Consider the following 57,425-nt stretch of genomic DNA (forward strand, 5'->3'; position numbering starts at 1 on the left):
GGCCTGGACATGTACCGCACCAAGCGGGCCCGCATCACTATGCCACACATCAACGGTTATGCGGACGGCGACAGATTCGCTCCTCTTCCCATGGAAGTTGAAGCCATCCAGGGCGCTGGCAAATTCCTCGTGCCCCGCCCCTAACGGTCCCACGAGCCTTTTGACTCCCTCACCCGGCGGCCCAAAACCGTGGCTACCCCTGGGGTCGTGGTCACTTCTTTTAACCGACGCCACCCCGGGCCCCCAGCCGCGGATGTGCAGTTGGGGGCTAATTATCTACGTCGACGATCGCCCGCTCCAGCTCAAGAGCTGGAGCGGGGCGTGCCGCGGCAGCTTGAGCTGCGACGATACCGCTGGTGCGCCCGCTGGAAGGATACTGCGGGGCGTAGCGCTGGCCCGGTTGACCGATGCTGAGGGCAGGGCTGCGGTAGACGGCGTCGGAATCAAAAGAAGCGCTAGCGGCGCCCGACTTACCACTGCCACCGGTCAGCGAGCGAACCAACGCCCCGGCCAACACAGGGGCATGGACCTGCGGGAATGTTAGGGCAGAGTTCTTTAGACGCGCGATGATGGGATTCATAACCGATAGTCTACCCAGCCGCCTCGGGTGAGGGTTTCGGCCAACCGCCCTCGGGTGAGTGTTTCGCCCAGCCGCCTCGGGTGAGTGTTAGCTCTTGTGTTCGGCAGCCTTGAGGATGTTTTTCACCATGACCGGGAATATGATGCGGTGAAAAGGCAACATCGCGCCCCAGTACAACCGGCCGGCCAAACCCTGAGGGTAGTACAGCGCACGTTGGGTGTACTTCGTCTCGCCGGTCGGGTGGCCATTGCTGTCTGTGGCGCCCGAAAGCTCGAAAATTAGCCACGCACGGCCGTCAAGTTTCATCTCAGCGCGCAGCACTAAGCGCTCCTGGGGGACAATCTTTTCCACACGCCACCAATCCACGCGATCATTTTCGCGCAGGTGAACAGGGTCACGACGACCGCCCAGCCCAGGTCCACCCGCAATTTTGTCCAGTAGGCCGCGGATCGTCCACAATGGACCGGCGGAATACCAGCCGCGGTCCCCGCCAATCCCCTCGATGACTTCCCACAGCTTATCCCGTTGAATGGAAGTAGTGGACGTTCGAATATCGGTGTATACGGTATGGCCGGACCACTCGGCATCCGTAGGCTGGGATTGCGCCACATCGCGTTGCGCTGGATCCACTAGGGCTGCCTTACGCCAGCTACCGTCCCACGATGTCTCGACGGTGCCGGTCTGCTCGCGATGTAAAGCCCTGCGAACTGATGTGGGGTAGTCCGCCAAGCCCCCGGCAGGATCGGGGATAAACTCGGCAATGTCATGTTCTGTCGTCACTGAGTCTTTCGCCATCGATTGTGCTAGCGGTACTGACAGGCCCAACGGAGCGGGCGTGACCAGTGCGATCCACATTCCGGAGAGGGTATCCATTGGTAGTGGGAGGGGCACAGCGCGGATGAAGCGCTTAAGGCCACGTTCCTTACCGTAGAGGCGAAGCAAGTCGGAGAATCTGTAACGGTGCCCACCGCCAAGATCGAAAGCGCGGTTGACGGGTTCGTCGAGATCTACCGAGGCAACCAGGTAGTACAGGGCATCTCGGATACTGATCGGCTCGATGAGATTATCAATCCACTTCGGTGCAACCATGATGGGAAGGCGTTCGGTGAGATGGCGAATCATTTCATACGACGCAGATCCGGAACCGATCAACGTTGCCGCCTGGAACACAATGCTCGGCACTGCGGAATCCAGCAGGATGCGCGCAACTTTCTCGCGAGAGCGCATGTGCTTACTCAGCTTTTCGGTGGGAATGTCCTTAGGGTGTAGCCCCGAAAGGTACGTGATCTGGCGTAATCCTGCGTTTTCCGCGGCGGTAGCGACATTACGGGCGGTCTCCTGCTCGACCTCCTCGAAGTCTTCACGGCTATCCCCCATAGAATGCACTAAATAAAACAGGCTGTCGGCGCCATCGCATAGGCGGGCGACATCAGCGGGGTCGCGCAGATCGGCTTCTACTGGTTCGATGTGTTCGAACCACGGGAAGCGTCGCAGGCTGGAGAGGTGGCGGGAAGTGGCGCGCACGCGGAAACCAGCGTGCAATAGTTCGGTGATCAAGCGCCCACCAACGTAACCGGTAGCGCCCGTGACGACAATGAGACGATCGGGGTGCTGTGCCGTGTAGTCGACTGTGTGGTTGTCATCCCGGCGGTTATGCGCGAGTTGGCCGTCTTTGGAGGGGTGATTGTTTTTGGGTGAGGTCATGGTGTCAAGGCTTTGGGTGAGGTCATGGTGTCAAGGCTACGGAAAAAAACTCCCCACCGTAGCTGACGGTGGGGAGTTCACGAGGGGAGAAGCTAGTACACAGGATCTCCTGTAACAGGGGATCTAACTGCGCTAGCTACCGATCCTCGGCCTCTTTCGTGCCCGATTGTCCTGCCGCCGGGCTGGTTTGGTACTTCGGCGTGAGGTTTTCCGGATTTTCCATCAACGTCACGTTGAGGATGTTGTCCGGGATACCGAACGCATCCACCAGCGGTTTGGACCATGGGCCGAGCGAATCCACCAGGTCATTTAAGGCTGCGCGTGCCGCCTTGGTGCGGGTGCCCGTGAGCAAATTCTGCTCTAAGTACCACGCGGCATTGGTCCGGATCATGTCAAGGAAGAATACGTGACGGACCTGCTCGAACACGCGACGAGCATCCTCGGATTCCACCTCGGACTCAGCTTCTAGCAGCGCCTCAAACAAAATGCGATCGACGTGTGCCCACGCGACCGAGATGAGGTGATCCTGCGCGCCGTCGACAACCTTCGCTGCCTCACTAATGTCCATCTTCTTCGCAGGACGAAGGCGTCGAGCCAGAGAAAGCATCAAACGATTTTCGCGCTCCTCGATCAGCTTGACCTGGAAGCTTGGGTCGAACAGGCTTGTTTCCTCGGTATCGGTGAAAGTATCCACGAGGTTCTGGATCAAAGCATCCGCGGCGGTCCGGCGGCGCAGCAGAGTGCTGAAGTTATCGAGCCCGAAACGCACCATTTCCATGGGGCGCAGGGAACCGACCTCACGGGCGAAACCGGTCATTAGCTCTTTTGCCGCCAGCTGCAGCATCACCACGTTGTCGCCCTCGAAGGTGGTGAAGATGTCCGAATCAGCCTTCAGCGTGGTCAATAAGTTTTCCGCCATGTAGCCTGCGCCACCGCAAGCTTCACGCATCTCCTGAATCGTATCTGTGGCATGCGCGGTGTTAGCAGCCTTTAGTGCAGCAGCGTGCGCCTCCACCTCACGCTGGTCGGACTGCTGTTCCTTGGTCATGTTCGTGGGGTCCAAGCCCAGCTGATCCAATTCGTGCACACGGGAGATCAGGTTGTTCGTCGCCAGCTGCAACGCATAGGCGCGAGCCACGCGCGGGATCAGGCGCAGACGGTGTTGGCGGTGCTCGATCAGGCGCTTTTCCGGCAGGGAATCATCCGCGGCGAACTGACGGCGAATGTTCGCGTAGTTCACACCAATACCCAATGCGGTGCGTGCCGCCGAGGCTGCAGCTGCACCTACCGTTACGCGGCCGCGAACCAGCGCACCCAGCATGGTGAAGAAACGACGGTTGGGATTCTCGATGGGGGAGGAGTAATTGCCTTCCGCGTCTACATCTGCGAAGCGGTTCAAAAGATTCTCGCGAGGAACCCGGTAATTGTCGAAGCTCAGCGTGCCATTGTCCACGCCCTTGAGGCCGCCCTTGTAACCGTGGTCGCCCAAGCGAACGCCCGCGATAGCGGAACCGTCATCTTCACGAATCCGGGCCACGATGCAGTGCACGCCGTGGGATTCCTCGACGCCTGGAGTGTACAGCTGGCAGAATACAGCTGCGAAGCGGCCGTCGCGTGCGGCATTGCCGATGTACCACTTCTCGGACGAGGCGGTGGGGGAGTTGATGATGAACTCTTGGGTCTCAGGATCGTAGGTCGCGGTAGTCTCCAGAGACTGCACGTCGGAGCCATGCCCGCGCTCGGTCATGGCGAAGCAACCCAGCGCGCGAAGTTCGATGAGGTCCTTAACCAGCTCTGCATGGCGCTCGGTGCCCAAGTTTCCAACGGCACCACCGAACAGACCCCATTGCACACCCGCCTTCACCATGAGGGACAGGTCGATGTGGCCGAGCATTTCAATGGATGTCAGGGTTTGGCCGGTTTCACCAGTTCCACCTTGGTCCGTGCGAAATGCGCCATGGGGCAGCTTAGACTCTAGAACCATCTGCAATTGGCCAGTGGTGTGAGCTCGCGAGCCTTCTAGATCCTGATCGTACACAGGCAGTGCGTCTGGGTTAGCGAGGACGTCCTGACGGATGCGCTCGCGCGCCTCGGGAAACTCACCATCGAGGACTTTCTGGATTTCCTTCGCGACGTGGTCCCGTAAGCTATCGCTGGGGGCGGAGTTCAGTGTGTCGGGGGCCGACTTGGAACGGCGGATATCTCGATTCCGAGCCTTCTTCTCCACCGAAGTGTCGTTATCCGTGACGTCGGTTTGGGTTCCTTCGGTCTGCGCCGTGGTGATGTTCTCTTCATCCGCGATGCTTCCATCGGTCAAGTTGGAAGCACCCAGGTCCTTAGGTTGAGAGTGTTGTGACATAACCCCACTGTACAAGCGTGTCTCTGGCGAAGTGGTTATTTTTAAATATGCTGTGCGTGGTAAATGCGCTGTGTATGGCCTCTCACCATGCGCTTTGATCGGCAAAATATTTTCGGATCCTTGGTTCCTGTTCCCGCGTGCAGGGGCAGGGCTTAAAATCATAGCCATGGCTTCGAATCGAATGGCTGCGCGCAATTACTGGAAATTCATCGCCTTCGCCGTCTTTGCTGTGGCGTGGGGCGGCAACGAATTCACCCCAATGATGGTTTATTACCGTAGGGAAAATGTGTTTGGCAACGTCTTCGTCGATGCCCTCTTGGCAAGCTATGCCGCCGGCATCGCCATTAGCCTGTTGATCTCCGGCCCGCTTTCGGACAGGTTTGGGCGCCGGTTAGTCATGTTCCCAGCACCTGTCGTTGCCTTGGTGGGCAGTATTCTGATTGCGGTTGGGGAGACAAATTCGCCACTCATCTTTTTGGGGCGCGTCCTTTCAGGAATCGCTATTGGCATAGCGATGACCGCGGGCGGTTCGTGGATCAAAGAGCTCTCTACGCCAGCCTTTGACCGAAATGCCACGCCCGGAGCTGGTGCTCGCCGGGCGACGATGTCCCTGACGGCAGGGTTTGCCCTGGGCGCACTAGTGGCTGGCGTATTGGCCCAATGGGGGCCGGCACCGGGTAAGACCCCGTATCTGGTCCATATCTTTTTGGCCTTGGTGAGCATGGTCGGGCTCGCCGGCGTGCCTGAGACGCGGCAGAGCGCCCACTTGAAGGTCAAAGGAAGTTTTTGGTCCGATATCGCCACCCCAACGGCATTGCATCCCCGCTTTTTGCTGGCTGTCTTGCCCATCGCACCATGGGTGTTCGGGTGTGCCGGAGTAGCCTACGCGATCTTGCCGTCTCTCACCCAAGATAGGGTTTCAATTCCCATCGCGTTTTCGGCTGCGATCACGATGGTGGCACTGACTTTTGGCTTCGGTGTGCAGCAGATTAGCAACCTCTATTTGCGTGGACGTGGAGTAATGGGTCAGCAGCTGGGATTGGTGCTGATCATCGTCGGAATGGCTCTAGCTGTATGGACAGCACAAAGCCGATCTCTCGTAGGCGCAGCTATCGCGGCGGTCATCTTAGGCACTGCCTACGGTGTGTGTATGATCACCGGACTAACGGAAGTGCAACGACTGGCGGGCCCGGATGATCTGGGTGGGCTGACGGCAGTTTTCTATGCTTTCACCTATCTGGGCTTCTTCTTCCCAATGATTCTCACCAAACTCAATCAGTGGTTCACCTATGAAATGATGTTGGGTGTGGGCGTGGTCATCGCGGCAATCAGCTTGGTTCTTGTCTCTGCCGTGGGCCAGCGGTTTCTTCCCGAAGAAAAAATATCCGGTCAGAGTTAAGGAAGCTGCATGACTAGTTTTGATTTTATTCCGTCGTCTGCTCGGCACACGTGGCCCGGTGGAGACATCGTATCTCGGCAGTCATTCCCTGCCACGGGAAACTTCGATCTCGCCGCAAACGCATTCGGCTTGCTCATGGTGCACAACGATGATGTGGTTTCGCCAGGCGAGGGTTTTGATATGCACTTTCACAAGGACGTTGAAATCGTCTCATGGATTGTAGAAGGTGCGGTACGGCATCGGGATTCGGGCGCTGAAGAGGAAACTATAGTGCGTGCGGGGATGGCGCAGGCTATCACAGCTGGCTCGGGGGTTAACCATGCAGAGGTTAATGCCAACGGATACTCCAGTGGCTCGTTTCTGCGAGTGATCCAATGCTGGTTGCCCACAGACATTCCCAATGCCACACCCAGCCACCACAGTTATGACTTCAACGCTGCGCTCGATGCAGGCGGGTTAGTGACGGTCGCAGGTGAAGGCGCTCCGCTGCAGATCAATACCGCTGGGGCCAGGATGTATGTGGCTCGGTTGCATGGATCCGACAATCGGGTGGCGGTTCCCAGTGCTCCTTTTGTGCACCTTTTCGTGGTAAATGGGAATGTGCAGGCTGGTGATTATGATCTCGCTGAGGGGGACGTGCTGCGGTGTAGGAATCTGGATGCGGACTTACCAGTCAGCGGCCAGGGGGAGATTCTGGTGTGGGGCATGGATCGGTCGCTGAACGAATAACGAGCTGGGTTAGTTTTCTGGCTTGTCCACGGGGTTGACCATGGGGTTGACCACGGGATTCTCGTGAGAGCCTCCCTCATCGCCGTGGGGTGCGACCGGGTTTTGCAAGGCCACGGCACGCGCCAGGCGGGCATAGCGGAGCTCTAATTCGCGGAAGCGGATATACGTGGAAAGGGTGGTAAACATGAATGCCACTACCAGCACGTACAGTAGTAAATCCGTCCCTCGCGAAACGCCGACCCACTGCGCAACCACAGTGAGGTCATCAGGGCGTAAGATTGCCCAGATGGTGGCGAGAACGAAGATGACGAACCCTATTTTCACCCCAGCCTTCGCTCTAGCCTTCCGCCGGTTGGATAAGAAATATAGGGCCAGCCCAACGACGGCAAGAAGTAGAAAAATTTGAATCAATAGGGTTTCGAGCATCAAGGTAACTTCCTCGCGATTAAGCCATCGGCCAGAATATTAACCCCATTGAGCAAGCTCTGGCCCTTGCTCATGGAGTATTCGGTGTACAGAATATCCACCGGTTCCTCGCTTACGCGCCAATTATTCTCCACGATGGATTTCACAATCTCGCTGGCATGGCTCATGCCATTCATTCGCAAATTTAAACCGTCGGCGACGGTTTTATTGAACACGCGCAAGCCATTGTGTGCATCGGTTAAGCCTAGCTTCCGACTTACGGGGGACAACAGCACAACAGTTTTGAGTACAAACCGTTTTAACCACGGGACCTGAGAATTCTTCTGCCCACCAAACCGTGTTCCAGTGATGATGTCCACCGGTTCGTGGCGCAGCCTCTCCAACATGCGAAGTACGTCTTTCACCTGGTGCTGCCCATCGGCGTCGAATGTCACAAAATATTTGGCACCAGGTTGGTGACGGGCGTATTCAATGCCGGTTTGCAGGGCCGCGCCCTGCCCCAAATTGACAGGGTGATTGATCAGGTGCGCTCCCGCGGCCTGGATAGCATCCGCTGAATTGTCTGTAGAGCCATCATTGACCGCAACAATATTCAGGAAAGTTCTTCGGGCCTGGGAGATAACATCACCAATGACCGATCCTTCGTTATAACAAGGTATGACCAACCAAACATCGCGATGGTCGCCGTCGGTGGGCGCTATCGGCTGATTCATATAGGGGCTTTCTCGTGAGGCGGGAGTTGTAATTGTTAGACGTGTGAGTTTCTTGGGCTCCCCCGTGTTGTACTGGGAGCAAACCCAGGATTCTATCGGGACCGCTGGAAAATGACCTTGTACGCCTTGCTTAACAGGGGCGTTGGTAGCGCACGAAACGCGCTGCGCAGGCTGAAATTCACAATAGCCCTTGCATACCCAATTAACCCGTATTGAACAAGGTTGCGTTGCATCGAAATTTCGGCTCGCCACATCGCCTTACCGCTGCGGCGTTGAAACATCTGATCCGAAGTGCGGAACCATGTGAGGGGACGTGGATCATTATGCATTATTTCTCCCCTTGCGATCATCCTTGCCCAAAGGTCATAATCCTCCATAAATGGCACATGCCTATACCCGCCCGCATCATCTACTGCCGATTTCCGGAACATTGCGGAAGGGTGATTGATCGGCGAATTTAATTTGATTGCTCGTTCGATCTGCCGGTGAGTTTCCGGCAGGCGGCGAACGGTTGTCTGCAACTGTCGAATGGTGGACAGATCCGCGTTCATATTTCCAACGCGCACGGGTTGGTCCGCCAGTTCCTCCGAACGGAACTCCGCGAGTGCGCTTCCTAGCACTGCCACCTCAGGGTGCATGTTCATGAACGCAACCTGCTGCTCGAATCGCTGTGGCATGGCGATGTCATCGGCATCTAACCGTGCAATCAAGTCGTGCGAGCACTCCCGCAATCCAGCCGTTAACGCGCGCGCAAGCCCGACGTTGTGGGCTAGCTCTACTACTCGGGTGGTGTTGCGGTAGCTTTTCTCAAATTTTTTGACGACGCCGCGCAGGTCCCCACCTACGGGGCCGTCTAGCACAATCACAACTTCCTGGGCCGGCTGTGACTGTTGGTGTAGGCTCGCCAGAGCCCATGTGAGGTCGTGAGGATCGATGCGATGGTAGATGGAGAGCAGTACTGAAACTGGGCTATCCATGTGTTGGGGTCGGGGAGTGTTAGGCGAGGCCATGTTGCTTATCCTCCGTCGGGGGCGTTGCGTGGGAATCACGGCGAGCAAAAACTAAGACACCAAGGTGTGTGATGGCGCCTACAACGGGGCCGATACCGAGGGCCAAGAGAGCTCGGAGTTCCGGCTGGGCGTCGAGGAAGAGTGCGCCGATAGCTACGATAGTGGCAATCACCCAGCCGACCGAGTACAAGCTGTGGCGCTCGGCAGCTAGAGCTGCGCTTCCGGTGATCATCAGGATCGCTGTCGCACCGGATACCAGCGTGAACAGCCCCAGCCACAGGGGAGCAACGAGTAGCTCCTCGTTGAAGAACACCGCAAGGATTGGACGGCCCAGGAAGTAGGCGGCCACTCCACCGACGATAGCCAGGCCGCCGACGATTCCCAGAGGAAGCGCCGCGGCAGCGAGGACCCGATCGCGTGCTTTCGTGAAATGCACGATCAGTGCCGGTTGAAAGCGTTGCAAGGGAACCAAAATTGGTGCCCGAGTGAGGGTGACTGCGGTAATCGTGGCGGCCAGAGCACCCTGAGGAACAGAGGTATCGGTCGTGAATTTCAGTAACACCGGAAAACCCGTGATGATAACTGCATTCGCCCCACTGGCCACCATCGCCTTAAGGGTGCGCTGCAAAAATGTGCCCTGATCCGTATCGGCCAGTTCGGAGAACAGCGCCCGTGTGGGGGCAGAAACTGCGGCGAATAGAACCCACGTTCCTGCGCCCAATACGGTAACCAACAAGAACGCCACCGCATGCCACCCCATGGCCCACGCGAGGACGGCCAGTATTAGCCGAGACACCGAATCAATGGTGATCAAGGCGGCGAATCGGTTCCATTCCGCGGCCGCGGAAAGCAATCCACACACTAGGGCTTGGAATGCGTAACTGGCCAGACCGATAGAGAGCATGGCCGCACCTGCTACAGGCGAAGATGGGGACATGCTGCCGATGAACAGTGGGCTTAACAGCGCCGTTCCAACCCCTAGTACGAGCGCAATCAACCCCGCAGTACGGATGGGCTGGGCTCCCCGAGGTGCAGCTGCCGTAGACACACCTTCCTGCGAGACCTCGCCCAGCGGGGACTCACCAGTCGAACGCCGCGCCGTCACCGCCCGAGTAGTTTCCTGCATCAACCCGTCTAGCAATCCCGTAAGCGCGAAGAAGAAACCCCAGTACACCAAGAAGATTTCATAGTCAGCTTCCCCGAGCGCGTGGGAAGCCACAATGAGGATCAAATAACCAGAAATCGCCACCAACACCGTGGCCAAGGTCATAGAACGCATCGAGGATGCCCCTTACTTCCCGAGGGGATTCTTTCCGAGAGTGTTCTTAGCAGCGTCGATAGCGTTCTTAGCAGCAGTGCTGACAGCTTCACCGGCCTGGCTGGCCACATCCATTGCCTGCGAAGCAGCCCGGGCAGTTGCGCGGGCCGGGCCGCCCGCATCCACCTCCGTGTCTAGGTCAGCGGCGGGAAGCCCGCTGAGATCCTCATTCAGGGAGGAGGTGGGCGTCGTCCCAAAATAAGCGGAAGAGGCAACGGCCGGGAAGTAAGGCAGCTCGGTGCGGCGAAGCCAGCTGTCGAAGAGGGAAGACACATCGGCGGCGGAAATGTCCTTGCGGTGCTGGATGATGTCAAGAACCAGGTTCTCCAAATCCCGAGTCTCCACTAGTCCGAAGCGGTGCTCGGAGGTCCAACGGCGCAGCAAATCGAAGAAATCGTCATCACCGAGCAATACTCTCAGCGCGTGCACGGTAAGAGCCCCGCGCTTGTACACACGGTCATCAAACATGTTGTCCGCACCCGGATCGATCAGCAGCAAATCCTGCGGTTTGTTGGCCAAGTGGTGGTAATGGAAACGCGCGTGCTTTTCAGCCGGGATGCCCTGCGAGCGCTCGAACCACAGCCACTCCGCGTAGCAGGCAAAACCCTCGTTCAGCCAAATATCGCGCCACTCCACTAACCCCACCGAATTTCCGAACCACTGGTGGGACAACTCGTGTGCAATCAGGCGCTCCCACGTTTTCTTGCCGTTGGCGTGGTTCTTGCCGAACATGCTCATGGCCTGGGCTTCGAGCGGAATCTCCATGACTTCGTCCGTGACCACCACACCGTAGGCGGGGAAGGGATACGGGCCGAACATCTCGCTATAAACCTCGACCATGGCGGACTGATCTGCGAAATCGTGCGCGAAACGATCCCGAATCAACCGCGCCTGGTGGTCGCCGAACGGCAGCCAGGCATGCACCGGAACGGTCTTCCGGCCCAGCTGCGCATCGGGCAGATTCGTTTGCTGGTACGGGCCCACGTACACCGCGACTAGGTAGGTGGCCATGGGATAGTTGACCTCGAACACCCGGGTTGTCCAGGCCCCGCGGTGAGAAATGGCAGTCTGTGTTCCCGTGGCGACGGCCGTGATGTCCTTGTTCGTTGTAAACGCGATGCGGTAAGTAGCTTTTTCATCCGGGGTGTCATCGCAAGGGAACCAACTGGGAGCGCCATTGGGTTGACCTGCGACAAGGGCTCCGTTGTTGGTTTCCTCCCAGCCAACCTCTCCCCACTTGGACCGCAGCGGGCGAGGGTTGCCGGCGTAGTGAATGACGATATCGAATGATAGATCCTCGGGGATTTCGTCGGTGAAGGTCAGGCGCAGTTTTTTGTTGGATTGCCGGTAGCGTTTGAGCTGCAATTTGGCTTTTAATTCAGGTTCGGTTCGCGCAGCCCCGTGGCCCCGCACCTCTACTTTGCTCACGCGCAGGGCATCGGCGAGATCCAGTGTGAGCGATTTCAATGGCCGGTAATTCTCCATTGACAAGGTGGCTGTGGCGCGCAGGTGGTTCGGGTTCGCGTTGTAGGTTATCTCCAGGTTGTAGTGGAGAATATGGAACCCGAGGTTGAACTCCACGCCGGTGTATGTATCGATAGCGCCGGCGATGGGGGTACTGCGGTGGGGGCGTTGAACAGTCACACGAAAACCTTACTAGGTTGCAGTGGTTCCACCATGGTTTGGGCATAAGAAGAGGACCAGCTGGCCACTTGCGGTGGCACGGCTGGTCCGTGCTTGTCGTGGGTTTTTATTGTCCGACACCACCCCGATCCGCGCCGTCGCTTAACCACGGAAACCCACGTGTGGTGACTGCGCTGGGGCGATCCGGGTGGTCTATTCCGGAGGAAACCAGCGGGGCAGCACGGAGTTTCCCTGCCCCCTGGAGTGGCGCGTCTACCTGCGGGCTGGTGCGGAGCCGGTAATCTGCGCAATGCTGCCGGCTAGGTCGCCGCCTGCGGACTGGTGAGGTTCGGCGGGACGCGCTACCTTCGTGCCCAGCCCCTTGGTTGCGACGGGCCAGAAGTCGCGCATGTCGTCCTGCCAGTAACCCCACTGGTGGGTGCCGGTGGGGCGGAAGTTATAGGTCACGGGAATACCCAGCGCGCGGGTGCGTGCCCGGAATTCGTGGGTGCACCAGTTGGTTGCGGCTTCGATAACTCCGCCTTCGACGATCACAGTGGCGGATGCGGAGGAGTTCTTGCCCACGCGTTCGGAACCCAGCAAGTCGTGGGGGCCCGCGATGCCGGAACCGTTAGAAATGTACATGTTCTTCTGGTTCTTGAGCTTGGCAACGTTCAATTGTGGGTCGTTGTACCGTGCCAGAGCGGTGTTGCGGCCACCCCACATATCGTTGATGGAGGTGCCGCCGCGGTTGAGCGTGATATTGATCAAGTCAGGAGCCGCACCGGTGGTGGTGGCGGCGCAGCCGGAGAAGGAACCCACCGTGTCGTAGAAACCGGGGTTGTGCTGCGCTAGGTTCAGAACAGAGGTGGCAGCCATGGACAGGCCCGCAATGCCACGCTTGCCGTTGGCTCCCAGAAATGGCTCGATGCCCTGAGGCAGTTCCTTTGTAAGGAAGGTTTCCCACTTTTGGGGCTTCTTGCTGCCGCCCTGCAGCTGTGGAACGCTCTTTTGCCAATCGGTGTAGTAAGAGTACTTGCCAGCCATGGGAATAACGATGTTCGCACCGATGCCCGGAGATTTGTCGACATTTTTGAAGTTGCCGCGGTTACCGCCGTAGTACGTCACCACATCAGATTGCGCCAGCCAGTTTGCAGCACCCTCGCCGCCATCAGCGCCGTTGAGCATGTAGAGGGTTGGAGCGTTCTTACGCTTGGCCTTGTCATATGGCTGGATAACAACCACGGGAATGTTGCGATCCATGGATGGCGAGTACGCGGTGGTTTCAAAGACGTTGTCGTAATCGTGGGAATTGTACTCTGCGATGATCTTGCGCCACTTTGCGGTGGAATCGTCGGCCTTTTGCTTTTCTGTCAGCGCAGGTACCCGGGTGATTTTCGCCGGCGTGCTCGCTGCCGCTGCCGGCGCGGGTTCTGCGAAGGCGGCTGGGGCTGCGGCTGCGGGAGCAATGCTGGCGGCGATGGCAAGGCCTGTGGCGCCAATGCGGATCAACGGTCGCTTCATAATAGAGTCCTCAAATTCCTCTTGAAATCGCCTACCGGCGGTCATGCCGAAGTGGAAACGTGCATGCTTATAGTATTCGCTGTTCCCTCTACGGGCTTGTCTTACTTATCAACGTTTAAGTCATGCCGTACATTACCCTCCCGTAACAAATTTTGGGAAGCAATAGTAGAAGGTTTTTTCGTGTGCGTCACCGCGCATTTCGAAGAACGGTGCAAGCCGAAGGGGACAGAAAGGGTAGGGCAGCCTAGGTGCAGCACACGATCTGGGCACCAAAACACCAGGGATTAGCATCGACGGCAGACATCGGCGCCAGTCTTGCGTATCCTTGGGAAGCGTGGCTGAAGAACATTTTGACGTAGTAGTACTCGGTGCCGGACCCGGCGGATACGTGGCAGCTATTCGTGCTGCTCAGTTGGGTCTGAAGACCGCCGTTATCGAGAAGCAGTACTGGGGTGGCGTGTGCCTCAACGTGGGTTGTATCCCCTCGAAGGCGCTGATCCGCAACGCGGAGCTCGCACACACCATTACTAAGGAAGCGAAGACCTACGGCATTACCGGAGACAATATCTCCATGGACTTCAAGGTCGCTCACCAGCGTTCCCGCAAGGTCTCCGGCAATATTGTCAAGGGCGTTCACTTCCTGATGAAGAAGAACAAGATCCAAGAGATCAACGGCTTGGGTAGCTTTGTTGATGATCATACGATCGAGATCACCGAAGGCGATGATGCGGGAAAGAAGATCTCTTTCGATAACTGCATTATTGCAACCGGTTCCGTTGTTCGCTCTCTGCCAGGCGTAGAGCTGGGTGGCAATATTGTCTCCTACGAGGAACAAATCCTTGACGAGAACGCACCAAAGTCCATGGTCATCATCGGTGCGGGTGCAATCGGTATGGAGTTCGCGTACGTACTCAGCAACTTTGGTGTGGACATCACCGTTGTGGAGTTCATGGATCGCGTGCTCCCCAACGAAGACAAGGATGTCTCGAAGGAGATCGCCAAGCAGTACAAGAAGCTGGGCGTGAAGCTGAAGACGGGGCACAAAACCACCGCTGTACGTGACCTCGGCGAGGGCAAGGGCGTAGAGGTGGACATCGAGTCCGCCGACGGATCCAAGACCGAGACCCTCGAGGCCGACCGTGTCATGGTCTCCATCGGCTTCGCACCACGTGTGGAGGGCTTCGGACTGGATAACACCGGTGTGAAGCTCACCGAGCGCGGTGCTATCGATATTGATGACGAGATGCGCACGAGCGTGAAGCACATCTTTGCCATTGGTGACGTCACGGCCAAACTGCAGCTGGCGCACGTCGCTGAGGCCCAAGGTGTGGTTGCGGCCGAGGTTATCGCCGGTGCAGAGACTGAGTTGCTGGGTGACTACCAGATGATGCCTCGCGCTACCTTCTGCTCCCCACAGGTTGCATCCTTCGGTTACACCGAGGAAGCAGCGAAGAAGAGGGCAGAGGAAGAAGGGCGCGAGATCAAGGTCGCTACCTTCCCTTACACTGCAAACGGCAAGGCACAGGGCTTGGGTCACGCATTTGGCTTCGTGAAGCTGGTGGCCGATGCCGAATACGGCGAGCTACTCGGTGGACACATGGTGGGACCGGATGTTTCCGAGTTGCTGCCAGAGCTGACCTTGGCACAGCGCTTCGATCTCACCGCAGAAGAGATCGCGCGCAACGTGCACACCCACCCAACGTTGTCTGAGGCCATGAAGGAAGCCGCTCACGGCATTGCTGGTCACATGATTAATCTCTAATCGGTCTTCGCAGACAACACATAAAACCTGCTAGCCGGTGCCTCCCGTTTAGGGAATCACCGGCTACACTTATCTCCCGTGTCGGAGGTAATTGGTTTGCTCGTCGATCCCGGGCTGCCGGAAGCTAGGGTGCGCGGTTTGCTTCCCGAGCTGCGGGAGACGGCAAAGGAACAGGCGCAGGTGTGGACCCAGAACGTGGATCTGGGGACAGCGGGGGATTGGATTGATTCCGTGGATGATAGTGATCCACTGCCCGCGGGTAACACTGAAGCAGCAACGGTTTCAGCGCCCGTGCGTATCGACCTGCGGGTGGGTACTCTCCCCATGGATTCGGCCGGCAATGTCCGCCTTGCGCATTCTGCTTCGGGCATCATGAATGATCGCGGGTGGGATCGCATGGTTTACGTCACTGACCTGCCTCTTACTACTCGACGCCCGGTCATCAGCCAGTCCGTAGAAAACGGGCGTGCAACCATGCTGTGTTTGCCAGCCTTCGGTCTATTGCGAGCCCGCGATGCGCTGCGGCAAGAGTTGACTCGGCTAGTCAAGGGGCTTCCTGCGGGAGCAGGCGTGCCGGAAACTCAAGTTGCGGATATTGAGGGTGGTGACTCGTCTGCACAAACCACGCGGGTACTCGAAGGGCGCGGGCGCGTGCTGCGCTTATGGCTGGGCATGATTCGCTGCAATCGCCCGGACAAACTTATTCGAGTGCTCTCGGGCTGTTTGGCCACAGGCGTGGCAACGGGGGCTTTCAGTATCTTCTACGGGTCGGTCTGGGCGATGTCTAGCCTAATCGCTGTGTGGCGCCTGAGCCTGATCACATTCGTGGCCATCGCGGCCCTCACCTTTTGGTTGATTTTTCATAATGGTTTGTGGAACAAGTGGCGCGGCAAGGACATGGATTCACTCACGCGCTGGCGCAGCCGTATCGATAACCTCGCCACGGTTGGCACAGTGGGACTCGCGGCAGCGGGAATCTACGTGCTGATCTTCCTGACTTTGTTGCTGTTCGCCGCCACCGTGGTGCCGATTCCTTACTTCGCGCAGCAAATCAGTTCCAAGGTGTCCATCTTGGATTATTTGACGCTCGCCTGGTTTACCGCATCGCTGGGCACGATGGCGGGGGCGCTGGGCTCTGGCTTTGATTCGGATGATGCCATCCGCGAAGCGACTTATAACCGGCGCGAACATCGCCGTCGTGAGATAGCCGGGCTGTTCGACGATACTGGCGCCACCGGTTAGCAAGGGCCTTATTTGTTCCCAGTCTGCGGCTAATACGGCGCGATGGCTGACCGGTGGGGATCAATGGCCAGTTGCTCGTGTATCGGTGGGAAAGCTCGCTGTGGGCAAGCCTCGCGTGGGCATAACCGGCAACCCGACCCGATGGGAACGGCTGCCGACTGGTCCTCCAAGTCCAACCCGTCGGAATATACCGTGCGTTCCGCATGCCGGATTTCGCATCCCAACCCAATCGCGAACATTTTGCCGGGTTGGCCCCAAGCTGCGCGGTGGTGATTAACCGTGCGAGCAATCCACAAATACCGTCGACCATCCGGCATCTGTGCAATTTGCCGCATGATCTTTCCTGGGTAGCTAAACGTTTCATATACATTCCACAGTGGGCAGGTACCTCCGGAGTGCGACAGGTGTAATCCAGAGGCGGATTGCCGCTTGGACATGTTGCCCGCTCGATCCACTCGCACAAACGTCCATGGAACCCCACGCAGCGATGGCCGTTGCAACGTGGATAGGCGGTGGCAGACTGTTTCATAGCCCACACCGTATTCGCGCATAAGAAACTCTAGGTCATACCGGGATTGTTCCGCGGATTCGTGGAATTGGCGGTAGGGCAACAACAAGGCTGCTGCCCAGTACGTGGCTAGGCCGCGGGAAGCCAGCGCACGGGCATCGTCGGATTGAAAATGTCCCAAGTCCACCAAGCTAGCGATGGTATCCCCAGCCTCTAGAAATGCCAGCTCGGTAGCTAAGCGAAATGCAATTTGTCCGGGGCGCATCTTCGTCGATACAAATAGTTCCCGCTTGGAGGAATCAAAGTAGTGCTGGGTATCACCCAAATCCGCGGAATACGTCACGGGTACTCCATGCTGATCTATGAGCCGGGTGGCAATGATCTGCTCTTTGTGATGTATCTGCTGCGCTGGCCTACTTGTTTTATTGACGCCCCGCTGCATCCGTGCCAATTCTCCCGCTAGCGCCTCGGCTTGCACATCGAGGACGTCTACGTAGTTTTGCCTGGCGTAAAAGTAGTCGCGGACTTCTTCGTGCGGCATGGAGAAGGCTTCTGGTCCCGATGCGCGTCCAAAGAGTTCCCCACGGGGAGTAATGGATAAGACGGCCTTGCCCTGCAGGCGCTCGTCCGTGGCTAGGGAAAGCTTGTCCGATACATTGCGATAGCGAGAGTGCATCTCCACCATGGCGCGGGCCAAGGTGGGGTGATTGCGGACCAGATCCGCGAGTTCAGCCACGTCTACGGGGGTTGGGCACACTTCCCGATCGTGAACCACGTCCTGAACCTCGGCCAGCAGACGCGTGGCGTCTTCCCGAGAAAAGAAAGTGGCATCCACTCCGAAAGTCGCAGTGAGTTTAGCTAGTACAGCGACAGTCAGAGGGCGTGAATTGTGTTCAATTTGGTTGACGTAGCTGGCGGAAATTCCCAGTTTGTCGGCGAATTCGGCTTGCGATAACCGGCGGTCTTTCCGCAGCTCGCGCAACCGAGATCCGACGAACACATGTGAGGAAGCCATGTGCACAGCATACTGCGTGAATGCGCCGGAATAATTCGCTGGTGCAACAGAAAACTACTGTGTGCTGATCATTCTTTGTAGTTAGCTGTGTAAGGAGGGTGGGCGCTCGCGATGGAGATGCGGTTGAACGCATTGATGGCGATAGCTGCCCACTGCGCAGCCGCCAACTCGTCCTCGTTGAGGACCTGCGCAGCTTCGGCGATGGCGGAATCCAACGATGGGCCACTCAGTGTGAGGTCGCCTCCAGCGGGGCGCGTGAGAGCCTCGGCGATAGTGAGGCACGCCCGCTCTCGCTCAGTGAAAACATCCGAATCGCGCCAGGCGGACAGCAGGTCCAGCTTGAGCTGGGATACTCCTGCGCGCCGGGCAGCGGGGAAGTGGACACTCAGGCAGGCGGTACAACCATTGATCTGTGATACCCGTACGTTGACCAGCTCGCTAAGCGCACGGTCGATTCCCACAGCCTCGCTGGCTTTTCGTACTTCCTTGGAAACCTCGACTATGGCTTTGTAAGTGCCGGGCTGGCTCTTGTCTAGATACGGCCGGTCAGCGGAGGGCATTGATTTCTACCTGATTCCTTTCCAACGAGGGAGGATATTGGAGAGCGATAAGGGGCAAAGAGGGAGGAAACTAGTTCGAGTTCTGCACGAACGCTACATCGTCACGGGTGGCGCGACGGAACTCGCCTCCCTGAGCTGTGAAGTCATCTCCATTTTTGTCGAGGAATCCCTTGACCAGTGGACAGACGGGTACGATAACGAGGTCATCCTTGCGGCTAGCCTCTAGTGCCTCGCGGACCAAGATCGTGGCCAGACCACGGCCTCCGTATGCTTCGTCGACTTCGGTGTGGTAGAAAATCCGCTCGCCATCGTGGTCGAGGAAGAAGGCGCGACCGGCGGTTACACCGTCAGCTACAACATCGATGCCGAATGCACGGCCGTCGGAGGTTGGTTGAACGGTCACTTCAGCGCCGGTTTTGTCCTGCAAGTTGCTCATGGTTGTTCTCCTTAAGGTTGATAATTGGAATGAATTGTTGGTGGCTCGAGCGAATTGTCGGTAGCTGGGGGGGCTACTTCTTTCCGAACGAGACCGTCTCGGTGCGCTCACCCGGTTCTGGCAAGTCCGCACGAGCATGTGGTGCTGGGTTCTTGCGGGGCTTGATCATCACATTCGGCAGATCCGGGGCGGGCAGCCAACTTAAGCCATCCGCATTTTTGTTCGGCCCGCCGTGCCCCTCGTAGTTTTTCACTTCGCCAAAACGCTCGGTGCGGGCTTGCCACTGTTCCCGGTACTCCGCGATTTCCTCACTGGACCGACCCACGAAGTTCCACCACATCACGATTTCTTCGGGGAAAGGCTCTCCGCCCAATAGCACTAGGCGGGCTGGATCGTCGGAATTGTTGCGGATTCGCAGGGTGGTGGCGCCGACACCGGTGTAACCGATCGCGGAGACTGGAACTGGTGTGTTTTCCAACGTCACATCGCCTTCGTCCACTAGCAGGCCGTGTTCAAACTCTGGGTTGACCTCGAGCGTGATAGCGCTATGGGGTTCGACTTTCAGTTCTGCGCCTAGCAGCGGGGAGTGAGTTTCAATCGGACTGGTGGAGCCGGCAAGCGATCCGATAAACACGAGTGCTGATCCACCCTCGATGGTCACCGGCTGGGGTGCGTAGTGATCCAGGGCGCGCGGGGCGGTTGAACGGACGTCGTTGGGTAACGCCAACCACAGCTGCACCCCGTGCAAAGTTGTGACATCGGGGGTGGAGGTTTCCGAGTGGCATATGCCCGCTCCTGAGGTCATCAGGTTGACTTCGCCCGGCAGGACCATACCGCGGTTATCACCGGAATCAATGTGCTCGATCTTGCCTTCGAAAAGCCAACTCACTGTCTGCAAGCCGGTGTGAGGGTGAGGGGCTACATCCATTCCGCCTGTCGCCGAAACATCCGAGGGGCCATAGTGATCCGCGAAGCACCACGCTCCGATGAGGGAGCGCTTCTTCTGGGGTAGCGTTCTGCGTACAGGCATGGCTCGGGGGCCACCGAGGGGAACCTCGCGGTGGGTGATGATTTCCACATCCGCGTAGTCGCGGTCGGCAGAAGTAGCGCTTGCTACGTTGCCGCGATCAGCGTCCGGCTCGCCGCCAGAAGTGCAGACCCGTTCGAGGGGTTGGGGGTCGAGGTTGCTCATGCCGCCCAGTATAGGTGACTAATCACGCACCCGCATGGGTTTGGCAGATTTTCGCTTTAATTAACTGGCTTTAGTTTGTATCCGCCCACCTCAAAGCTCCCCCTCCTCTTCGCTCCGTCGCAAGGGTGGGAAGAGGTGTGTGGTGCGGTAAACTCTCGCACCCGGGGGTGGTAGGTTTTGCGCAAAGAAAAAGCCGGGAGGCTCACAACAATGATGTTGCGAACTTCCCGGCGGGCAGGTTCTACGTCAACCGCGCTTTCCCATGGACCTTAAAAGATCGTGACAGGGGGTAGGCGGTTCTTAGTGGAACTGGCCTTCCTCGGTGGAACCCTTCAGGGCGGTGGTGGAGGAGTTTGGATCCACGGTGGTGGCGATCTGGTCGAAGTAGCCAGCGCCAACCTCGCGCTGGTGCTTCACAGCGGTGAAGCCGCGCTCCTCGGCTGCCTTGAACTCGCGGTTCTGCAGGTCCACGAAAGCGGACATCTGGTTGCGGGCGTAGCCGTAAGCCAGGTCGAACATGGAGTAGTTGAGGGCGTGGAAGCCAGCCAGGGTGATGAACTGGAACTTGAAGCCCATTGCGCCGAGCTCGTTCTGGAACTTCGCGATGGTGTCGTCGTCCAGGTGAGCAGACCAGTTGAAGGATGGGGAGCAGTTGTAGGCCAGCAGCTGGTCTGGGTACTCGGAGCGAACAGCCTCAGCGAACTTCTTAGCGAGCTCGAGGTCTGGGGTACCGGTCTCCATCCAGATCAGGTCAGCGTATGGAGCGTATGCCTTCGCGCGGGCGATGCAAGGCTCGATGCCGTTCTGAACGTTGTAGAAGCCCTCAGCGGTGCGGCCACCGGTCAGGAATGGCTTGTCGCGATCGTCAACGTCAGAGGTCAGCAGGGTAGCGGCCTCAGCGTCAGTACGTGCAACAACCAGGGTTGGGGTGTTAGCAACGTCAGCAGCCAGACGTGCGGAGTTCAGGGTACGAACGTGCTGCTGGGTTGGGATCAGAACCTTGCCGCCCAGGTGGCCACACTTCTTCTCGGAAGCGAGCTGGTCCTCCCAGTGGGTACCAGCGGCGCCAGCCTTGATCATGGCCTTCTGTAGCTCGTAAACGTTCAGTGCGCCACCGAAGCCGGCCTCACCGTCAGCAACGATTGGAACCAACCAGTTGTCAACGGAGGTGTCGCCCTCAACGCGAGCGATCTCGTCTGCACGCAGGAGAGCGTTGTTGATGCGCTGCACAACCTGTGGCACGGAGTTTGCTGGGTACAGGGACTGGTCTGGGTAGGTGTGACCGGAGAGGTTTGCGTCACCCGCAACCTGCCAACCGGACAGGTAAACAGCCTTCAGGCCTGCGCGGACCTGCTGAACAGCCTGGTTACCGGTCAGTGCGCCCAGTGCGTTGATGTAGGAATCGTCGCCCTTGTTAACGGCGTCCCATAGGATTTCAGCGCCACGGCGTGCGAGGGTGTGCTCCTCGACTACGGTGCCCTGCAGCTGAGCAACCTGCTCTGCGGTGTAATCGCGCTCAACGTTCGCCCAGCGTGGGTTCTCGTCCCAATCCTTCTGGATTTCTGCAGCGGTACGTGCCTTGCCGACGTTAGACATGTAAATCTTCACTTCCTTCTTCAATGGAGGAGTTCGTGTCTCGTGCACCTAGCCGTGGTGGCTGGCGCATCCCAGCGTGCTGCCGGGATAAACCCAGTACGGAACTGGGTGGGGGTGACGACACGGAGGCGGTAGTGCAGCCGATCGTGTGGTGTGAAGCACATCAGGCGGAAGCACCGGTAAGCTCTTGCAAACCCTTGAAGCCTCTGTCGCTGGTTACCACAATACCAATGCAAAAGTGCCCGTCAATGCAGTTTCCCGCGTTATTTGTGTGTGGGGGTGTGGGTAAATTTTGTGAAGTTTGTGAATTTTTTACGAACCTCCTAAAGGTCCATTCTGGTCCGACAGCGGCGTGATGTAGGTCTCTTACTGGTGTAATGCGTGTGGCAGGGCATATCTGTCTAAGTTGAGACATATTTGGATCAGTATTGCCCCGTGCCCGTTTTGTCCCCGTGGTGGGGGTGGCAAAAATGTCGTCTGCGTTCCAATTCCAGTCACACGTGATGAAAGTCACCTAGGGTGGAGACGAAACTATAAGAATCTTGTCACGCTGGACTGGGAGCGTTAGACCGAACTCGGTTTTCGGCGCGGAAAGATTCGACAATGATCACTGATCACTAAGGAGTCGCTATGACCATTGACCAGAAGACAGAACGCATCTCTGCAGGCGGACTGCAGGTTGCCAAGACTCTCTACGACTTTGTCAACGGTGAGGTTCTGCCACGGGTCGGTAAGGATTCCGCCGAAGACCAGAGCAAGTTCTGGGATGGCTTCGGCAAAATCGTTGAAGAATTCACCCCTCGCAACCGTGAACTTCTAGCCAAGCGCGATGAGCTGCAGGAGAAGTTGGACCAGTGGTACTCCAGCCACGCTGGCGAGCAGAACCCCGAAGAGTACACCGCCTTCCTTAAAGAAATCGGCTACCTCGTAGACGCTCCTGCTGATTTCAAGATCAACACCCAGAACATCGATACCGAGATCGCCGAGACCGCGGGCCCGCAGCTGGTGGTTCCAGTTCTCAATGCTCGTTTCGCTATTAACGCTGCCAACGCTCGCTGGGGTTCTTTGTACGACGCCCTCTATGGAACCAACGCCATTTCAGAAGAGGGTGGCGCTGAAAAGGGCAAGGGTGGCTACAACAAGGTCCGCGGCGACAAGGTCATCGCTTGGTCCCGCGATTTCCTTGACCGCGCTGTGCCACTGGAATCCGGCTCTCACAAGGACGTCACTAAGTACTCTGTAGCAACCGGCCAGTTCACCGCGGAGATCGATGGTCAGGAAGTTCACCTTCGCGAGCCAGATGTGTACGCGGGTTACGCCGGCGACGAGGCCAACCCAACCTCCATCCTGTTGCGCAACAACGGCCTGTACATCGACATTCAGATCGACCCAGAATCCCCAGTCGGTTCCACCGACAAGGCTGGTGTGAAGGACATCGTTCTCGAGTCAGCTGTTTCCACGATTATGGACTTCGAGGATTCTGTGGCTGCGGTTGATGCTGCGGACAAGACCCTCGGCTACCGCAACTGGTTCGGCCTGAACACCGGTGAACTATCCGAAGAGGTCACCAAGGGCGACAAGACTTTCACCCGTCGTATGAACCCAGACCGCGAGTACACCGCTCGTGACGGCTCCACCCTGCGCCTGCACGGTCGCTCCCTGCTGTTTGTTCGTAACGTGGGCCACCTCATGCAAAACCCGGCCATCCTGGATCAGAATGGCGAGGAAATCTTCGAGGGCATCATGGACGGTGTCATCACCTCGGCATGTGCGATCCCAGGTCTGGATAAGGACAACGAGCGCGGAAATTCCCGCACCGGCTCCATCTATATCGTGAAGCCAAAGCAACACGGCCCAGAAGAGGTTGCATACACCAACGACCTGTTCGCTGCGATCGAGGACCTGCTGGGTCTGGAGCGTTACACGCTGAAGGTCGGCGTCATGGATGAAGAGCGCCGCACTTCCGCCAACCTAGATGCCTGCATCGCCGCAGTGAAGGACCGCCTGGCCTTCATTAACACGGGCTTCCTGGACCGCACCGGTGATGAGATCCATACCTCCATGGTGGCCGGTCCAATGATCCGCAAGGGTGAGATGAAGCAGTCTAAGTGGATGCTCGCGTACGAGGATAAGAATGTCGATGCTGGTCTGGAACACGGCCTGCCGGGCAAGGCTCAGATCGGTAAGGGCATGTGGGCCATGACTGAGCTGATGGCCGAGATGCTGGAGCAGAAGATCGGCCAGCCAAAGGCCGGCGCGTCCACCGCATGGGTTCCTTCCCCGACGGGCGCTACGCTGCACGCTACGCACTACCACGAGGTCGACGTCTTCCAGGTACAGGAGAAGCTGCGCACGGAAGGTCGCCGCGATACTCAGGGTGACCTGCTGACCATCCCTGTTGCTGGCGCGGCCAAGGGTGAAGGCAACGCCAACTGGAGTGAGGCTGAGATCAAGGAAGAGCTGGACAACAACTGCCAGTCCATCTTGGGTTACGTGGTTCGCTGGGTCGAGCAGGGCGTGGGTTGCTCCAAGGTTCCGGACATCCACGACATTGACCTGATGGAGGACCGCGCTACGCTGCGTATTTCTTCCCAGCTGCTGGCTAACTGGCTGAAGCACGATGTTATCAGTGAAGAGCAGGTCATCGAGTCCCTGCAGCGGATGGCAAAGAAGGTTGACGCGCAGAACGCTGGTGACGAGGCTTACCGCGATATGGCGGCAGACTACGATGCCTCCGTCGCGTTCCAGGCCGCTAAGGACCTGATCCTCAAGGGCCAGGAGCAGCCTTCCGGTTACACCGAGCCGATCTTGCACGCTCGCCGTCGCGAGTTCAAGGCTAAGAACGGCATTGTTTAAGACATAGTCTGAAACCGGCATAGCCGTTAAACCCCATTGTTTCTTCCGCGGAAGAAGCGGTGGGGTTTTTCCTTGATCGGCTGATGTCGTCCGCTCCGACTACGATGGAAATCCAATGAAAGGACGCTGCATGACCAACAATCCACGGCCCCTGTTCGACTACCAAGCAATCCTCTTTGACCTCGACGGAGTTATCACCCCGACCGCTGAATTGCACCGTCAGGCGTGGCGCCGCATGTTCTCGGCATTCCTTAACGAGCGTGGGGCTGAGGCTTATACGGAACAAGATTATTTCGACTACCTCGATGGTCGCCGCCGTGACGAAGGGGTCGCTGCATTGTTGGCCAGTCGCGGTATTTCGGTGCCCGAGGGACAGGTGGACGACGCCGCCACGGTCGATTCCATTCACGGCCTCGGCAGGCGGAAAAACGAGGACTTCCTTCAGCTCGTGGAAGAGGGCGTGGAACCGTACCCAGGATCGGTCGAGTTGTTGGATGCTCTCGCTGCTGCGGAAGCTGATGGGCAGCCCGTGCCACGGATCGGAATCGTCAGTTCCTCCAAAAACGCCAAGCAGGTGCTCGAATCCGCGGGGCTCTTGGACCGATTCGAGATTGTGGTCGATGGGAATGTGGCGTCGGACGAAGGCTTAAAAGGCAAGCCAGCGCCGGATACCTACCTGCGAGGCGCCGAGCTACTGGAAACAGAGGCGGAAAACGCAGTTGTCGTGGAGGACGCGACGAGTGGTGTGCAATCCGGTCGCGCGGGAAACTTCGGCCTCGTGCTCGGTGTGGATCGAGGCGCAGGTGAGGAAGCACTCACGGCAGCGGGCGCAGATGTGGTAGTTGCCGACCTGGCGGATCTGCTGCCACGTTAAAATCATTCGGGCAACGAGAGACCAATACAACGGGAGCAATACGCAATGGGTGAGAAGAAGGACCAGCAGCAACTTCAGGAGTTTCTCGCTTCGCAGCGAACGAAAACCAACATTGGTCCTCGGCGACCCATTGATGGGGAGGATCTGGCGGCTAAAGACTTCCGTCTGGACTGGAAGCACTACAAAGTAGAGCCCCGGAAGAAGATCGACCGCGAGAACAACCCAGTTGATGAATGGGCGTGGATCGAGACCCACCCGAACCGCATGGACTTGGGGGTTGCCGAGACCCTGTTCGCCCTGTCCAACGGGTACATGGGCTTACGCGGCAATCCCGATGAAGGGCGCGATTCAGCCCACCACGGCACGTTCATAAATGGTGTGCACGAGACATGGGATATCCAGCACGCCGAGAACGCATACGGTCTGGCACGCCACGGGCAAGGCATTATCTCCGTCCCCGATGCCAAGGCAATGCGCCTCTACATTGACGACGAGCCATTCCGATTGGGGAATGCCGAAGTCACGGAATACAAGCGCAGCCTCGATTTCCGTGAAGGCGTGCTCCGCCGCGAGTTGGTATGGCGCACGCCCGGTGGAAAGCACATTCGCGTGACCAGTGAGCGTATGGTGAGCTTCCAGGAGCGCCACTTGGCAATCATGTCGCTGGAAGTGGAGCTGCTGGATGACGATGCGGCCGTGGTGATTAGTTCTCAGCTACTCAACCGCCAAGACGGGGAGGATGAATTCCCCGACAGCAACGTCAAGTTCGATGAAGCGGAATTTGATCCGCGACGTGGGGAGCAGTTCCAAGAGCGCGTGTTGTTGCCGAAGTATCAGATGTCCTCCGAGCCAGAACGTGCGACGTTGGGTTATCAAGTGAACCACTCCGGGATGACCCTGGCGGCCTCCATGGACCATGAGCTGGATGTACAGAGCCCAGCGGAGGAAACCAGCGACGTGGATGCCGGTGCGGGGCTAGGCACCGGTGTGGAGATCACGACTGAGGTGAAGGAGGACGTGGCCCGTGTGACTTATCACATCAATGGTCGCAAGGGAATGAAACTGCGGTTGGAGAAGTTTGTTTCCTACCACTCCTCGCGCCATGTGTCCCCCGAGGAGCTGGCGTTCCGCTGCGCGCGCACGATCAACCGCGCGAAGTCCGTGGGGTTTGAGAACCTAGTGCTCAACCAGCGCGAATGGCTGGATCGCTTCTGGGATCGCTCCGATGTGAAAATCGGTGGTCAACCGGAGCTGCAGCAGGCGGTGCGTTGGAACATTTTCCAACTGATTCAGGCCTCTGCGCGTGCAGAGACCAGCGGTGTGCCTGCCAAGGGAATGACCGGCAGTGGTTACGGTGGGCACTATTTCTGGGATACCGAGATTTACGTTCTTCCGTTCCTGTCCTATACCAACCCCACGTTTGCGCGTAATGCGCTGCGGTTCCGTTGCGACATGCTGCCCGCGGCCAAGCAACGCGCGTTGGAATTGTCCCACGATGGTGTGCTGTTCCCGTGGCGAACCATCAATGGCCAAGAATCGTCCGCGTACTATGCTGCCGGCACCGCGCAGTATCACATCGATGCTGATATCGCTTTTGCCTTGATGAAGTACGTTTACGCAACCGGTGACGTGGACTTCCTGCTGGAACAAGGTGTGCACATTTTGGTGGGGACGGCCCGATTCTGGATCTCCATCGGGTTCTTCAACAGTGGCAGCAAACGATTCGAGATTCACTCGGTGACTGGGCCCGATGAATACACCACCGTGGTGAACAACAACCTGTACACCAACGTGATGGCGCGCTATAACTTACGTGTCGCTGCCGGTGTGTTGCGACAGATGGCTGAGGAGCGCCCGAAGGAATACAAGGCGCTGATGGCAGACGAGGACCTCTCGGATGACGAGATTGCGCTGTGGGAGCGGGCGGCCGAAGAAATGCTCATCCCGTTCAACGAGGAATTAGGGGTTAACCCGCAGGATGATTCCTTCCTGCTGCGCGAAGTATGGAACTTGGACGACCCCAACGGTGAGCCCAAGCGTCCGCTTCTGCTGCACTACCACCCGCTGACGATCTACCGATACCAAGTAGTGAAGCAGGCCGATGTGGTGCTGGCGCTGTTCCTCCAAGGGCAGGCCTTCCCCAGTGACATCAAGCGCGCCAATTACGAATACTATGACCGTTTAACTACGGGTGATTCCACCCTGAGCGCTGTTGTGCAATCCATCGTGGCTGCGGAACTGGGTTTGAAGGACACTGCTGACCACTTCTTTCAGCGGGGTTTGTTCGTGGATCTTGCCGACATGCATCACAACACATCTGACGGTGTGCACATTGCCTCGTGTGGTGGAGTGTGGACGGCCTTGACATTCGGATTTGGTGGGTTGCGTGATTACTATGGCCAGTTCTCCATCAGCCCCCGCCTGCCGGAGGAGTGGGAGTATCTCACCTACCAAATCACGCTCCACGGCCAGCAAATTCAAGTCACTGTGCGCGAAGACGAAGTAGAACTCGCTGTGGTTGATGGAGATCATAAGATCGGTCCACTGTGGGTCATGGGTGAGGAGGTCATCGTCGGTCGGGAACCCGTCATTGTGAAGGGGGATACGCTTCTCACCGATGAATCAGATCGGGAAGCATGGGGCGATCATGCGCGCGCTCACCGCCGCGCGAACCACGAAGATGCCCGTGCTCAAATCGCCGTGCCCGGTTTTGCCGGGAACGGTCTTAAAGATTCAAACGAGCGCAGTGAAGTGAGTGCGGAGCAACCGGGGTAGCAACCGGAGGGGTAGAAATATTCCCCCTGAAAAGTTCCAGCCCCCGATAACCTGCCCCCATAACGGGGGAGGTCGGGGCCTGTGAATTACCGCAAAGTAGTCGTTAAGGGGGGTTCAGATTTACAGTATTCATGACACTGGAGGTGCCATGACTGTTAAATATGACGACCGGGACGCAATCGTCCACGGAAAGATAACGACGAAGCCTCTGCGCGAGAAAGCAGGGGTCCCAACTTGGGCGATGAAGCTGACGATGGCCGTGACTGGCGTCATCTTTGCTCTCTTCGTCTTGGTCCACATGCTCGGAAACCTGAAGGTTTACATGGGGGCCGAATCCTTTAATACTTACGCCGATTTCCTGCGTGAATTCGGTCACCCACTCTTGCCACACGAGTTGTTCCTCTGGATTGCTCGTATCGTGCTGCTGGTCTCCCTGGTGCTGCACGTTTGGTTCGCGTTCGCGCTGACCTCGCGTTCTCACCAGTCCCGTGGCCGCTTCAAGCGCAAGAACATGGTGAGCAGCTTCAATACGTTCACCGCGCGCACGATGCCGGTAACGGGCCTGATCTTGCTGCTGTTTATCATCTTCCACATCCTGGACCTAACCTTGGGTGTGAAGCCTGCGGCGTCCGGTGACTTCCAAGGTGCGGTGGATGGCTCTCATGCGGCTTACCAGAACTTGGTCGCATCCTTCGAGCGTCCTGTGGTTGCCATCTTCTATATTTTGGCGATGGTCATCCTGTTCCTGCACCTGTCCCACGGTATCTGGACTGCATCTTCGGATTTGGGTATCACTGGGCATCGCTGGCGCCAGGTCATGTTGTGGGTTTCCTACCTGCTGCCCGCAATCATCATGATCGGCAACATCTCTATCCCATTGGCGGTCATGTTCGGTTTGGTTGATCAGGCTCCGTTCGTCCCCATGCCTGGGCATTAATTAGCGCGAGTCTGTAAGGAGAAGAAACTTTCATGAGCGAAGTAATTAACCACCCGCACAATCAGACCGCGGACTTCAACTACGACGAGGCAGTGGCGGCATTCTCTGCTCCCGAGTCCTCCGTAGCTGGTGTGAGTGTAGGTAAGGTCCTCAAGGACAATGCTCCTCACGCTGTCAGCCAGGACAAGCAATGGCAGTACGCCAAGGAGCACTTCGGCATGGTTTCGCCGCTGAACCGCTCCAAGTTCCGCATTCTCATCGTCGGCACCGGCTTGGCCGGTGGTGCCGCAGCAGCCGCGCTGGGCGAGCTGGGCTACGACGTTAAGGTTTTCACCTATCACGATTCCCCACGCCGTGCGCACTCGATCGCTGCGCAGGGTGGTGTGAACTCCTCCCGTGGTAAGAAGCTGGATAACGATTCCACCTACTTGCACACCAAGGACACGGTCAAGGGTGGCGACTACCGCTGCCGCGAGAATGACTGCTGGCGATTGGCTATGGAGTCTCCCAAGGTCATCGACCACATGAATGCCATCGGCGCACCGTTTTCCCGTGAGTACGGCGGTACCCTGGCTACCCGTTCCTTCGGTGGCGTGCAGGTGTCCCGCACGTACTACACCCGTGGTCAAACTGGTCAGCAGTTGCAGCTGGCCACCACTTCGGCTCTGTACCGTCAGATCGGTGCTGGCCATGTGGAGATCTTCACCCACAGCGACCTCGTTGACCTCATTGTTGAGAACAACAAGTGTGAGGGTGTGATCATGCGCAACCTGATCACCGGCGAGCTCACCGCTCACACTGGCCACGCAACCGTTCTGGCCACCGGTGGTTACGGCAACGTGTACCACATGTCAACGCTGGCGAAGAACTCCAACGCTTCCGCCATCATGCGCGCCTACGAGCTGGGTGCTTACCTGGCGAACCCATCCTTCGTGCAGTTCCACCCAACAGGTCTGCCAGTGAACTCCACCTGGCAGTCCAAGACCATCCTGATGTCGGAATCCCTCCGCAACGATGGTCGTATTTGGACTCCGAAGAAGAAGGGCGACGAGCGCAAGCCAAACGACATCCCAGAGGAAGAGCGCGACTACTTCCTGGAGCGTCGCTACCCAGCGTTTGGTAACCTCGTGCCTCGCGATATTGCATCTCGTGCAAACGCGCAGCAGATCAACGCGGGTTATGGCGTAGGCCCAATGAAGAACTCCGTGTACCTCGACTTGGGTGATGCAATCCAGCGCTTAGGCAAGGACACGATTCGTGAGCGCTACTCCAACCTGATTCAGATGTACGAAGAGGCAATCGGTGAGTCCGCGTACGAGACCCCGATGCGTATTGCCCCAACCTGCCACTACACGATGGGTGGCCTGTGGGCAGACTTCAATGAGATGACCTCAATCGAAGGCCTTTTCTGCTCCGGTGAGGCTTCCTGGATGTACCACGGTGCTAACCGCTTGGGTGCTAACTCCCTGCTGTCCTCCTCCGTGGAAGGCTGGTTCACCCTGCCGTTCACCATCCCGAACTACCTGGCTCCACTGCTGGGCGAGCCAGTTCCTGATGCGGAGTCCCCAGCAGCTAAGGCTGCTTTGGACCGTGCTAAGGGTCGGATCGAGCGCATCATGAGCATCCGCGGTACTGATCCACACGGTCCGGAGTACTACCACCGCAAGTTGGGTGAAATCCTCTACTTCTCCTGTGGCGTGTCCCGCAATGTCGAGGACATGAAGAAGGGCATCGAGGACATTCGCGCCCTGCGCGCTGACTTCTGGGCTAACGTCCACATTCCGGGTAATTCCGGCGAAATGAACCAGGTTCTGGAGTACGCAACTCGCGTAGCTGACTACCTGGATCTAGGCGAGCTCATGTGCGTAGATGCACTTGACCGCGACGAGTCCTGTGGTGCGCACTACCGTGATGACCACCTATCCGAGGACGGCGAGGCCCAGCGTGATGACGACAATTGGTGCTTCGTTTCCGCTTGGCAGCCAGATGGCGAAAACAAGTTCATTCGCCACTCTGAGCCGCTGTTCTTCGACCGCATCCCGCTGATGACAAGGAATTACAAGTAATGAAACTGCATCTTGAAATCTGGCGTCAGGCGGGCCCGAGTGCTGAAGGCCACTTCGAGTCTGTCGATGTCGACGACGCCGTAGAGCAGATGTCCATCTTGGAGCTGCTCGACCACGTCAACAACTCTTATGTCGAGGCTGGCAAGGAGCCATTCGCATTCGCCTCTGACTGCCGTGAAGGTATCTGTGGTACCTGTGGCCTCCTGGTCAACGGTCGCCCACACGGCCCCGACAAGAACAAGCCAGCTTGTCAGCAGCGCCTGTTCTCCTTCAGCGACGGCGACACGCTCAAGCTGGAGCCACTGCGCTCCGCCGCGTACCCAGTAATCAAGGACATGGTCGTTGACCGTTCCGCGCTGGATCGCGTTATGGAAAAGGGTGGCTTCGTCTCCGTCATGGCAGGCACCGCTCCAGATGCCGACTCCCTGGCTGTTAACCACTCCGACGCCGAAAAGGCCCTCGACCACGCAGCCTGCATCGGCTGTGGTGCTTGTGTGGCTGCGTGCCCCAACGGTGCTGCGCACCTGTTTACCGGTGCGAAGCTGGTTCACCTCACTCTGTCCCCAATGGGGCGCCAGGAGCGTGGGCGCCGTGCGCGCAAGATGATCGATGAGCTAGAAACCAACTTTGGCCACTGCTCCCTGTTCGGCGAGTGTGCTGACGTCTGCCCTGCGGGCATCCCCCTGACGGCTGTGTCCGCGGTCACAAAGGAGCGCGCACGTGCTTCTTTCCGCGGTAAGGACGACTAAGCTAGTCACTGATTAAAGAATTCTGAAGGAAAGTAGGAATAGACGATGGCTATCCCAGCTGAGCTCTACATGGAGAAGCACTACGCGGACGATTACGTTCCTGTGAGCTTCGAAGCGCCACACTCCTCCCTGCTGCGTACCGCAACATGGGTGGGTATGGGCTTCATCCTGACCTCCCTGGCATTCCTCGGAGCGTTGGTATTTGGTCTCGCCAATATGGTTAATGGAGTTCAGGAGAACGCCACGACCCTCACCATCGGTGCGGCTATCTTGGCTGCGTTCTTCCTGTTCGGTGGTTTCTTCTTGGTCCACGTCGGCCGGAAGAACTATCGCGAGTACGTCAAGCGCTCCGGGCGTATCCACTAGGGCAAGCCCCGTTAGACGGATAACGTTTGATTCACAGCTCGCCAGTGGCGCTGCCATAGCGCTGTAGACTGGCACCTCCACAAAGGCACCGTGGCCTCACGTAGGCACACGGTGCCTTTGCTTGTTTGCGCTCCTGCCCATCCTCCTCGTCCGACCTACGGGTTATTTTCCGTCGCCGGTATCACTACGGGGCATCCCAATGGAATAATGGGGCGGGTGACTGTGGTGAATGAAAATGGGGATAGCGTGGCGTCGGACCAGATAAACGGACTACCGGTGCCAGGGCCAAGCCCCGAGGCCGAAGCGGAACGGCGTGCGGACCTACGCAAGCACAAAGCAATTGCGACGGGGCTACTGGTCCTCGCGACCTTGGTTTACGTGCTGATGCGCTGGATGGAATACCAAGGCAACCCGGGGCGATGGATTGGGTATGTGCGAGCGGCATCTGAGGCGGGAATGGTCGGCGCCTTGGCGGATTGGTTCGCGGTGACGGCGCTGTTCCGCCACCCGCTGGGAATCCCTATCCCGCATACGGCGATCATTAAGCGCAAGAAAGACCAGGTGGGTCACCAGCTCAGCGAGTTCGTGGGGGAGAACTTCTTCAACTCCGCTGCGATTACTGAACAGTTGCGCAAAGCCAAGATCCCCAAGCTGATCAGCGATCAGTTGCTGGCCGGGAACAACGCGGAACGCGCCAGTGAACAGATTTGCCATGTGGTGGATCGGGCGGTCAATGACATCGATCCGGCGATGGCCGAGCACGTGCTGCGGGCGGTGGTGGTGGACAAGCTCAACGAGCCGATGTGGGCGCCACCGCTGGGCCGAGGGCTGGAGCAGCTGATCGAAGAGGGCCGGACTGAGCCCATCGTCGACGCCGTGGTGGTATGGATGGACGATCGTGCGCGCAACAGTGAGGATTTTGTGGTGCGCCTCATCGACGAGCGCACCCCCACCTGGGCACCGCGGTTCATTCGAGACCTGGTGGGGTCGAAGGTGTACACGGAGCTGGTCGCTTTCACGCACGATGTGCGCCACAACCCGGACCACGATGCCCGCCGGGAGCTGCGGAAATTCATTGCCACGTTGGCGAAAGACCTACAGCACGATCCGAAGATGATCGAACGAATAGAGAAGTTCAAGAGCGAAGTCATGACGTCCGGACCAGTGCAGGCGCTTCCGGGGAAGCTCTGGGAAGGCGCGCGGGTTACGCTGACGGACATGGCCCGCGACGAGCACTCCGTGCTGCGGGTCAAGATTGCCGAATGGCTGCGTGAGGCCGCCGATAAGCTGCGCAGCGATCCTGAATGGGCCGCCCGCCTGGAGGACGGGATCGTGCGCGTAGCCAGCTATGTGGCGGAAAACCACGTGGATAAGGTCACGGGTGTTATTGGTGAAACCGTGGAACGGTGGGACGCGGAAGAGGCTTCCGACCGCATCGAATTGATGGTGGGTAAGGACCTGCAGTTCATTCGCGTTAACGGCACTGTCGTGGGCGCTTTGGCCGGACTGGCGATTTACACTCTGACTGAGTTGATCTTCGCGGTATCATAACCGTCATGACGGCGATTTGGGCAATAGCAGCAGGCATCCGATGGATCTACTTGGTCATCATTGCGATTGTGTTGATTCTTTCGATCGTCGGGCTGGTCACTGCAGTCGGCACGCGCGAAGATGCTTTCACGGTCATTGACCGCCAGAAGCAGAACTGGTTGATGCTCATGGGTGGCGCCACGGCTTTGTCCGTGCTTGCGCTATTCGTCAATTTCGACATGCTGTGGATCATCGCCGCGGTCATTGTGGGCATTTACTGGCAGGACGTGCGCCCGGGTGTGAACGATGCCTTGGGCAATGCGGGTGGTTCGTGGTGATCGACACATCCAATCTCACTCGGGACTTTGTCGCTGGGCTTCTGGATTACACGCTGTTAAAGCCGGAGGCTACGCGCCACGATGTTGCTTCTCTTATCGACGCCGCCACGCGCCTGAAGTGCAAGGCCGTCTGTGTGTCCCCGTCGATGCTGCCTCTCGCAGGGCGTGCGGGGGCTGAGGGCGATGCGGCTCCCCTTCGTATCGCAACCGTAGCGGGTTTCCCCAGCGGGAAGCACGCTAGCTTGATTAAAGCCACCGAGGCGCGCCTAGCGGTGCAGTGTGGTGCTGACGAGGTGGACGTTGTCATTGATGTGGCGGCAGCCATCGCCGAGGATTCGAACGCGCTGCTGAGTGAGCTGATGACTATACGCGAGGCGATCCCGCGGCCGGTCGTGCTCAAGGTGATTCTGGAGAGTGCTGCGCTTACGGAGCAACAATTGCGCGTGGCGGTGCGAGCGGCGGTCAACGCTGGCGCTGACTACGTTAAAACCTCCACGGGGTTCCACCCTGCGGGTGGCGCCACCGTGGAGGCTGTGAAGATCATGGCCCAGGAACTTCAGGCTATGAAATGCCAAGCTCCGTTAGGGATGCCCGATGAGGTCATGCAAGCCCAAGGATTGGTTGGGTTGAAGGCTTCGGGCGGAATTCGCGACTGGGATAGCGCTATTGCCATGATCGCAGCGGGAGCTACCCGCTTGGGGGTCTCGGCTGCGCCGGCTATCCTCGAGGGTGCTTAAGCAGCCCGGCTGGAACCGTAGCCCTCACCGCTAGAGCCGTACGGGCGATCTGGTTGAACGGGGTTTTCGTCTTGGTTGCTGTCGCTGCCACTGCTGCCACCCTGATCGCCGCCACCTTGATCCGTTGTCGCACCCTGGCCTCCGACCTTGGCCAGGTCGACATCTGTACCGTGCATGTGTAATTCCATACCGCGCTCGGTGACCTTGACGTCCGTGACGTCCATGCCTTCAATCATGCCTCCTTGGGATTGCTTGGTGAGGGAGTCACGAATCGAGTTAACAATCGTTTCGGGCAAGTCGAACCCCAGCACTTTTCCACCTTCAACGTCCATGGCCAGATTGCCATTTTCCGCCTTGGGTTTCATCGAGAGTTTCGCTAGGCCGCCGCCGATCTCGAAGTCCAGTACTCCGGACTCCGGATCGGTCTTAATGCCGGTGAGCGTGAACATACCTGCTAGGGCGTTGTTGGAACCCGACGAGCTTTGCGATTGGTTTTTCTGAGCTTGGGCCAGCATCAATTCGGTAGGAATCTCGGATTGCATGGTCAGATCGCTTGCACGCATATCCGATTCAGATTTGCCCTTGATTCCCTTGGCAAGGATGTGCACTTCTGGGTTGCCATCGACCTGCGGTGTGCCCTGATCACCGTTTGGATGAGAGATCTTGAGACTGGAGGGGATTGTGATGTCCACCTGCTTAATGTTGCCTCCCAGTGCTCCGAGCAGAAGAGAACTGGATCCAAAGCTGACCTTCGGGTCGCTGGTAATAGCGGTGTTGGACTGTGCCGCTTGCTGCTTCACGCCATCTACGATTTGCCCCTTGACGTAAGCGCGTAGGCCGAATTCTGCTAGGGCGATGAGGAGCAGAAGAACTACCAAGATGCTCAGAAGGATTGTTAGGCCCTTCTTGGACTTCTTCTGGGGTTGGGACTGCGCGTTCCACGAGGACTGCGCGTTCTGTGTGGGTTGCCCACCCCACGACGGCTGTGGGTTTGAGTAAGGCTGTTGCGGTGTATTCACCCAAACTAGTTTTCCCTAAACAGGTGGATTTCTCCACATGGTTAGGGAAGTTCCCATTGAAGATTTAGATTTACAGGTTCTCGTTAATCCAAGCTTCGAGCAGGCCGGCCTCGCGGGTCAGGAAATCTTCCAACCACTCGGCAACCTTGGGCTCCAGAACGGCACCCATCATGGGGATTTTCACATCTACGGTGGAATCTGCGTTCAGGGTGGTAGTTTCGCCTGCGCCGGTCAGCTTGACCTCGGAATCGAAGGTAACGGGAGCACCCTTGATCTCTGCGTGCACCTCGCCTGTGGTGGTTTCCTCGGCAAGTGGGCCGAACTTCACTTCGCGCTTCAGCTTCAGGTCCTGGGAAACCATGGCGCGTACGGCCTCTGGCAGAGCGGCCTTTGGAAGCAGCTCAAACAGTACGACCTCGATTGGGTCGGGGGTGAAGGAATTTACTTCGCCAGGTTCGTCGCCGATCTTCTCGGCTTCGTAGTCCCAGTACGCCTTCGAGGACAGGGCCTCGTAGACCTTTTCAATTGGTGCATTGATAGTTGCAGTGTTCTCACTGTGAGTAGTCATGACAACAGACTACCTTTATAAGGGTGACGAATACGGATACTGAGCCAAAGACCATCGCTAAAGACCTCGTGGCCCGTGCACAATCTGCTGACATTGAGACGGTAGACACTACATTTGCCGAGCTCACGACCCTTCGCATCGGTGGTCGGCCCGCTGGCGTTATCAAATGCCTCTCGCCCGAGGCTTTACGTTGGGTGGTTTCTGAACTCGACGCCACCCGCACTCCGCTTATTGTCGTGGGTGGGGGATCGAACCTGGTGGTGGGGGATGGTCCGCAGGTTTCCGAGCTAGTCGTTGTTTGGGCTACAACCCCGGATTCTGTTGAAAACGGTTCCCACGCTGCCGTTTGGAATCACGGTGCTGCCGAGGGCCACAGCGTTACCGAGGGCCACAACGTTACCGAGGGCCATGTTGCCATGGACAAATCCACTGGGCTTGTCCGGGCGTACGCCGGTGTGGAGTGGGACCAGTTAGTAGCAGCGACCGTTGCTGCCGGACTGGGCGGGTTGGAGTGCCTTAGTGGCATTCCCGGTTCGGTGGGTGCTACGCCGGTTCAGAATGTCGGGGCTTATGGTGCTGAAGTCTCGCAGGTTCTCAAGCGGGTGCAGCTATACGACCGCGAGGCAAAGACGTGGGAGTGGGTGCAGCCGGAGGACTTAGACCTGGCGTATCGCTATTCCAATCTGAAATTCACTAACCGTGGAGTGGTCACCGCCGTGGAGTTCCAGCTGCGTACGGATGGCTTGTCAACCGCGCTGCGTTTCGGAGAGCTTGCTCGCCGTGTGGGCGTGACTGCGGAGGAGGCCACCGCCGATGCACGGCGTCCAGTCGCCGAGGTGCGCGAGGCGGTGCTGCAGCTGCGCGCAGGTAAGGGCATGGTTTTAGATCCGGAAGATCACGACACGTGGTCTGCAGGATCGTTTTTCACCAACCCCATCGTGGAAGGCGAGGCAGCCCGGGATGCGGTTATTGCCGCGGTCCGGCAGCGATGTGGCGACGAGGAAGCCGATTCCATGCCCGTTTATTCCGCGGGGCGCAGTGCGGTTGGGGATAATGCGGATAAGGGTAGGACAACTACACGCAGCCTTTGTGCTCCGACTTCATCCGAGAGTCTCGAGGAGAGCCCCGAAAGGAGCCCCGAGGAGAATCCTGTCGAGCGTTACAAGTTCTCCGCCGCATGGCTGATCGAACGCGCGGGGTTTTCGAAAGGATGGCACGTGGAGGGTAATACCGTGGCCTCGCTATCCACCAAACACACTCTGGCCCTCACTAATCGTGGCGGGGCCACCAGCGCGGATATTGTCAAACTGGCCCGCGCTGTGCGCAATGGGGTGTGGGAGGCTTTTGGAGTAGAGCTCGAACCTGAGCCGATTTGGCTGGGAGCAACCATCTGACGTGGCTGGGAGCAACCATCTGACGTGGCCCGGAGCAACCATCTGACGTGGCCCGCCACGGTAGAATGAGCACTACGTGCGAGACCAGATCCAAGAAGAATCGGAGAACCAACATGACCGACTTTTTAACCCCACCGGCTGTCGTGGACTGGGAAGGTGTGGCCGGTGGCGTTGTGCACGCTTTGCCCGCTGACCTCGGGGAAGCCTTGCGGGCCGAACCCGCTACGCTCGAGTTGTGGCAGAGCCTTACCCCACTGGGCCGCAATGAATTCATCTGCTGGGTAACCAGCGCCAAGAAAGCGGAAACCCGAGCTCGGCGTATTCGCCGAACCCGGGAGGAACTAGAAGAAGGCATGCGGCGCCCTTGCTGTTGGCCAGGGTGCGCTCACCGGGAGCGTACGGGCAAGGCCTAGGTACGTCCCGGATAGCTTCTCTGGGCTATCTACTTCTTGCCCTCAATCTCCAGCACCAGATCCTTCACCTCGCGGCGACGGATCTTACCGATCAAGTCGGCTGGCATTTCGTCAATGACAAAGTAGCGACGTGGCACCTTGTATCGCGTGAGTCCTTCACGGGCCCATTCGCGGACCTTGTCGGCGTCGAAATCAGATTCCTGAACCCCAGGGGCCAGAACTACCGCAGCAACGACCTCTTCCGAGCCATCGTCGAGTGGCAAACCGACCACACCGGCCTTTTGGATCTGCTCGTGCTCCTCGAGGAATTCCTCCACCTCAGCAGGGTAAATGTTGAACCCGCCGGTGATGATCATTTCCTTGATACGCGAGACGATTCGGATGAAACCGTCTTCCTCCATCACGGCCATGTCCCCAGTGCAGAACCAATCCTCGAAGAACGGTTGATCTTCGTCTGGGATGTTGATGTAACCGTCGAAGACCTGCGGGCCACGAACTAGCAGCTCGCCAGCTTCACCATCGGGCATGGTGCGGGACAGATCGTCGGGGTCAGCTACACGCAGCTCGGTATCTGGGAATGGAATACCGATGAAACCCGCGCGGCGGTCAGGCGTGATGGGGTTTGCCACAATGATGGGGGAAGTTTCGGTGAGACCGTAACCTTCCACGATCTTTCCGCCGGTCTTCTTTTCCCAGCGTTGGGTGGTCGCCACGGGTAGGGGAGCCGCGCCGGACAGCGCATTACTTACGCCGCGTAGATCGATGTTGTGCTCGTCTGCGGCTTCCATGATCTTGTCGTACAGGGTGGGTACGCCTGGCATGTAGGTGGGCAGCTCCTTCTTGAGCTGATCCACGATGAGAGGGATTTCGGGCTTTGGCAGCAATACCAGTTTGCCGGCGGTGGCCACGCCCAGTGCAGCGGTCAACGTCAGCCCGTAGATGTGGAATAGAGGCAGGGCAGCCAGGTACCTTTCTTGGCCCGACGCCCCTAATTCCTTGACCCAAGCCAAGCCCTGGACAACGTTTGCCATGATGTTGCCATGCGTTAGCTGCGCACCCTTGGGCTTGCCGGTAGTGCCAGAGGTGAACATGATCACGGCTGGCCAGCTGCCGTCCACACCATCGGCGGTGCGTACGTTCGAGCCATCGCCACCGAAGTTCTTATCCAGCAACTTGCTGAAAGGAATGGTGCCGTTCGCGGGAGCGTGTAACTGGTCACGCTTCTCGCGGATAGCTTTGATCGGCAGCTTCAGTGCAAGGCGCTTGACCAGTGGCATCGCCTCGATCATGTTGACGGAAATGACTTTCTCCAGCGGTGTTTTCCCCACCAGCTGTTGGCACAGGGGAGCGACCTTGTCCCATGCGATGACGATCTTTGCCGCGTGATCCTTGAAGGGGCCTTCTAGTTCCCGTGCGGTGTACAGCGGGTTGTGCGTTGCCACCACACCGCCCAAGCGTTGGATTGCGAAGAAGGAGATCAACGCCTGCGGGCAGTTCGGCAGTACCATAGCTACGCGATCGCCCTTGCGAACGCCCAGCTCACGTAAACCGGCTGCGACGGAGTTGACTTGGTCCCGGAATTCCCCGTACGTGGTGGATGCGCCAAAGAACTCGATAATTGTCTTGTCCTGGTTGGCATCCACCGTGCGATCGAGCATGTCGAGCAGGGAATCGTTGTTGTACTCCAGGCTGTGAGGGGTCCAGTCTGCGTAGTACTTCAGGTAGGGCTTCTCCTTCCAAGCCGTGCCTTCGGGGGCGTGAGCGGCCGGTCCGGATCCGGGGGTTTCGGTGGGGTTTGTCATCGTTTCAGTCCTTCACTACGCAGTAAAACCCGCTGGTGCGAGTTAATGGGCTGGGGTTGCATTGAACTAAGCCTAACGAAACAATTGCGAATTCCACGCGGAATCCAATAATTCGTACAAAGGGGGTGTAAAACAGTGCGAAAGGGGCACAGTGCGGTGGGGCTTCGCTGTGACGGGCGTTCTACAATAGCGGTCATGCGCGTGGCGATGATTTCAATGCACACCTCTCCCTTAGAACAGCCCGGTGTGGGTGATGCCGGGGGGATGAATGTTTATATTCGCAATAGCGCCATGCAGTTGGCGGCCCTCGGGGTGGAAGTCGATGTGTTTACTCGGGCCACGCGCCCGCTGCAGGGGGAAGTTGTGCGCGTTGCGCCGGGTTTTCGCGTTATCAATTGCGTGGCTGGCCCTTACGAGGGGCTACGCAAGGAGGATTTGCCCACACAGTTGGCGGCCTTTACCGGCTCTGTGTGGACATTCGCTAAGGAGCACGGGATCACCTACCACCTCATCCATTCTCATTACTGGCTATCGGGTCAGGTCGGTTGGCTGCTTCGGGATCTGTGGCAGATTCCATGGGTGCACACGGCGCATACGTGGGCTGCCGTGAAGAATAACTCCCTGGCCGAGGATGACGTTCGCGAGCCGGAAACGCGGCGCATTTGCGAGCAACAGATTGTGGATAACGCCGATTTGCTCATCGTTAACACCGAAGCTGAGGTGGCGGATCTTGTTGCAGGGTACGACGCCTCCACGTGCTCCATCGGCGTGGTCGCCCCTGGGGTGGACGTAGAGCACTACACGCCCGGCTCGGATCGTGCCACAGAACGCAGTCGGCGAGAGTTGGGTATCCCGCTGAGGGCGAAAGTCATTGGGTTTGTGGGGCGTCTACAAAAGTTTAAAGGCCCACACTTGTTGCTGCGTGCGGTGGCCGAAGTAGTGAAGCGCCATCCGGAAGAGTTGGTGAGTGTGGTTATTTGTGGGGGGTCGTCGGGGGCCAACGGCAATAGCTTGGCGGAGCTGAAAGAGCTGGCGAATGAGCTGGGTATTAGTTGTTATGTGCGGTTCCTCGCCCCTCGCCCCCCGGAGGAACTGGTGTCTGTCTACCAAGCGGCCGATATCATTGCGGTGCCGAGTTCAAATGAATCGTTTGGGCTGGTCGCGCTGGAAGCGCAGGCGTGTGGTACTCCGGTCGTCGCAACGCGGATCGGTGGGCTGCCTATCGCTGTGGAGGACGGCAGGTCTGGCTTACTGGTGGATGGGCGCGAGGTTTCCCAGTGGGCCGACGCCCTAGGCGAGCTGGTGACGAACGATTCCCGGCGCATCAAGATGGGCGAGTACGCGCCGCAGCACGCCGCGAAGTTTAGTTGGGCGGTATCTTCGGCTCGTTTGAAGGAGATCTACGAGAATCTGCCACCCGCGGGATTCGGTGGGGAGCGCCACCCGGAGGGGTAGGGGCCTTGCAGAGGGGCCGCCCGGAGGGGGCTGGCAGCAGGGCTATGGGGAGTGCCTACTGATTGGCGCCTTCTTACTGGGGCTTTCTGAATTAAGTTTTGACTGGGATTTGCATTGTTTCACAGTGTATGTTCGATTTTTTAAGTTTTTGTCAGAGGGGATGTCTGGCGCTGACTTTATAGTGGTAGCAGGTGTTGAAACCTAGAGCCCGGCCGGGAAACAGTGCAGGTGGAACGCCAGAGCTTGGCCAGGAACAAGTGAACGAAAACAACAGCTAAAAACCGCGAACGCTTTATCGGCGTGGATGGGGATTTCCGCGCCGGGGGAGGAAAACGATGTTCGATCAGTCCACTCAGCCCTACGAAGAACCAGAAGACCACCAACCGCACCAGCGACAACAACCAGGCCAGACAGACCCACCTAACACCCCCACTCAACCCAGTTCATCTAGCGAACCGCACCAAACCAATTCACCCGACAACCCCGTTCCAACCGACCGGCCCACGGATCTTTTCGGCGAGCCCGTTGGTCCGTCTTGCGAGCAAGACGGCTCGGCTGGTGAGTCGGCACTTTCCGGCCCGGTTCCCAGCTGGCGAGTGACCGATCCCGCAGATGCACTGAGCGCATCGATGTGTGAAATCAATCGGGCGCATGTGCGCCTAGCTCGATCGTGTACGCCGGATATGGACGATTGCGTATCGGACGTGCAAACGCGGTTGTCTGTCAGGCTCGGTCTGCCGGAATATCGTGCTCTCACTTTGATCGAGATTGGACTCACATTTGAAAGATTTCCTTCCCTTGTAGAACTGGGGGAATCGGGAGCTTATTCCTTGGATATCTGGCGGATAGTTTCGGAGGGGTTGGCAGCCGTGAGTGATGAAGTGGCTTCACTCATCGAGCCACTTGTACGCGAGGCGATCTCACCCACTGTGAACAGTCAGGGAATGCTTGGGACGGGGACGATTCGGCGTCGGATAAGAGAAATAGTCGAGCAACATGAACCTTCCGCGCGGCCGAAAGACCCAAACGAAGATCCGCTGCCGAGAGAGAAACCACAGGGAAGTGACGGGCCGGCGCTGCGATTGGATATAGACGAGCGACCGGATGAAACCACTGAATTCTTCTTGAGTATGCCTAAATTAGAAGCGGCCGAAATGACCGCGGCACTAGACAACGTGCGGGCGAAGGAAAACTGCTCCCGGGCGGAGGCGTTGATGAAGCTGATTCGCGGGGAGACGAAGGCCGAAATCCACCTGAATTTGTACCGCCGAGTGGATTTGCCAGACTCCAAGATCTGGGCCGCCGGAGGATGGCTCGGATCCATGGCGACCGAGGAATGGCTGAAGCGAGTGACACACATCCAAGCTCCAGGTAAAGCAAGCAACGAGGGGTACTCTCCGACTCCAATCGTGCGGGCGAGTGTCGAGGGGAGGGACGGGACGTGTCGATTTCCCGGGTGCGAGGTGCCAGCGCACAAATGCCAGCTTGACCATATACAGCGATACAGCCACGAAAGACCGAGTGAAGGGGGTGCTACGGATACGTCGAATTTGCATTGCCTGTGCGCGAAGCATCACAACGCAAAGACGACCGGAGCGTGGGACGTGGCTATTGACCAAGACGGCATCGAAACCTGGACAAGTCAGGGCGATGGCCACATAGTTATGACGGCGCCGAATGGTCCACTCGGTCGTGAGACCTTCCGCCACCGAGCGGTGCGGCGCACCCTGGCCCTGGCGGAATACAACCGCAGGCGCCGACAACGGAACTTGGGAGACGAGCCACCGTTCTAAGGGAAAGAAGCGGGGGATAACGAGATGGCCCACGGAGAGCGCAAGGGGGATGAATTCCCTGCGCTGACAGGAACCTGCCCAATTTAGGTAGCGTTAGGAGTATGGATCGCAAAGGTATCTGCACATTGCTCGACCAAGCCCAGGTGGAGTACCAGGAACACGAAGACAACGTGGTTGTGGTTTTGCCAGGCGAGAAGCGCCTCAAAACCAACTGCATCTTCATTCCGCAGCAGGGGACGTTCCGCGTCGAGGCTTTCATCTGCCGCAAAGTGGAGGAAGCACACGAGGAAGTATATAAACTCCTGCTCCAAGCAAACTGGCGCAGCCTCGGTGTGCACTACACCCTAGACCACAACAACGATATCTACCTGGTGGGGCAATTTCCTGATTCGACGACGGCCGACGATATTCAGCGCATTTTGGGACAGGTATTAGAGCGCGCGGACGCGGACTTCAACCGCATCCTAGAGCGCGGTTTTGCTTCGTCCATTCGTCATGAATGGGCTTGGCGGTTATCGCGTGGAGAGCCGACGTTTAACTTAGCGGCATTCGCGCACCTTAAACCCAGTGAAGCTGAAGTCAGCTTGCTGGCACCGCCGCCGGGGTCCAAGTTGGCGTCGGATATCCATAACCCGCGCGAAGATGAGCCTGAAGACAAACCCCAAGAAGACAAACCCCAAGACGAGAAACCCCAGCCGTAACCTGTAGCGATACCGCACGCTACGGGGATTCAGCTGTGGCAATATAGAACTATGACTGAGCAAACCTCCCTGAAGAAGCCATCCGAAGCTCGCGGCACCCTTATTCTGCTGCGACACGGTCAATCCGAGTGGAACGCTTCCAACCAGTTCACCGGTTGGGTCGACGTTGCGCTCACCGAGAAAGGCCGGCAGGAAGCCGTCCGTGGTGGCGAGATGCTGAAGGAAGCAGGTCTCGAGCCTGAGGTGCTGTACACCTCCCTGTTGCGTCGCGCGATCACGACCGCTGCCCTCGCCCTGGATGCCGCCGACCGCCACTGGATCCCTGTGATCCGCGATTGGCGCCTAAACGAACGTCACTACGGCGCTCTGCAGGGACTGAACAAGGCCGAGACCAAGGAAAAGTACGGCGAAGACCAGTTCATGAGCTGGCGCCGTTCGTACGACACCCCGCCACCGGCGATTGAACTGGACAACGAGTACGCGCAGACCAACGACCCGCGCTACGCCAGCCTCAACGAGATCCCGCGGACCGAGTGCCTGCTAGACGTGGTCAAGCGCTTCATTCCTTATTACCAAGATGAGATTGAACCTCGTCTCGCCAACGGTGAGACTGTGCTGATTGCCGCCCACGGTAACTCCCTACGCGCCTTGGTCAAGCACTTGGACAACATCAGCGACGAAGACATCGCCGGACTGAACATCCCAACCGGTATCCCGCTGGTTTACTTCACCGACGCCGATGGCAACGTCCTCAACCCAGGCGGTAACTACCTAGATCCAGAAGCTGCGGCTGCAGGCGCTGCTGCCGTAGCGGCGCAAGGCGAGAACAAGTAGTTGCCGTCAGCGATAGTCGTAAGTAATCAGTGAGCGCTGAGCTAATCGCAGGAAGCCTTGGCGGACTAGTCTGTGGCATCGCCATTGGCCTCTTTGCCATGTGGGCGTACCGCAAGAACATTAAGGCGCGCCGCAATGTTCGAACCCGCCATGAGCTGCAGGGGGACCGCGTGTCCACGGTGTCCCAAGTGCTCCACTATGCGATTCAGTCGGCGCCAACGGCCGTGGCTGTCGTGGATAAGCGCCGCAAGGTTGTGCTGTCCAACCCGAGCGCGCACGAGCTGGGGTTGGTTCACGAGCGCGCCCTGAATTCCGCAGTATGGAGCGTGGTTGAGAAGGTGCTCGGAGACCATGAACCACGTGAGGTAAACTTCCTACCCCCGCCGCGCCGTAGCGATCGCCCGGTGATCGCCGTGGCAGGCCAAGTTCAGCTTCTGTCTTTGGTGGATGACCGCTTTGTGGTGATCTACGCTACGGACGATTCCGAACACGTTCGCATGGAATCCGCGCGCCGTGACTTCGTGGCCAACGTCTCCCACGAACTCAAAACGCCCGTCGGCGCCATCAGCTTGTTGGTGGAAACGATGATGGAAGTCAAGGACGACTCGGAAGCCGTCGAGTACTTTGGCGGAAAACTCCATGCCGAGGTCGCCCGTATGAACCAGATGATCACCGAACTCATCAGCCTTTCCAAGCTTCAAGGCGCGGAATCGCTGCCGGATCCGGATATCCTCAGTGTGGACAAGATCATCGACGAGGCCATCGACCGCTCGCGCATGTCCGCCGAGGCCGTGGGTATCGAGTTGAAAACTGACGACAAAAGTGGCGCGATGGTCCGCGGTGATCAAAGTCTGCTGGTCACCAGCGTCACTAACCTCATCACGAACGCCATTAACTACTCGCCCGAATCCACCCCGGTTTCCATCTCGCGCGAAGTCTTGGATGGCAACGTCATCATCCGAGTTACCGACAGGGGGATCGGCATCTCGCAGGAAGATCAAAAGCGCGTGTTCGAGCGTTTCTTCCGCGTGGATAAAGCCCGCTCCCGCAACACGGGTGGCACCGGGTTGGGCCTGGCGATCGTAAAGCACGTCATGGCTAATCATGGTGGCCGCGTGACGTTGTGGTCCCGGCCTGGTACCGGCTCCACGTTTGCTCTCGAGTTGCCGGCTTACGACGAGATCAAGGCCAGCACCGGGCGCTCCGTTCCCGAGGAACCCGTGGTTCCAAAGATGAAGCAGATCCTGGTGGAGGACGAGGCGTCGGAAATGGAATTGCAGCCACAATCGCAGCGACAACTGCACGCAGAAAAGGAATCCTAGAGCCCCGTCTACCCCGTGTGCTGGTTACCGCGCACGAAACGTTCGATGACGGTAACATTCACAGCAGGTAAACCCGCAACTTGTGGAAGGTCAGTTTCGCATCGTGACGAGCGTATTGATAGTTGAAGACGAAGAGTCTTTGGCCGAGCCCTTGGCGTTCCTTTTGAAGAAGGAGGGTTTTGAGGTTCATGTGGCGGCTGACGGCCCGACGGCGCTAGATACGTTCGCCGCCGAGAATATCGACATTGTTCTCTTGGACCTCATGTTGCCGGGGATGTCCGGCACCGAGGTCTGTCGTCAGCTGCGGCAGACATCCTCTGTGCCCGTGATCATGGTCACCGCCCGGGATAGCGAAATCGACAAAGTGGTGGGCTTGGAGCTGGGGGCGGATGATTACGTCACCAAGCCATACTCCGCCCGGGAGCTCATCGCCCGTATTCGCGCGGTGCTACGCCGAGGTGGGGAGCAGGAGCAGCCCGAACAGTTCGATGACGGTCAGATCTTGCGTGAGGATCGCGTGGTCATGGACGTGGAGCGGCACATCGTCACCGTGGATGGTGAGCCCGTTCCCATGCCGCTCAAGGAGTTCGACTTGCTGGAATACCTCATGCGGAATTCTGGTCGGGTTCTGACTCGCGGGCAGCTGATCGACCGCGTGTGGGGCGTGGACTATGTGGGTGATACGAAGACTCTCGACGTCCACATCAAGCGTCTACGTTCCAAGATCGAGCGCCACCCGTCCCGACCGCAGCTGTTGCTTACGGTGCGAGGGCTGGGTTACAAGTTCGAGGGCTAGTTCTTCTTTTCTTCCCGACGCCCAGCTGCGACCGCCGTCGCGGGGTGTATAGCAAGAAGTGGAAACCCGCTGGGGGAGACCCTCGCCATCGCTTCGCGCTGGCGGCAGTGATCGGCGAGCACTTCATAGGAGGACTCACCGATCAGCTCAATCAGCTCGTCCCGGTGAGTGGACCAGATCGCGGGGGAATCGGCAGTCGGGGTATCCACGACGTGACAGTTGGGGTCGGTCGTGCAGTACCAATCGAAGTCCTCGCCCCCGTCCCCCCAGCCACGACGGTTGTATTCGGTAATCGTGGTGCGCAGCTGCTCGCGGCCGTCGGGGCGGGTTTCCCAGGCCTCGAGGCGCCGCAGGGGGAGCTGCCAGCAGACCTCAGGCTTGGCGACGGTCAACGGGACATCGTTCTTCAACGCCCACCCGTGGAGCGCGCAACCCTTGTTGCCGTGGAAATCGGAGCGGTTGGCGAACACGCAAGCACCGTTTGTGGTGATGGTCTTGAGCGCGGGTTCCATGTCACCCTCGTCGTTTTCTAGTTCGTCCCACTCCAACCAGGGTTCGAGGTCGGCAATATCGCCAACGGAACCATCACCGCGCTCAGTCCGGTTCAAGCACCACCGGCGCAGCTGCCAGTCTTCATCAGTGAGGGCCTCGGCCACGGTTTTGAGCGCCTCGCGGTCATCGTCATCGGTGAGGAACGCGCCGTGACCGCAGCAGCCCACATCGGGGTTCGAAGAATCGATGCCCCGGCAAGCACTGGTCCCGAAATGGCACCGGTATGTTGACAGCATCCATGTCAGATCGATCTGAACGATGTGCTCTGAATCTTCTGGGTCGAGAAATTCAAGCCATTCGCGCGAGAAATCTACCGGCAATTCCTGACCCGCCTGCACGGACAAATCCGCTTTGGTTCCATCGGGGAAACCGCTGGCCAGAGGGGTATTGGGGGCTGGGGAAGAAGGGGGCGTCGACATAGAAAAGATAGTAGGCGACGGCCACGGGGCAGAAGAGTTCGATGTTCCACTCACGATATTCACCGTAGACGCGTTACTGTAAAGGGGTGCGATTAGGTGTGCTTGATGTTGGCAGTAATACGGTCCACCTCGTGGTGGTGGACGCCCACCGCGGTGGCCCGCCAACCCCGATGAGTAACTGGAAAACTCCCATGCGTCTGGTGGAGTACCTGGATAAGAAGGGAAACATCAACGACAAGGGCGTGGATAAGCTCGTGACCGGGGTTGCTCTGGCGAAGGAAATGTCCGAGCAGTTCCGGTGCGAGCAGATGCTGCCTTTTGCAACGTCGGCGATCCGGTCTGCATCCAATTCCGAGGACGTGTTAGATACCGTCGAGGATGAGACTGGGGTCCGCCTGCGGATCCTGACTGGTGAGGAAGAAGCGCGGCTGACGTTCCTGGCGGTGCGACGCTGGTACGGCTGGTCGGCGGGGCGGATTTGCGACCTAGATATTGGTGGCGGATCGTTGGAGATGTCCGTTGGAGTGGATGAGAACCCGGATGTCGCGTGCAGCTTGGATTTGGGTGCCGGCCGATTGACCCGGCAGTGGTTTGAGACGGACCCGCCGTCGCGGAAGGCCGTCTCGGAGCTTCGGGAATATATCGACGCCGAGCTGGAAGTGCCTGTGGAGAGGCTCTTGGGTGCTGGTCCGATCGATTTGGCTGTGGGTACGTCCAAGACGTTCAGGATGCTGGCTCGACTGACTGGTGCTGCGCCTTCGTCGGCAGGCCCGCGAGTGAAGAGGACCTTGACTCAGGCGGGTCTGCGCCAGTTGATTGCGTTCATTTCGCGTATGACTGCGGCGGACCGAGCTGAGTTGGAGGGTGTGAGTTCCGACCGCTCCCACCAGGTCGTTGCGGGTGCGTTGGTCGCAGAGGCGGCGCTGCGCAAGCTGGAGATCGATTCGCTGCATATTTGCCCCTGGGCGCTGCGCGAGGGTGTGATTTTCTATCACACTGATCAGGAAGAGCTGTTGCGGTAGCTTCCTTGTAGGTGGTTGCCGCCCGGCGCGTTTTCGTGCGTTCTCGGGGGCAACGGGTAACATATCTGAACTGTAGGTTGAGCTTTAGACAATGATGGGACAAAAGGGATGAGCGAAAAGCTGACCGTCGCTGAGCTTTTGGCGAGGAGCGGCCGCACTCCGAAGGACGGCGAAGCCGATCGTCCGCGCCGCCGTCGTCGCAGCTTGGAGCATGGCGGTGTTTCTGTTGCTGAATTGACTGGCAACATCCCTGTTGTCAAAGATGAGCATCTTGAGGGGGAAGAGGGGGCGGAAAAGCCTGCTGAAAAGGCAGCGACCAAGCCTGTAGAGAAGCCAGCGGCGAAGGTTGCTGAGAAGTCAGTCGAGAAGCCTGCGGCCAAGGTTGCCGAGAAACCAGCGGCCAAGCCTGTCGAGAAGCCAGCGACGAAGGTTGCAGAGAAGCCAGTAGAGGCTCCACAGACGGGTACCGCAACTAAGGCACCGCGCCCTGCTGCAGGTGTCGCGGCCGCGGGTGCTGGTGCGGCTTCGAAGCCCGGCGCGAAGACAGAGGGGAAGGTCTCGGCGGAGGCACGGGAGCGTGTAGCGTCGAAAGAAAAGAAGCTGCCAGAAGAAAAACTGCCCGGAACGAAGAACGGTTCAGCCCCCCTTTCCGACAACGAAGAGGTCCGTAAGCTGCAGGCCCAGCTCGGGGAGCACGAGGTTCTTGAATACGAAGACGACCGCATCTCCTGGCCCGCGATGATCGTTCAGGCGCTGCTGGCCGTAGTGCTCGGCGTGGGTGTGTTCTTCGGATTCTCGATGCTGTGGGATCGAATGGGCGCAGGCATCGTTCTCATCCTTGCTTTGGCAGTAACCCTGTTCCTAGTGGGAATCGTGCATGCAATCCTTCGTCACAAGGACAAGTGGATCCTGCTGCTGGCATTCATCGTTGGTCTGGTGCTGACGGTGGGACCGCGACTTATTTTGGGCATGTAGTGGCACTGAAGCTGCGCTGGTTGAAAACGACCGGCGCAGCTTTTTTAATGTGCACGTCAGGGGGCGACGGTGGCGAGCTATCACGAAGGCTGGCACGCTGGAGTGCATGACAAACATTGGAATTATTGGTGGCGGAAATATCGGTGAAGCACTCCTGTCGGGAATCATTGCCGACGGAGGAGACGCGAAGAAGGTCGTTGTTGCTGACCGCGCGCAGAAACGCCTAGATTACCTCAAGGAGAAATACGGGGTTATCACCACTTTGGAGGCAGTGGAAGCTGCAGAGGGCGCGGATATCCTTTTTAACTGTGTGAAGCCCGACGTTATTGTCCCAGTCTTCCAAGAGGTGGCCGATGTCTTGGACGACAACGATAGTGAAACTGTGGTTGTCTCTGTGGCTGCGGGTGTGACCCTGGAATCGATGGAGGCGGCCCTTCCCGCTGGCACCCCGGTGGTGCGCATCATGCCAAACACCCCGATGCTGGTGGGCAAGGGTACCAGTGCGCTGGCCGGTGGACGGTTTGCTGAAGAGAATCACCTTGAGGCCGTGCAGGAAATCATGGGTAAGGTCGGCACCGCGGTCATCGTCAAAGAAAAGGACCTAGATGCAGTCACGGCAGTGTCTGGCTCCGGTCCTGCGTACTTCTTCTTGGCCGTTGAAGCGCTCGTGGATGCAGGCGTGCAACAAGGCCTACCGCGACCACTGGCGGAGCAGCTGGCGGTCTCCACGATTGAGGGCGCCGCAGCCATGATGGTGCGCGGACAAGAGGAAGAAGGCGGTGATGGCCCATCCGAGTTGCGTGCCAAGGTGACCAGCCCCGGTGGAACCACCGCCGCAGCCCTGCGCGCCCTGGAGGAGCACGGTCTGCGGAAGGCCTTCTTCCACGCGGCAGAGGACTGCGCTAACCGTTCTCGCGAATTGGGGTAACCCCGGTATAACCCCCGGAGGAGGGGGCGCAGCAATCACATTGGTCACACGCGTCCCCGCAGGTCATCGGGGTTCTCTGAAGTAACAAAAACATATATTTCCCCCTGAGCTCACACAAGTCACTACATTCACGTTATTATGGCCAAGAGCGATTGACGTGTGAAGTCCTGCAGGAGGGGAAGCCTGCAGCGCATGGCAGCGCAAGGAAAGTGAATTTACATGGCTAATAACGACAATGGAGCATTTTTGACCGTCGCGGAGGTTGCCAAACTGATGCGTGTGTCGAAGATGACTGTTTACCGTTTGATCCACTCCGAGGAACTGCCAGCTGTTCAGGTTGGCCGTAACTTCCGGGTGCGTGAAAGCGCAGTTAACGAGTACTTGGGTGCATCGGTGTACACACCTTCCCAGACCGGCTAAGACCGCGCTATTTAGCCAAGCCCCCACTTGCTCGGCGTCACGGCCGAGTTGGTGGGGTTTTTGGTTCTCACCAGCGGGGCAGGGTAAAGTAATGACCATTCGTGTCGGCACCGCCCCCGGCACCGTGGCTGCGGACCAAGCGTGAACTTGCGCTCCCCAGTGGCTCCTAAAGTTCACCGGCTTCGGTGGCTTGGAGGCAACAACGCTGGTGAGGGGTGCAAAATCGCCGGTACCGCGCGTTAGAAGATTTGTAAGCGAAGCGACGAAAAGCGAGGTTCCCGTTATGGGTTCTGTCATTAAGAAGCGCCGTAAGCGCATGTCCAAGAAGAAGCACCGCAAGATGCTCCGCCGGACCCGCGTTCAGCGACGGAAGCTCGGAAAGTAATCTCCGCGCCGGCACCCCCGCCGGACCGTGGAGATCGTATCCGCTCTACCTTGTTCAGCCTTGTCCAAGGAGGGCGGATTTTCCGTGTTCGCAACGGGTGCGGGTTACTGGCTTAGGCCACTACCGCCGGCGACCCCGCAGCTGGAGTGCCTCGATTCGAGCCCGGTTGCCGGCGTACTTCGCACTCGATTTGGCTGATGATGCGCTGTTGCGAACGCGTTGCCAGGCGCGCTTGCGGCGGCGATAATCCCGCACTTCCCAGCCACGCTTTTTAGCTTCGGAGCGCAGGGCGGAATCCGGGTTGACCGTCACCGCAGTCCCCACCATGGATAATAAGGGTACGTCATTGACGGAATCGGAGTAGGCCGTGCAGCGCTGCAGGTCTAGGCCCTCGCGCTCGGCAAGCGCAGCCACCGCGTACTTCTTACCCGGGCCATGCAGGAGGTCGCCGACCATCTGGCCAGTGAACTTACCATCCTTTACTTCGGAGACGGTGCCCAATGCCCCGGTGAAGCCCAGTTCGCGGGCAATGACCTGCGCTAACTGCACGGGGGTAGCGGAAACCAGCCACACCTGCTGGCCCGCCTGCAGGTGCATATCCGCCAGTTCTCGGGTGCCGGGGAAGATGCGTTCGGCAATTGTGGCAGCCCAGATTTCCTCGGCCAATGCCACGACCTCAGATTCTTCACGCCCCTTCACAAACCCCAACGCCTGATCGCGCCCCTCGGAAATATCGCCGGCATTCTCTTCGCCCACCAGCTGGAATTTCAGCTGCTTCCACGCGAATCCCACGATCTGACCGACCGTAAAAAACCGCCTCTTCGCCAGCCCTCGCGCGAACAGTAAAATGGACGCCCCGCGGATTAGCGTGTTATCCACATCGAAAAAGGCGGCCGCGCCAGGGTCCTGCGGGATGTTGGGATCCGGGACATTCAAATGATGGTGACCTCGCGCTGCGGCAGCCGCGCCCTCCACGTTGGCGATTCCACCCTGCAGTTGCTCTCGGGTCACGCTATGCTTCCGCGCCGCATGCCCCAACCGGTCGTCTGCTTCAGTGACGGTGGGCTGGAGGGCTATTTTTGCCGACGCCTCGCCGGCCTCCCTTTGCGCGCTTTCCCCACGTGCTGGAAAAACTCGGCGGCTGAGGATTTCGCGGTAAACCCCCTGCGCGCGGCCATTAATCGCACGTGCAATACGGCCCGCGGTCTGCTCTGCCCGTTCGTATTGGGCGACCGCGGCAGTATACAGATGACGGGGCTCGAATTTCACAGTCCCTAACTTACCGCAGGCTGCCTCGCATGCTGACGCGGATCTGGGCAGAAGGGGTTGTCGCGGGAGAGGGCTAGACTCACGGGGGAAACGAATACGGGAAGAGTGGAGGCAACGTTCGATGGATACAGGTGGCAGTGGCAACAGTGGCATGCAGCGCGAGACGACGGGGCTGCGCACTGTTACGCTCCTGACCCGCAAAACATGTGGCTCCTGCGCGCGGGTCCGGGAGCAGATTGCGCCCGTGGTCGCGGAGGCCGGGGCCCTACTGGAGGTCGTGGATGTGGATGAGGGGGGCGTCGGTGGAGAGTTGGCATTGGAGTTCGGGGACCGTGTACCAGTAGTGCTGATCGACGATGAAGAGTTCGCGTGCTGGGAAGTTGACAACGATGAGCTTGCGGAGGCGCTGGGGTAAGAATGAGGTCGGTGGGTGTCTTAGGGAACGTTCATATAACAGTTCCTCACCTACGTTTTGTCATCGGGGTGGGTTAAGGGATACCGTAGACGTTCGTAAATAAGTCTCTTCTAGGGAGGTCCAGATACCCATGGTCAGTAACGCCAGGACAGGGTCCGCGCAGGTGTTGCTCGTTGGGTTATCCTTCCGCTCCGCCCCGGTCATGATGCTGGAACAGGTTTCAGTGGCCAATGCAGACATGCAGAAACTGCAGCTAGCGCTCACCGAATCCGATGCGTTGAGCGAATCCCTCGTGCTGTCCACGTGCAACCGCATGGAGTTTTACACGGTTGCCAACGCATTCCACGACGGTTTGGACCACGTTGTCGAGACCATCTCTCGGTTCTCTTCCGTTCCTGCCGAGGAACTGGAGCCACACCTTTATGTGCACTATTCTGACGCCGCCGCGGAGCACATGTTGAACGTGGCATCCGGGTTGGACTCGATGGTGATGGGGGAGCAGCAGATCATTGGTCAGCTGCGCGGGGCCTACCAGAATGCGAAGGAAACCGGCACGGTTGGCCGTACGTTGCACGACCTAACCCAACGGGCACTACGTACCGGTAAGCGCGTGCACTCGGAAACTGCGATTGATTCCGCGGGTGCTTCCATGGTGTCTTTCGCAGTGGACAAGGCACTGGATTACCTCGCCCCAGGTGGGGTGAACGATTTGATGGGCAAGCGCGCCTTAGTAATCGGTGCGGGAGCCATGGCTTCGTTGGCCTCTACCCACTTGGGCAAGTTGGGAGTAGAACACATTACCGTCGCGAACCGAACCCTGTCGCGGGCGGAAAATCTGGTCGGTCATGCACGTGAGGCCGGAGTGAACGCGTCCGCGGTTCCGTTTAGTGCGATCGCCGATGTGCTTGCTTCCGTGGACATCGTCGTGTCCGCCACCGGAGCTGTGGAATGCGTGGTTACCGGTGAGGCCGTCAGGGAAGCCATGGAGCCGGCCCGTCGTGGTGGTGACGAACGTGTCCGCCCGCTCGTGTTGGTGGACCTGTCCATGCCACGGGACATCGAGCAAGCGGCGGGTGCGCACGAGGGGGTGACTCTCCTCAACATCGAAGAATTAACCACCATGGCGGGAGAGTCCGCGGCCGATGAAGACTCGGCGCGCTTCGTGGTGGCCCAAGAGCTTGAGGAGTTCCTGGAGCAGCAGCGGGCACAATCGGTCATCCCCACAGTCAAGGCTCTGCGCCAGAAGGCTGCCGATGTGATGGCTGAAGAGCTGATGCTGTTGGAAAAGCACACCGAAGGCATGTCTCAGGAACACCGCGCCGAGGTGCAAAAGTCGGTTCGTCGTATCGTGGACAAACTGCTGCACACACCGACCGTGCAGGCCAAGCGCCTGTCGGCCGGCGGACAGCAGGTCAGTTATGCCGATGCACTGGCCACGCTGTTTCAACTGCCTACCGGTTCCGTCGTCAACGAGTCGAACGCAAAGACGATCCGGGAAGTATCCAACGAGGTTAAGGCCATTTCCGCGACCCGCAACCACACTGGTGAGGTGTAAACATTGTCACAGAACAACAACCCGCTCGCGGATTCGGAGAATAACGCGGTGACCGAACAGGCAGCGTCCCAGCTCTCCGGCCAGCGCACACTGCTGATCGGCACTCGCCGGTCGCAGCTGGCCACCACCCAATCTGGCCACGTCCAAGCCGGCATCACTGCCCAAGGGTGGGAAGCACAATTGCATATCGTGCACACCCCGGGTGACGCTTCCCAGGCCTCGCAGATTCCCGTTGCTCAAATCGGTGTGGGGGTGTTCACCGAAACACTCCGCAACGCATTGGCAGCCAAAGAATGTGACGTAGCGGTCCACTCGTTCAAGGACCTTCCCACCGCACCGGACAAGCGCTTCCGCATTGTCGTTCCCAAGCGCGTGGACCCACGCGAGGTTCTGGTCAGCGTGGATAACAAGGAGCTGGGAGATCTGCCCGAAGGCGCGAAGGTCGGAACCAGTGCGCCCCGGCGGGTTTCGCAGTTGCGCGCAGTTCGTCCCGATCTAGAAATCCTGCCTCTGCGAGGCAATATCGACAGCCGCATGGGGCGCGTGGGTAACGACCTCGATGCCGTCATTCTTGCCCGTGCTGGGCTGGAGCGCGTGGGGCAGTTAGACCGCGCAGCAGAGTCGCTGGACCCGCACGTGCTCATGCCAGCTCCGGCACAAGGCGCGTTGGCCGTAGAGGTTCGCGCCGACGATGAAGAAGCCTGGCAAGCCGTGCTGCCACTGGAACACCTCCCCAGCCACGTTATGGCCGCCGCTGAACGCGCAGTGTTGGCCACCCTCGAAGCTGGGTGTTCCGCCCCCGTTGCCGCCCACTCCGAATGGTCGGGTAGCGACTATTCCGAGCTCACCGTTTTTGCCGGCGTGTTCGGAATGGACGGAAGCAAACAGCTAGTGGACAGTGTGAAGGTGACATTCGATGCGGGCCTAGGCCGAGAGAAACCGTCGCTCGAACAACGTGATCATTATCTGAAACGCGCCTTCGAAGCCGGCAGCTCGCTGGGCTCAGCACTGTTAGATGCCGGTGCTAGCGCGTTAGTAGCAGAAGCCAGATAGCTCTTCATAAGCACTTAAAGACTTCTTTCACAATCCCCAGCGCCCCACTCAGTAATGCAGGCGGGGTGGCACGGGGTGGCGTCGGAACCAAAAAAGAATGGTTAGCCGACCGCCGCACAGCTTGTAGATACTCTCGTGCATCCAGCACGAGCAGCGAAAATAGAAAGCCATACGACATGACTGTTTCCGGATTGGACCCTGTGGGTCAGCAGGGCCGCGTGCTCTTCGTAGGTGCCGGCCCAGGTAACCCGGAATTGCTGACCGTCCGCGCGCGCGAGGTTATTGAGCACACCGCATACGCCTGGGTGGACCCAGCCGTTCTCACGGGAGTGCAGTCCCTCATTGCGGCCAAGGTGCCCGTGCCACAGCACAAGTTGGATGCTGCGGAAAAAGAGTGGGAACAGCGCATCGCCGCAGCTCGCGAGGCCGGTGCGCGGCGCCGTCCCCCACGCCCGGAACCGCCCACGGCCGCGGAGGTCGTGTTTGCCGCACCCGGAGTGGCAAGCGACGGGGAAGACGAAGACGTTCCCGACACCGCAGAGACCTCCGAGGCCTCCGATGTCATGGCACCTGCCGACCCGGCTGTCATCGCCCAGCAAATGGTCGCGTGTGCCAAGGCGGGTAATGATGTCATCCGCTTGGTAGCGGGCAACCCGCTGAGCACGCCCGGGGTGTTGCTGGAATTGCAGGAGGTAGAGAACCTCGGAGTGGAATTCCAGGTAGTGCCGGGCATGACCGGGTCAGTCGCAGTGCCAGCGTTCACCGGTATTCGAGTGGGCCCGGACGTGACGACCGCCGATGTGCGCGGAGGCGCCGATTGGGATCAGTTGGCCGGCGCTGGCCTGCCATTGATTCTCACTGCGTCCCCTAGCGACCTCATGGGAATAGCCTCGGAACTCAAAGCCCGGGGTATAGCTGGATCCACGCCCGCGACGGTGACCTTGCACGGCACCACTCGTCGACAGCGCAGTTACGATGTCACGCTGGATACGCTCAAGTCCATTGCCGCGGCTTCGGGCCCGGCTGCTCGGGAAGGTGAGCTGCCCGCGGAATTGATCGTGACCATCGGCAGTGAAGTGGGCAACCGCTCGAAGTATTCGTGGTGGGAAAACCGCGCGCTATACGGCTGGACGGTGCTGGTGCCCCGCGCCAAGAACCAGGCTGGACCCATGAGCGCGCGCCTTGCCTCCCACGGCGCCATTCCTGTGGAGGTGCCCACGATTTCGGTGGAGCCACCGCGCTCGCCCGTGCAGATGGAGCGCGCCATCAAGGGCATCGTGGATGGGCACTACCTCTGGGTGGTATTCACCAGCGTGAATGCGGTGAAAGCCACGTGGGCAAAACTGCAGGAATTTGGCCTTGACGCGCGGGCACTGGCCGGGGTCCACGTGGCCGCGGTGGGTCCCAAGAC

General features: G+C 58.6%; 50 protein-coding genes and 1 pseudogene (2 of these 51 only partly in view). 32 read left to right on the plus strand and 19 right to left on the minus strand.

Annotated elements, in window-relative coordinates:
- On the plus strand, positions 1-144 hold the 3' end of the coding sequence (locus tag HMPREF3098_RS07270; RefSeq protein ID WP_070434580.1) for a diacylglycerol kinase. 855 nt of this gene lie to the left of the window's left edge; only the last 144 of its 999 coding nucleotides appear in the window; its start codon lies off the left edge, out of view; it ends in the stop codon at positions 142-144.
- Between the two features lie 124 nt (positions 145-268).
- Here HMPREF3098_RS07270 and HMPREF3098_RS07275 read toward each other — a convergent pair whose 3' ends face one another.
- From HMPREF3098_RS07275 to HMPREF3098_RS07285, 3 genes are all read right to left on the minus strand, one after another.
- Positions 269-580 carry a hypothetical protein gene (locus HMPREF3098_RS07275; RefSeq protein ID WP_070434581.1) on the minus strand — a complete coding sequence of 104 codons (312 nt, stop codon included), beginning with the start codon at positions 578-580 and terminating at the stop codon, positions 269-271.
- 87 nt (positions 581-667) lie between these two features.
- Positions 668-2,284 carry an SDR family oxidoreductase gene (locus tag HMPREF3098_RS07280; protein ID WP_083284300.1) on the minus strand — a complete coding sequence of 539 codons (1,617 nt, stop codon included), beginning with the start codon at positions 2,282-2,284 and terminating at the stop codon, positions 668-670.
- A gap of 136 nt (positions 2,285-2,420) precedes the next feature.
- Entirely contained in the window at positions 2,421-4,643 is a 2,223-nt protein-coding gene (locus HMPREF3098_RS07285; RefSeq protein ID WP_246815882.1) for an acyl-CoA dehydrogenase family protein, read from the minus strand.
- Positions 4,644-4,809: 166 nt separating this feature from the next.
- On the opposite strand from HMPREF3098_RS07285, the gene HMPREF3098_RS07290 reads away from it, so the two are divergent.
- Together HMPREF3098_RS07290 and HMPREF3098_RS07295 are read left to right on the plus strand one after the other, a co-directional pair.
- Positions 4,810-6,042, plus strand: a complete 1,233-nt coding sequence (locus HMPREF3098_RS07290) for an MFS transporter (RefSeq protein ID WP_070434582.1) — start codon at positions 4,810-4,812, stop codon at positions 6,040-6,042.
- Between the two features lie 9 nt (positions 6,043-6,051).
- On the plus strand, positions 6,052-6,771 hold the full coding sequence (locus tag HMPREF3098_RS07295) for a pirin family protein (protein WP_070434583.1): 720 nt from the start codon (positions 6,052-6,054) through the stop codon (positions 6,769-6,771).
- Between the two features lie 9 nt (positions 6,772-6,780).
- On the opposite strand, the gene HMPREF3098_RS07300 is transcribed toward HMPREF3098_RS07295, so the two are convergent.
- The 6 genes and pseudogenes from HMPREF3098_RS07300 to HMPREF3098_RS07325 form a co-directional block, all read right to left on the minus strand.
- Positions 6,781-7,197 carry a DUF2304 domain-containing protein gene (locus HMPREF3098_RS07300; RefSeq protein WP_083284303.1) on the minus strand — a complete coding sequence of 139 codons (417 nt, stop codon included), beginning with the start codon at positions 7,195-7,197 and terminating at the stop codon, positions 6,781-6,783.
- Positions 7,197-7,910, minus strand: coding sequence for a glycosyltransferase family 2 protein (locus HMPREF3098_RS07305; RefSeq protein WP_070434584.1), 714 nt, complete (start codon positions 7,908-7,910; stop codon positions 7,197-7,199). The genes HMPREF3098_RS07300 and HMPREF3098_RS07305 overlap by 1 nt, the downstream gene beginning before the upstream one ends.
- A 92-nt stretch (positions 7,911-8,002) precedes the next feature.
- Complete coding sequence (locus tag HMPREF3098_RS07310) at positions 8,003-8,920, minus strand: glycosyltransferase (protein ID WP_246815883.1); 918 nt, start codon at positions 8,918-8,920, stop codon at positions 8,003-8,005.
- Entirely contained in the window at positions 8,907-10,199 is a 1,293-nt protein-coding gene (locus HMPREF3098_RS07315) for a hypothetical protein (protein ID WP_070434585.1), read from the minus strand. The genes HMPREF3098_RS07310 and HMPREF3098_RS07315 overlap by 14 nt, the downstream gene beginning before the upstream one ends.
- A gap of 258 nt (positions 10,200-10,457) precedes the next feature.
- A pseudogene (locus tag HMPREF3098_RS07320) lies at positions 10,458-11,882 on the minus strand (M1 family metallopeptidase); the annotation flags it as partial.
- Positions 11,883-12,134: 252 nt separating this feature from the next.
- On the minus strand, positions 12,135-13,385 hold the full coding sequence (locus HMPREF3098_RS07325; protein ID WP_035113534.1) for an alpha/beta hydrolase: 1,251 nt from the start codon (positions 13,383-13,385) through the stop codon (positions 12,135-12,137).
- 334 nt (positions 13,386-13,719) lie between these two features.
- Here HMPREF3098_RS07325 and lpdA point away from each other — a divergent pair, with 334 nt between their 5' ends.
- Both lpdA and HMPREF3098_RS07335 read left to right on the plus strand, forming a co-directional pair.
- Positions 13,720-15,147: a dihydrolipoyl dehydrogenase gene (gene lpdA / locus HMPREF3098_RS07330; protein ID WP_070434587.1), complete on the plus strand. Its 1,428-nt coding sequence runs from the start codon at positions 13,720-13,722 to the stop codon at positions 15,145-15,147.
- A 78-nt stretch (positions 15,148-15,225) separates the two neighbouring features.
- Entirely contained in the window at positions 15,226-16,389 is a 1,164-nt protein-coding gene (locus tag HMPREF3098_RS07335; protein WP_246815884.1) for a hypothetical protein, read from the plus strand.
- A gap of 29 nt (positions 16,390-16,418) precedes the next feature.
- Here the strand turns inward: HMPREF3098_RS07335 and ramB are convergent, their stop codons facing one another.
- The 5 genes from ramB to aceA all read right to left on the minus strand — a co-directional run bounded on the left by ramB (position 16,419) and on the right by aceA (position 21,696).
- A complete protein-coding gene (ramB, locus tag HMPREF3098_RS07340; protein ID WP_070434588.1) occupies positions 16,419-17,912 on the minus strand; it encodes an acetate metabolism transcriptional regulator RamB in 1,494 nt (497 codons plus the stop codon).
- 68 nt (positions 17,913-17,980) lie between these two features.
- On the minus strand, positions 17,981-18,472 hold the full coding sequence (locus tag HMPREF3098_RS07345) for a carboxymuconolactone decarboxylase family protein (RefSeq protein ID WP_070434589.1): 492 nt from the start codon (positions 18,470-18,472) through the stop codon (positions 17,981-17,983).
- A 70-nt stretch (positions 18,473-18,542) separates the two neighbouring features.
- The gene (locus HMPREF3098_RS07350) at positions 18,543-18,908 is read right to left on the minus strand and encodes a GNAT family N-acetyltransferase (RefSeq protein WP_035113540.1); all 366 of its coding nucleotides are present in this window, start codon (positions 18,906-18,908) and stop codon (positions 18,543-18,545) included.
- 73 nt (positions 18,909-18,981) lie between these two features.
- Positions 18,982-20,100, minus strand: a complete 1,119-nt coding sequence (locus HMPREF3098_RS07355; protein WP_070434590.1) for a pirin family protein — start codon at positions 20,098-20,100, stop codon at positions 18,982-18,984.
- Positions 20,101-20,400: 300 nt separating this feature from the next.
- The gene (aceA, locus tag HMPREF3098_RS07360) at positions 20,401-21,696 is read right to left on the minus strand and encodes an isocitrate lyase (RefSeq protein WP_035113542.1); all 1,296 of its coding nucleotides are present in this window, start codon (positions 21,694-21,696) and stop codon (positions 20,401-20,403) included.
- Between the two features lie 630 nt (positions 21,697-22,326).
- Here aceA and HMPREF3098_RS07365 point away from each other — a divergent pair.
- The 10 genes from HMPREF3098_RS07365 to deoC all read left to right on the plus strand — a co-directional run bounded on the left by HMPREF3098_RS07365 (position 22,327) and on the right by deoC (position 34,924).
- Complete coding sequence (locus tag HMPREF3098_RS07365; protein ID WP_070434591.1) at positions 22,327-24,552, plus strand: malate synthase G; 2,226 nt, start codon at positions 22,327-22,329, stop codon at positions 24,550-24,552.
- A 130-nt stretch (positions 24,553-24,682) separates the two neighbouring features.
- Entirely contained in the window at positions 24,683-25,426 is a 744-nt protein-coding gene (locus HMPREF3098_RS07370; protein WP_265914096.1) for an HAD family hydrolase, read from the plus strand.
- A gap of 45 nt (positions 25,427-25,471) precedes the next feature.
- Positions 25,472-28,201 carry a glycoside hydrolase family 65 protein gene (locus HMPREF3098_RS07375; RefSeq protein WP_070434593.1) on the plus strand — a complete coding sequence of 910 codons (2,730 nt, stop codon included), beginning with the start codon at positions 25,472-25,474 and terminating at the stop codon, positions 28,199-28,201.
- Positions 28,202-28,349: 148 nt separating this feature from the next.
- Positions 28,350-29,138 carry a succinate dehydrogenase cytochrome b subunit gene (locus HMPREF3098_RS07380; RefSeq protein WP_070434594.1) on the plus strand — a complete coding sequence of 263 codons (789 nt, stop codon included), beginning with the start codon at positions 28,350-28,352 and terminating at the stop codon, positions 29,136-29,138.
- A gap of 32 nt (positions 29,139-29,170) precedes the next feature.
- Positions 29,171-31,204, plus strand: coding sequence for a fumarate reductase/succinate dehydrogenase flavoprotein subunit (locus HMPREF3098_RS07385; protein WP_035113547.1), 2,034 nt, complete (start codon positions 29,171-29,173; stop codon positions 31,202-31,204).
- Entirely contained in the window at positions 31,204-31,953 is a 750-nt protein-coding gene (locus HMPREF3098_RS07390) for a succinate dehydrogenase/fumarate reductase iron-sulfur subunit (protein ID WP_070434595.1), read from the plus strand. The genes HMPREF3098_RS07385 and HMPREF3098_RS07390 overlap by 1 nt, the downstream gene beginning before the upstream one ends.
- Positions 31,954-31,998: 45 nt before the next feature.
- Entirely contained in the window at positions 31,999-32,319 is a 321-nt protein-coding gene (locus HMPREF3098_RS07395; protein ID WP_070434596.1) for a hypothetical protein, read from the plus strand.
- Between the two features lie 207 nt (positions 32,320-32,526).
- Positions 32,527-33,870, plus strand: coding sequence for a DUF445 domain-containing protein (locus HMPREF3098_RS07400; protein ID WP_083284305.1), 1,344 nt, complete (start codon positions 32,527-32,529; stop codon positions 33,868-33,870).
- Positions 33,871-33,875: 5 nt separating this feature from the next.
- A complete protein-coding gene (locus HMPREF3098_RS07405; RefSeq protein WP_070434597.1) occupies positions 33,876-34,187 on the plus strand; it encodes a DUF2516 family protein in 312 nt (103 codons plus the stop codon).
- A complete protein-coding gene (deoC, locus tag HMPREF3098_RS07410; protein WP_083284330.1) occupies positions 34,184-34,924 on the plus strand; it encodes a deoxyribose-phosphate aldolase in 741 nt (246 codons plus the stop codon). Before HMPREF3098_RS07405 ends, deoC begins: the two co-directional genes overlap by 4 nt.
- Here the strand turns inward: deoC and HMPREF3098_RS07415 are convergent.
- Positions 34,921-35,943, minus strand: a complete 1,023-nt coding sequence (locus HMPREF3098_RS07415; RefSeq protein WP_070434599.1) for an LmeA family phospholipid-binding protein — start codon at positions 35,941-35,943, stop codon at positions 34,921-34,923. The genes deoC and HMPREF3098_RS07415 overlap by 4 nt on opposite strands.
- 70 nt (positions 35,944-36,013) lie before the next feature.
- A complete protein-coding gene (locus HMPREF3098_RS07420; protein WP_070434600.1) occupies positions 36,014-36,511 on the minus strand; it encodes a DUF2505 domain-containing protein in 498 nt (165 codons plus the stop codon).
- Between the two features lie 23 nt (positions 36,512-36,534).
- Here HMPREF3098_RS07420 and HMPREF3098_RS07425 point away from each other — a divergent pair, with 23 nt between their 5' ends.
- Both HMPREF3098_RS07425 and HMPREF3098_RS07430 read left to right on the plus strand, forming a co-directional pair.
- The gene (locus HMPREF3098_RS07425; RefSeq protein WP_371440969.1) at positions 36,535-37,905 is read left to right on the plus strand and encodes a UDP-N-acetylmuramate dehydrogenase; all 1,371 of its coding nucleotides are present in this window, start codon (positions 36,535-36,537) and stop codon (positions 37,903-37,905) included.
- A gap of 113 nt (positions 37,906-38,018) precedes the next feature.
- Positions 38,019-38,318 carry a YdeI/OmpD-associated family protein gene (locus tag HMPREF3098_RS07430; RefSeq protein ID WP_070434601.1) on the plus strand — a complete coding sequence of 100 codons (300 nt, stop codon included), beginning with the start codon at positions 38,019-38,021 and terminating at the stop codon, positions 38,316-38,318.
- A gap of 29 nt (positions 38,319-38,347) precedes the next feature.
- Here the strand turns inward: HMPREF3098_RS07430 and HMPREF3098_RS07435 are convergent, their stop codons facing one another.
- The gene (locus HMPREF3098_RS07435) at positions 38,348-40,120 is read right to left on the minus strand and encodes a long-chain-fatty-acid--CoA ligase (protein WP_070434602.1); all 1,773 of its coding nucleotides are present in this window, start codon (positions 40,118-40,120) and stop codon (positions 38,348-38,350) included.
- Between the two features lie 195 nt (positions 40,121-40,315).
- Between HMPREF3098_RS07435 and mshA the strand changes: the two genes are divergently transcribed.
- The 6 genes from mshA (at position 40,316) to HMPREF3098_RS07470 (ending at position 47,021) form a co-directional block, all read left to right on the plus strand.
- Positions 40,316-41,575, plus strand: coding sequence for a D-inositol-3-phosphate glycosyltransferase (gene mshA, locus HMPREF3098_RS07440; protein ID WP_070434603.1), 1,260 nt, complete (start codon positions 40,316-40,318; stop codon positions 41,573-41,575).
- 335 nt (positions 41,576-41,910) lie between these two features.
- Positions 41,911-43,368 (plus strand): HNH endonuclease signature motif containing protein, encoded by a 1,458-nt coding sequence (locus HMPREF3098_RS07450; RefSeq protein ID WP_246815886.1) that lies wholly within the window; start codon positions 41,911-41,913, stop codon positions 43,366-43,368.
- 101 nt (positions 43,369-43,469) lie between these two features.
- A complete protein-coding gene (locus HMPREF3098_RS07455; RefSeq protein WP_070434605.1) occupies positions 43,470-44,069 on the plus strand; it encodes a type III secretion system chaperone family protein in 600 nt (199 codons plus the stop codon).
- Between the two features lie 51 nt (positions 44,070-44,120).
- Positions 44,121-44,903 carry a phosphoglyceromutase gene (locus tag HMPREF3098_RS07460; protein WP_371440970.1) on the plus strand — a complete coding sequence of 261 codons (783 nt, stop codon included), beginning with the start codon at positions 44,121-44,123 and terminating at the stop codon, positions 44,901-44,903.
- Between the two features lie 29 nt (positions 44,904-44,932).
- On the plus strand, positions 44,933-46,225 hold the full coding sequence (locus tag HMPREF3098_RS07465; RefSeq protein WP_070434606.1) for a sensor histidine kinase: 1,293 nt from the start codon (positions 44,933-44,935) through the stop codon (positions 46,223-46,225).
- Between the two features lie 103 nt (positions 46,226-46,328).
- Entirely contained in the window at positions 46,329-47,021 is a 693-nt protein-coding gene (locus tag HMPREF3098_RS07470; protein ID WP_035113832.1) for a response regulator transcription factor, read from the plus strand.
- Here the strand turns inward: HMPREF3098_RS07470 and HMPREF3098_RS07475 are convergent.
- Positions 47,018-47,992, minus strand: coding sequence for a DUF3109 family protein (locus HMPREF3098_RS07475; RefSeq protein WP_070434607.1), 975 nt, complete (start codon positions 47,990-47,992; stop codon positions 47,018-47,020). The two genes, HMPREF3098_RS07470 and HMPREF3098_RS07475, sit on opposite strands and share 4 nt — an antisense overlap.
- An 86-nt stretch (positions 47,993-48,078) precedes the next feature.
- Between HMPREF3098_RS07475 and HMPREF3098_RS07480 the strand changes: the two genes are divergently transcribed.
- The 5 genes from HMPREF3098_RS07480 (at position 48,079) to HMPREF3098_RS11035 (ending at position 51,722) form a co-directional block, all read left to right on the plus strand.
- A complete protein-coding gene (locus HMPREF3098_RS07480; RefSeq protein ID WP_035113553.1) occupies positions 48,079-49,014 on the plus strand; it encodes a Ppx/GppA family phosphatase in 936 nt (311 codons plus the stop codon).
- A gap of 108 nt (positions 49,015-49,122) precedes the next feature.
- On the plus strand, positions 49,123-49,989 hold the full coding sequence (locus HMPREF3098_RS07485) for a DUF2157 domain-containing protein (protein WP_070434608.1): 867 nt from the start codon (positions 49,123-49,125) through the stop codon (positions 49,987-49,989).
- A gap of 106 nt (positions 49,990-50,095) precedes the next feature.
- On the plus strand, positions 50,096-50,917 hold the full coding sequence (gene proC / locus HMPREF3098_RS07490) for a pyrroline-5-carboxylate reductase (RefSeq protein WP_070434609.1): 822 nt from the start codon (positions 50,096-50,098) through the stop codon (positions 50,915-50,917).
- A 219-nt stretch (positions 50,918-51,136) separates the two neighbouring features.
- Positions 51,137-51,337 carry a helix-turn-helix domain-containing protein gene (locus HMPREF3098_RS07495; RefSeq protein WP_035113556.1) on the plus strand — a complete coding sequence of 67 codons (201 nt, stop codon included), beginning with the start codon at positions 51,137-51,139 and terminating at the stop codon, positions 51,335-51,337.
- Between the two features lie 283 nt (positions 51,338-51,620).
- On the plus strand, positions 51,621-51,722 hold the full coding sequence (locus HMPREF3098_RS11035) for a 30S ribosomal protein bS22 (protein WP_003855542.1): 102 nt from the start codon (positions 51,621-51,623) through the stop codon (positions 51,720-51,722).
- A gap of 120 nt (positions 51,723-51,842) precedes the next feature.
- Here the strand turns inward: HMPREF3098_RS11035 and HMPREF3098_RS07500 are convergent, their stop codons facing one another.
- The gene (locus tag HMPREF3098_RS07500) at positions 51,843-52,991 is read right to left on the minus strand and encodes an HAD family hydrolase (protein WP_246815887.1); all 1,149 of its coding nucleotides are present in this window, start codon (positions 52,989-52,991) and stop codon (positions 51,843-51,845) included.
- A 121-nt stretch (positions 52,992-53,112) separates the two neighbouring features.
- Between HMPREF3098_RS07500 and HMPREF3098_RS07505 the strand changes: the two genes are divergently transcribed.
- The 4 genes from HMPREF3098_RS07505 to HMPREF3098_RS07520 form a co-directional block, all read left to right on the plus strand.
- Positions 53,113-53,406 carry a glutaredoxin family protein gene (locus HMPREF3098_RS07505; RefSeq protein WP_246815888.1) on the plus strand — a complete coding sequence of 98 codons (294 nt, stop codon included), beginning with the start codon at positions 53,113-53,115 and terminating at the stop codon, positions 53,404-53,406.
- Positions 53,407-53,536: 130 nt separating this feature from the next.
- The gene (locus tag HMPREF3098_RS07510; RefSeq protein WP_083284310.1) at positions 53,537-54,961 is read left to right on the plus strand and encodes a glutamyl-tRNA reductase; all 1,425 of its coding nucleotides are present in this window, start codon (positions 53,537-53,539) and stop codon (positions 54,959-54,961) included.
- 48 nt (positions 54,962-55,009) lie between these two features.
- The gene (gene hemC / locus HMPREF3098_RS07515; protein ID WP_070434658.1) at positions 55,010-56,014 is read left to right on the plus strand and encodes a hydroxymethylbilane synthase; all 1,005 of its coding nucleotides are present in this window, start codon (positions 55,010-55,012) and stop codon (positions 56,012-56,014) included.
- Between the two features lie 176 nt (positions 56,015-56,190).
- Positions 56,191-57,425: the 5' portion of a uroporphyrinogen-III synthase gene (locus HMPREF3098_RS07520; protein ID WP_070434611.1), read on the plus strand. The gene runs 547 nt beyond the window's last position; 1,235 of the gene's 1,782 nt are visible here — the first part of the coding sequence; its start codon is at positions 56,191-56,193; its stop codon lies off the right edge, out of view.

Origin of the sequence: Corynebacterium sp. HMSC28B08 (assembly GCF_001806865.1) — a bacterium.
In the GTDB taxonomy this organism is placed as follows: Bacteria; Actinomycetota; Actinomycetes; order Mycobacteriales; family Mycobacteriaceae; genus Corynebacterium; species Corynebacterium auriscanis.

What these genes read in the sequence shown, in the direction of transcription:
- HMPREF3098_RS07300 (WP_083284303.1), bottom strand. Translation starts at nt 7,197, where the DNA reads ATGCTCGAAACCCTATTGATTCAAATTTTTCTACTTCTTGCCGTCGTT.
- HMPREF3098_RS07355 (WP_070434590.1), bottom strand. Translation starts at nt 20,100, where the DNA reads ATGAGCAACCTCGACCCCCAACCCCTCGAACGGGTCTGCACTTCTGGC.
- HMPREF3098_RS07325 (WP_035113534.1), bottom strand. Translation starts at nt 13,385, where the DNA reads ATGAAGCGACCGTTGATCCGCATTGGCGCCACAGGCCTTGCCATCGCC.
- HMPREF3098_RS07380 (WP_070434594.1), top strand. Translation starts at nt 28,350, where the DNA reads ATGACTGTTAAATATGACGACCGGGACGCAATCGTCCACGGAAAGATA.
- HMPREF3098_RS07460 (WP_371440970.1), top strand. Translation starts at nt 44,121, where the DNA reads ATGACTGAGCAAACCTCCCTGAAGAAGCCATCCGAAGCTCGCGGCACC.
- HMPREF3098_RS07350 (WP_035113540.1), bottom strand. Translation starts at nt 18,908, where the DNA reads ATGAGCAACTTGCAGGACAAAACCGGCGCTGAAGTGACCGTTCAACCA.
- HMPREF3098_RS07475 (WP_070434607.1), bottom strand. Translation starts at nt 47,992, where the DNA reads ATGTCGACGCCCCCTTCTTCCCCAGCCCCCAATACCCCTCTGGCCAGC.
- HMPREF3098_RS07485 (WP_070434608.1), top strand. Translation starts at nt 49,123, where the DNA reads ATGAGCGAAAAGCTGACCGTCGCTGAGCTTTTGGCGAGGAGCGGCCGC.
- HMPREF3098_RS07375 (WP_070434593.1), top strand. Translation starts at nt 25,472, where the DNA reads ATGGGTGAGAAGAAGGACCAGCAGCAACTTCAGGAGTTTCTCGCTTCG.
- HMPREF3098_RS07275 (WP_070434581.1), bottom strand. Translation starts at nt 580, where the DNA reads ATGAATCCCATCATCGCGCGTCTAAAGAACTCTGCCCTAACATTCCCG.
- HMPREF3098_RS07455 (WP_070434605.1), top strand. Translation starts at nt 43,470, where the DNA reads ATGGATCGCAAAGGTATCTGCACATTGCTCGACCAAGCCCAGGTGGAG.
- HMPREF3098_RS07315 (WP_070434585.1), bottom strand. Translation starts at nt 10,199, where the DNA reads ATGCGTTCTATGACCTTGGCCACGGTGTTGGTGGCGATTTCTGGTTAT.
- HMPREF3098_RS07395 (WP_070434596.1), top strand. Translation starts at nt 31,999, where the DNA reads ATGGCTATCCCAGCTGAGCTCTACATGGAGAAGCACTACGCGGACGAT.
- HMPREF3098_RS07435 (WP_070434602.1), bottom strand. Translation starts at nt 40,120, where the DNA reads ATGACAAACCCCACCGAAACCCCCGGATCCGGACCGGCCGCTCACGCC.
- HMPREF3098_RS07370 (WP_265914096.1), top strand. Translation starts at nt 24,683, where the DNA reads ATGACCAACAATCCACGGCCCCTGTTCGACTACCAAGCAATCCTCTTT.
- HMPREF3098_RS07385 (WP_035113547.1), top strand. Translation starts at nt 29,171, where the DNA reads ATGAGCGAAGTAATTAACCACCCGCACAATCAGACCGCGGACTTCAAC.
- HMPREF3098_RS07345 (WP_070434589.1), bottom strand. Translation starts at nt 18,472, where the DNA reads ATGCCCTCCGCTGACCGGCCGTATCTAGACAAGAGCCAGCCCGGCACT.
- HMPREF3098_RS07365 (WP_070434591.1), top strand. Translation starts at nt 22,327, where the DNA reads ATGACCATTGACCAGAAGACAGAACGCATCTCTGCAGGCGGACTGCAG.
- proC (WP_070434609.1), top strand. Translation starts at nt 50,096, where the DNA reads ATGACAAACATTGGAATTATTGGTGGCGGAAATATCGGTGAAGCACTC.
- HMPREF3098_RS07450 (WP_246815886.1), top strand. Translation starts at nt 41,911, where the DNA reads ATGTTCGATCAGTCCACTCAGCCCTACGAAGAACCAGAAGACCACCAA.
- HMPREF3098_RS07390 (WP_070434595.1), top strand. Translation starts at nt 31,204, where the DNA reads ATGAAACTGCATCTTGAAATCTGGCGTCAGGCGGGCCCGAGTGCTGAA.
- HMPREF3098_RS07510 (WP_083284310.1), top strand. Translation starts at nt 53,537, where the DNA reads ATGGTCAGTAACGCCAGGACAGGGTCCGCGCAGGTGTTGCTCGTTGGG.
- HMPREF3098_RS07505 (WP_246815888.1), top strand. Translation starts at nt 53,113, where the DNA reads ATGGATACAGGTGGCAGTGGCAACAGTGGCATGCAGCGCGAGACGACG.
- HMPREF3098_RS07285 (WP_246815882.1), bottom strand. Translation starts at nt 4,643, where the DNA reads ATGTCACAACACTCTCAACCTAAGGACCTGGGTGCTTCCAACTTGACC.
- HMPREF3098_RS07400 (WP_083284305.1), top strand. Translation starts at nt 32,527, where the DNA reads ATGGGGCGGGTGACTGTGGTGAATGAAAATGGGGATAGCGTGGCGTCG.
- ramB (WP_070434588.1), bottom strand. Translation starts at nt 17,912, where the DNA reads ATGGCTTCCTCACATGTGTTCGTCGGATCTCGGTTGCGCGAGCTGCGG.
- HMPREF3098_RS07295 (WP_070434583.1), top strand. Translation starts at nt 6,052, where the DNA reads ATGACTAGTTTTGATTTTATTCCGTCGTCTGCTCGGCACACGTGGCCC.
- HMPREF3098_RS07290 (WP_070434582.1), top strand. Translation starts at nt 4,810, where the DNA reads ATGGCTTCGAATCGAATGGCTGCGCGCAATTACTGGAAATTCATCGCC.
- HMPREF3098_RS07405 (WP_070434597.1), top strand. Translation starts at nt 33,876, where the DNA reads ATGACGGCGATTTGGGCAATAGCAGCAGGCATCCGATGGATCTACTTG.
- HMPREF3098_RS07280 (WP_083284300.1), bottom strand. Translation starts at nt 2,284, where the DNA reads ATGACCTCACCCAAAAACAATCACCCCTCCAAAGACGGCCAACTCGCG.
- mshA (WP_070434603.1), top strand. Translation starts at nt 40,316, where the DNA reads ATGCGCGTGGCGATGATTTCAATGCACACCTCTCCCTTAGAACAGCCC.
- HMPREF3098_RS07310 (WP_246815883.1), bottom strand. Translation starts at nt 8,920, where the DNA reads ATGGCCTCGCCTAACACTCCCCGACCCCAACACATGGATAGCCCAGTT.
- HMPREF3098_RS07305 (WP_070434584.1), bottom strand. Translation starts at nt 7,910, where the DNA reads ATGAATCAGCCGATAGCGCCCACCGACGGCGACCATCGCGATGTTTGG.
- HMPREF3098_RS11035 (WP_003855542.1), top strand. Translation starts at nt 51,621, where the DNA reads ATGGGTTCTGTCATTAAGAAGCGCCGTAAGCGCATGTCCAAGAAGAAG.
- HMPREF3098_RS07420 (WP_070434600.1), bottom strand. Translation starts at nt 36,511, where the DNA reads ATGACTACTCACAGTGAGAACACTGCAACTATCAATGCACCAATTGAA.
- HMPREF3098_RS07430 (WP_070434601.1), top strand. Translation starts at nt 38,019, where the DNA reads ATGACCGACTTTTTAACCCCACCGGCTGTCGTGGACTGGGAAGGTGTG.
- aceA (WP_035113542.1), bottom strand. Translation starts at nt 21,696, where the DNA reads ATGTCTAACGTCGGCAAGGCACGTACCGCTGCAGAAATCCAGAAGGAT.
- HMPREF3098_RS07495 (WP_035113556.1), top strand. Translation starts at nt 51,137, where the DNA reads ATGGCTAATAACGACAATGGAGCATTTTTGACCGTCGCGGAGGTTGCC.